General features: G+C 70.7%; 50 protein-coding genes (1 of these 50 cut by a window edge). 18 read left to right on the top strand and 32 right to left on the bottom strand.

The window, feature by feature from the left end:
- Positions 1 to 674, bottom strand: the start of a protein-coding gene (locus tag ABTZ59_RS12970) for an RICIN domain-containing protein (protein WP_351395211.1). It extends 1762 nt beyond the left edge of the window; 674 of the gene's 2436 nt are visible here — the first part of the coding sequence; it begins with the start codon at positions 672 to 674; its stop codon lies off the left edge, out of view.
- A 279-nt stretch (positions 675 to 953) separates the two neighbouring features.
- Here ABTZ59_RS12970 and ABTZ59_RS12965 point away from each other — a divergent pair, with 279 nt between their 5' ends.
- A complete protein-coding gene (locus ABTZ59_RS12965; protein WP_351395208.1) occupies positions 954 to 3020 on the top strand; it encodes a SpoIIE family protein phosphatase in 2067 nt (688 codons plus the stop codon).
- 109 nt (positions 3021 to 3129) lie between these two features.
- On the top strand, positions 3130 to 6612 hold the full coding sequence (locus tag ABTZ59_RS12960; RefSeq protein ID WP_351395205.1) for an AfsR/SARP family transcriptional regulator: 3483 nt from the start codon (positions 3130 to 3132) through the stop codon (positions 6610 to 6612).
- Positions 6613 to 6614: 2 nt separating this feature from the next.
- On the opposite strand, the gene ABTZ59_RS12955 is transcribed toward ABTZ59_RS12960, so the two are convergent.
- The 4 genes from ABTZ59_RS12955 to ABTZ59_RS12940 form a co-directional block, all read right to left on the bottom strand.
- Positions 6615 to 7529, bottom strand: a complete 915-nt coding sequence (locus tag ABTZ59_RS12955) for a siderophore-interacting protein (RefSeq protein ID WP_351395203.1) — start codon at positions 7527 to 7529, stop codon at positions 6615 to 6617.
- A 45-nt stretch (positions 7530 to 7574) separates the two neighbouring features.
- Positions 7575 to 8480 (bottom strand): ABC transporter substrate-binding protein, encoded by a 906-nt coding sequence (locus ABTZ59_RS12950; protein WP_351395200.1) that lies wholly within the window; start codon positions 8478 to 8480, stop codon positions 7575 to 7577.
- Positions 8481 to 8615: 135 nt separating this feature from the next.
- Positions 8616 to 9275 (bottom strand): response regulator, encoded by a 660-nt coding sequence (locus ABTZ59_RS12945; protein ID WP_351395197.1) that lies wholly within the window; start codon positions 9273 to 9275, stop codon positions 8616 to 8618.
- A 2-nt stretch (positions 9276 to 9277) separates the two neighbouring features.
- Positions 9278 to 10315, bottom strand: a complete 1038-nt coding sequence (locus ABTZ59_RS12940) for a HAMP domain-containing sensor histidine kinase (RefSeq protein WP_351395194.1) — start codon at positions 10313 to 10315, stop codon at positions 9278 to 9280.
- A 229-nt stretch (positions 10316 to 10544) separates the two neighbouring features.
- Here ABTZ59_RS12940 and ABTZ59_RS12935 point away from each other — a divergent pair, with 229 nt between their 5' ends.
- The 5 genes from ABTZ59_RS12935 to ABTZ59_RS12915 all read left to right on the top strand — a co-directional run bounded on the left by ABTZ59_RS12935 (position 10545) and on the right by ABTZ59_RS12915 (position 14620).
- On the top strand, positions 10545 to 10835 hold the full coding sequence (locus ABTZ59_RS12935) for a DUF3040 domain-containing protein (protein ID WP_351395192.1): 291 nt from the start codon (positions 10545 to 10547) through the stop codon (positions 10833 to 10835).
- Positions 10836 to 11249: 414 nt separating this feature from the next.
- Positions 11250 to 11735 (top strand): cation:proton antiporter regulatory subunit, encoded by a 486-nt coding sequence (locus ABTZ59_RS12930; RefSeq protein WP_249949942.1) that lies wholly within the window; start codon positions 11250 to 11252, stop codon positions 11733 to 11735.
- Positions 11736 to 11741: 6 nt separating this feature from the next.
- A complete protein-coding gene (locus ABTZ59_RS12925) occupies positions 11742 to 13013 on the top strand; it encodes a cation:proton antiporter (protein WP_351395188.1) in 1272 nt (423 codons plus the stop codon).
- Positions 13014 to 13200: 187 nt separating this feature from the next.
- Complete coding sequence (locus tag ABTZ59_RS12920) at positions 13201 to 13647, top strand: BlaI/MecI/CopY family transcriptional regulator (RefSeq protein ID WP_503002744.1); 447 nt, start codon at positions 13201 to 13203, stop codon at positions 13645 to 13647.
- A gap of 4 nt (positions 13648 to 13651) precedes the next feature.
- Positions 13652 to 14620 (top strand): M56 family metallopeptidase, encoded by a 969-nt coding sequence (locus ABTZ59_RS12915; RefSeq protein ID WP_351395183.1) that lies wholly within the window; start codon positions 13652 to 13654, stop codon positions 14618 to 14620.
- A 42-nt stretch (positions 14621 to 14662) separates the two neighbouring features.
- On the opposite strand, the gene ABTZ59_RS12910 is transcribed toward ABTZ59_RS12915, so the two are convergent.
- From ABTZ59_RS12910 to dhaK, 4 genes are all read right to left on the bottom strand, one after another.
- A complete protein-coding gene (locus tag ABTZ59_RS12910) occupies positions 14663 to 16258 on the bottom strand; it encodes an SDR family oxidoreductase (protein ID WP_351395181.1) in 1596 nt (531 codons plus the stop codon).
- Between the two features lie 113 nt (positions 16259 to 16371).
- Positions 16372 to 16782: a PTS-dependent dihydroxyacetone kinase phosphotransferase subunit DhaM gene (locus ABTZ59_RS12905; protein ID WP_351395178.1), complete on the bottom strand. Its 411-nt coding sequence runs from the start codon at positions 16780 to 16782 to the stop codon at positions 16372 to 16374.
- Positions 16779 to 17405, bottom strand: coding sequence for a dihydroxyacetone kinase subunit DhaL (gene dhaL, locus ABTZ59_RS12900; protein ID WP_351395509.1), 627 nt, complete (start codon positions 17403 to 17405; stop codon positions 16779 to 16781). Before dhaL ends, ABTZ59_RS12905 begins: the two co-directional genes overlap by 4 nt.
- Positions 17406 to 17505: 100 nt before the next feature.
- On the bottom strand, positions 17506 to 18498 hold the full coding sequence (dhaK, locus tag ABTZ59_RS12895) for a dihydroxyacetone kinase subunit DhaK (protein WP_351395175.1): 993 nt from the start codon (positions 18496 to 18498) through the stop codon (positions 17506 to 17508).
- Between the two features lie 460 nt (positions 18499 to 18958).
- Between dhaK and ABTZ59_RS12890 the strand changes: the two genes are divergently transcribed.
- Positions 18959 to 19294 carry an antibiotic biosynthesis monooxygenase family protein gene (locus ABTZ59_RS12890; RefSeq protein WP_351395172.1) on the top strand — a complete coding sequence of 112 codons (336 nt, stop codon included), beginning with the start codon at positions 18959 to 18961 and terminating at the stop codon, positions 19292 to 19294.
- A gap of 36 nt (positions 19295 to 19330) precedes the next feature.
- On the opposite strand, the gene ABTZ59_RS12885 is transcribed toward ABTZ59_RS12890, so the two are convergent.
- The 7 genes from ABTZ59_RS12885 to ABTZ59_RS12855 form a co-directional block, all read right to left on the bottom strand.
- The gene (locus ABTZ59_RS12885; protein WP_503002742.1) at positions 19331 to 20566 is read right to left on the bottom strand and encodes an SGNH/GDSL hydrolase family protein; all 1236 of its coding nucleotides are present in this window, start codon (positions 20564 to 20566) and stop codon (positions 19331 to 19333) included.
- 83 nt (positions 20567 to 20649) lie between these two features.
- Positions 20650 to 23118: a glycosyl hydrolase family 95 catalytic domain-containing protein gene (locus ABTZ59_RS12880; RefSeq protein WP_351395166.1), complete on the bottom strand. Its 2469-nt coding sequence runs from the start codon at positions 23116 to 23118 to the stop codon at positions 20650 to 20652.
- 203 nt (positions 23119 to 23321) lie between these two features.
- Complete coding sequence (locus tag ABTZ59_RS12875) at positions 23322 to 25244, bottom strand: alpha-galactosidase D (protein WP_351395163.1); 1923 nt, start codon at positions 25242 to 25244, stop codon at positions 23322 to 23324.
- A 117-nt stretch (positions 25245 to 25361) separates the two neighbouring features.
- Positions 25362 to 26270, bottom strand: coding sequence for a carbohydrate ABC transporter permease (locus ABTZ59_RS12870; protein ID WP_503002740.1), 909 nt, complete (start codon positions 26268 to 26270; stop codon positions 25362 to 25364).
- 11 nt (positions 26271 to 26281) lie between these two features.
- Positions 26282 to 27226: a carbohydrate ABC transporter permease gene (locus ABTZ59_RS12865; protein ID WP_351395161.1), complete on the bottom strand. Its 945-nt coding sequence runs from the start codon at positions 27224 to 27226 to the stop codon at positions 26282 to 26284.
- Between the two features lie 21 nt (positions 27227 to 27247).
- Positions 27248 to 28561, bottom strand: coding sequence for an ABC transporter substrate-binding protein (locus ABTZ59_RS12860; protein ID WP_351395158.1), 1314 nt, complete (start codon positions 28559 to 28561; stop codon positions 27248 to 27250).
- Positions 28562 to 28569: 8 nt separating this feature from the next.
- Complete coding sequence (locus tag ABTZ59_RS12855; protein ID WP_351395155.1) at positions 28570 to 29745, bottom strand: ROK family protein; 1176 nt, start codon at positions 29743 to 29745, stop codon at positions 28570 to 28572.
- A gap of 179 nt (positions 29746 to 29924) precedes the next feature.
- On the opposite strand from ABTZ59_RS12855, the gene ABTZ59_RS12850 reads away from it, so the two are divergent.
- Complete coding sequence (locus tag ABTZ59_RS12850; RefSeq protein ID WP_351395152.1) at positions 29925 to 32057, top strand: alpha-galactosidase; 2133 nt, start codon at positions 29925 to 29927, stop codon at positions 32055 to 32057.
- A gap of 86 nt (positions 32058 to 32143) precedes the next feature.
- Here ABTZ59_RS12850 and ABTZ59_RS12845 read toward each other — a convergent pair whose 3' ends face one another.
- The 3 genes from ABTZ59_RS12845 to ddaH form a co-directional block, all read right to left on the bottom strand.
- Positions 32144 to 33253, bottom strand: a complete 1110-nt coding sequence (locus ABTZ59_RS12845) for a glycoside hydrolase family 19 protein (protein ID WP_351395503.1) — start codon at positions 33251 to 33253, stop codon at positions 32144 to 32146.
- A gap of 185 nt (positions 33254 to 33438) precedes the next feature.
- A complete protein-coding gene (locus ABTZ59_RS12840) occupies positions 33439 to 33984 on the bottom strand; it encodes a GNAT family N-acetyltransferase (protein ID WP_351395150.1) in 546 nt (181 codons plus the stop codon).
- Positions 33985 to 34120: 136 nt separating this feature from the next.
- Positions 34121 to 34936, bottom strand: a complete 816-nt coding sequence (gene ddaH / locus ABTZ59_RS12835; RefSeq protein WP_351395147.1) for a dimethylargininase — start codon at positions 34934 to 34936, stop codon at positions 34121 to 34123.
- 364 nt (positions 34937 to 35300) lie between these two features.
- Between ddaH and ABTZ59_RS12830 the strand changes: the two genes are divergently transcribed.
- Positions 35301 to 37196: a LamG-like jellyroll fold domain-containing protein gene (locus tag ABTZ59_RS12830; RefSeq protein ID WP_351395144.1), complete on the top strand. Its 1896-nt coding sequence runs from the start codon at positions 35301 to 35303 to the stop codon at positions 37194 to 37196.
- 73 nt (positions 37197 to 37269) lie between these two features.
- On the opposite strand, the gene ABTZ59_RS12825 is transcribed toward ABTZ59_RS12830, so the two are convergent.
- Both ABTZ59_RS12825 and ABTZ59_RS12820 read right to left on the bottom strand, forming a co-directional pair.
- Positions 37270 to 37689: a hypothetical protein gene (locus tag ABTZ59_RS12825; RefSeq protein WP_351395141.1), complete on the bottom strand. Its 420-nt coding sequence runs from the start codon at positions 37687 to 37689 to the stop codon at positions 37270 to 37272.
- Between the two features lie 191 nt (positions 37690 to 37880).
- Positions 37881 to 38534, bottom strand: a complete 654-nt coding sequence (locus ABTZ59_RS12820) for an N-acetylmuramoyl-L-alanine amidase (RefSeq protein WP_351395138.1) — start codon at positions 38532 to 38534, stop codon at positions 37881 to 37883.
- Between the two features lie 249 nt (positions 38535 to 38783).
- On the opposite strand from ABTZ59_RS12820, the gene ABTZ59_RS12815 reads away from it, so the two are divergent.
- The gene (locus ABTZ59_RS12815; RefSeq protein ID WP_351395136.1) at positions 38784 to 39356 is read left to right on the top strand and encodes a GNAT family N-acetyltransferase; all 573 of its coding nucleotides are present in this window, start codon (positions 38784 to 38786) and stop codon (positions 39354 to 39356) included.
- 67 nt (positions 39357 to 39423) lie between these two features.
- On the opposite strand, the gene ABTZ59_RS12810 is transcribed toward ABTZ59_RS12815, so the two are convergent.
- The 4 genes from ABTZ59_RS12810 to ABTZ59_RS12795 all read right to left on the bottom strand — a co-directional run bounded on the left by ABTZ59_RS12810 (position 39424) and on the right by ABTZ59_RS12795 (position 42875).
- Positions 39424 to 40050, bottom strand: coding sequence for a DUF305 domain-containing protein (locus ABTZ59_RS12810; RefSeq protein ID WP_351395134.1), 627 nt, complete (start codon positions 40048 to 40050; stop codon positions 39424 to 39426).
- Between the two features lie 117 nt (positions 40051 to 40167).
- On the bottom strand, positions 40168 to 40635 hold the full coding sequence (locus ABTZ59_RS12805) for a DUF6153 family protein (RefSeq protein WP_351395132.1): 468 nt from the start codon (positions 40633 to 40635) through the stop codon (positions 40168 to 40170).
- A 102-nt stretch (positions 40636 to 40737) separates the two neighbouring features.
- The gene (locus tag ABTZ59_RS12800) at positions 40738 to 41802 is read right to left on the bottom strand and encodes a FecCD family ABC transporter permease (RefSeq protein ID WP_351395129.1); all 1065 of its coding nucleotides are present in this window, start codon (positions 41800 to 41802) and stop codon (positions 40738 to 40740) included.
- Positions 41799 to 42875 (bottom strand): FecCD family ABC transporter permease, encoded by a 1077-nt coding sequence (locus ABTZ59_RS12795; RefSeq protein ID WP_351395126.1) that lies wholly within the window; start codon positions 42873 to 42875, stop codon positions 41799 to 41801. Before ABTZ59_RS12795 ends, ABTZ59_RS12800 begins: the two co-directional genes overlap by 4 nt.
- Before the next feature lie 160 nt (positions 42876 to 43035).
- Between ABTZ59_RS12795 and ABTZ59_RS12790 the strand changes: the two genes are divergently transcribed.
- Complete coding sequence (locus ABTZ59_RS12790) at positions 43036 to 44097, top strand: ABC transporter substrate-binding protein (protein WP_351395123.1); 1062 nt, start codon at positions 43036 to 43038, stop codon at positions 44095 to 44097.
- A 142-nt stretch (positions 44098 to 44239) separates the two neighbouring features.
- On the opposite strand, the gene ABTZ59_RS12785 is transcribed toward ABTZ59_RS12790, so the two are convergent.
- Positions 44240 to 44824, bottom strand: a complete 585-nt coding sequence (locus ABTZ59_RS12785; protein WP_351395120.1) for a TMEM165/GDT1 family protein — start codon at positions 44822 to 44824, stop codon at positions 44240 to 44242.
- A gap of 457 nt (positions 44825 to 45281) precedes the next feature.
- Here ABTZ59_RS12785 and ABTZ59_RS12780 point away from each other — a divergent pair, with 457 nt between their 5' ends.
- Positions 45282 to 45911 (top strand): COG4315 family predicted lipoprotein, encoded by a 630-nt coding sequence (locus ABTZ59_RS12780; RefSeq protein ID WP_351395117.1) that lies wholly within the window; start codon positions 45282 to 45284, stop codon positions 45909 to 45911.
- Positions 45912 to 46082: 171 nt separating this feature from the next.
- On the opposite strand, the gene ABTZ59_RS12775 is transcribed toward ABTZ59_RS12780, so the two are convergent.
- Complete coding sequence (locus ABTZ59_RS12775) at positions 46083 to 47030, bottom strand: DUF2382 domain-containing protein (RefSeq protein ID WP_503002738.1); 948 nt, start codon at positions 47028 to 47030, stop codon at positions 46083 to 46085.
- 339 nt (positions 47031 to 47369) lie between these two features.
- On the opposite strand from ABTZ59_RS12775, the gene ABTZ59_RS12770 reads away from it, so the two are divergent.
- The 4 genes from ABTZ59_RS12770 to ABTZ59_RS12755 all read left to right on the top strand — a co-directional run bounded on the left by ABTZ59_RS12770 (position 47370) and on the right by ABTZ59_RS12755 (position 50871).
- Positions 47370 to 48437 carry an NAD(+)/NADH kinase gene (locus ABTZ59_RS12770; RefSeq protein ID WP_351395113.1) on the top strand — a complete coding sequence of 356 codons (1068 nt, stop codon included), beginning with the start codon at positions 47370 to 47372 and terminating at the stop codon, positions 48435 to 48437.
- Positions 48438 to 48544: 107 nt separating this feature from the next.
- Complete coding sequence (locus ABTZ59_RS12765) at positions 48545 to 49288, top strand: ArsR/SmtB family transcription factor (RefSeq protein WP_351395109.1); 744 nt, start codon at positions 48545 to 48547, stop codon at positions 49286 to 49288.
- A 6-nt stretch (positions 49289 to 49294) separates the two neighbouring features.
- A complete protein-coding gene (locus tag ABTZ59_RS12760; protein WP_351395106.1) occupies positions 49295 to 50023 on the top strand; it encodes an SRPBCC family protein in 729 nt (242 codons plus the stop codon).
- Between the two features lie 173 nt (positions 50024 to 50196).
- Complete coding sequence (locus ABTZ59_RS12755) at positions 50197 to 50871, top strand: HAD family hydrolase (protein ID WP_351395103.1); 675 nt, start codon at positions 50197 to 50199, stop codon at positions 50869 to 50871.
- An 80-nt stretch (positions 50872 to 50951) separates the two neighbouring features.
- Here the strand turns inward: ABTZ59_RS12755 and ABTZ59_RS12750 are convergent, their stop codons facing one another.
- The 4 genes from ABTZ59_RS12750 to ABTZ59_RS12735 form a co-directional block, all read right to left on the bottom strand.
- The gene (locus tag ABTZ59_RS12750) at positions 50952 to 52010 is read right to left on the bottom strand and encodes a PHP domain-containing protein (protein ID WP_351395100.1); all 1059 of its coding nucleotides are present in this window, start codon (positions 52008 to 52010) and stop codon (positions 50952 to 50954) included.
- A 348-nt stretch (positions 52011 to 52358) separates the two neighbouring features.
- The gene (locus tag ABTZ59_RS12745) at positions 52359 to 53015 is read right to left on the bottom strand and encodes an LAETG motif-containing sortase-dependent surface protein (RefSeq protein ID WP_503002736.1); all 657 of its coding nucleotides are present in this window, start codon (positions 53013 to 53015) and stop codon (positions 52359 to 52361) included.
- 430 nt (positions 53016 to 53445) lie between these two features.
- Entirely contained in the window at positions 53446 to 54645 is a 1200-nt protein-coding gene (locus ABTZ59_RS12740; protein ID WP_351395095.1) for an FUSC family protein, read from the bottom strand.
- A gap of 204 nt (positions 54646 to 54849) precedes the next feature.
- On the bottom strand, positions 54850 to 55380 hold the full coding sequence (locus ABTZ59_RS12735) for a GNAT family N-acetyltransferase (protein ID WP_351395092.1): 531 nt from the start codon (positions 55378 to 55380) through the stop codon (positions 54850 to 54852).
- A gap of 273 nt (positions 55381 to 55653) precedes the next feature.
- Here ABTZ59_RS12735 and ABTZ59_RS12730 point away from each other — a divergent pair, with 273 nt between their 5' ends.
- Complete coding sequence (locus tag ABTZ59_RS12730; protein WP_351395089.1) at positions 55654 to 56403, top strand: DUF4118 domain-containing protein; 750 nt, start codon at positions 55654 to 55656, stop codon at positions 56401 to 56403.
- Between the two features lie 111 nt (positions 56404 to 56514).
- On the opposite strand, the gene ABTZ59_RS12725 is transcribed toward ABTZ59_RS12730, so the two are convergent.
- Entirely contained in the window at positions 56515 to 56973 is a 459-nt protein-coding gene (locus ABTZ59_RS12725) for a nuclear transport factor 2 family protein (protein ID WP_351395086.1), read from the bottom strand.
- Positions 56974 to 57235 lie beyond the last annotated feature (262 nt).

Raw genomic sequence — 57235 nt, 5'->3', positions numbered from 1 at the left:
CGGGTGCGGTTGTAGATCCACATGGCGATGTCGAGCCCGTCGCCCCAGCGTTTCGAGACCCAGCTGGAGTCGAACGCCCCCGGACCCTGCGCGTTCATATAGCGGAGGAAACGTACGACGAAGGGCGTGATCCGCTCGTCGCCGGTGAACTCCTCGTGCGAGCGCAGCGCTTGGAGCAGCGGCAGATAGGGCCAGAAGTCGGGGCCGCCGTTGAGCGCCGTACGCAGCCGGGTGGGGCCGAAGAAACCGTCCGGCCGCTGAGTGGCGAGGATCGCGTCGATCCAGCGGCGGCTCGTGGCGAGGGCGTCCTGGTCGCCGGTGAGCGCGGCGAGGCTGACGTATCCGCGCAGCCAGTAGGTGACTTCCTCCCAGCCGTCCTTCTCCGGGTGGACCCAGCCGGACTCGTCGAACCGCAGGAAGTGGGAGATCTCGGCGTAACGGCCGAACAGCCCGTCGAGAAGGAGGCGCAGCTGCCCCGAGAGCCAGCCCCGGGCCGTGACGCTCCCGAGCGGGAGCTTCTGGAAGGCGGTGGGGGCGAGTGGCGCGGCGTTCGGCGCGTACCAGCCGCCGGGCGCCGGAGCCACGCCGAAGGCGGAGGGCGCGAAGGTGCCGAGGAGGACCCCACCACCGAGAGCGAGGGCGCCGGTGTGCAGAAAACGTCGTCGGTCGAGCATGATCAGGGACTCCCATCCATGTCAGTGCCGAGCAGTACAACGTTGAAAAGAGCGGGAGTTGGCATCACAGCACGCGGCCGTCGCTCTGTCCAGGTGCGCGGCGCCGCGACTCCGGCGATCCTGGACGGGGATCCAGCCGGGGGAGAGGCCGGGCGAGTCTCCTGAGCTGGTCGACAATGCGACATTTTGTCGGGAAAGTTATGCTACAAGCGTTCGAGCGCCACGAAACAAGGGGCCCGGCCGCTGACCGGGCTTCCAGCCCACCTCCGGAGCGGGCGCATGGCAGGACGCGATCGGGACCCGGACCGGCCGGTGATCGGTGCGGACGAGGTACTCGCACTGAACCGCATGGGCAGCTTCGACTGGGACCTCGAAAGCGGGGCCTTCGAGCTGGATGCGGCGGGCCTCGCCGTGTTCGATCTGCGCCCCGACGAGTACGACGGTGTGGCCGAGACCCTGGTCTCCCGCGTACCCCGTGAGGAGGGCCTGCGTCTGCAAGCCGTGGTGGACACGGCGATCCGCAGCGGCCGGACCTCGTACGGCTCGTACTTCCAGCTGACACGCCGCACCGGGACGCGGCAGTGGACCCATACGAGGGGCCGCATCCTGCGCGACGAGCGGGGCCGCCCTTACCGCATCGTCGGCATCGTGCGGAACGCCACGGCGGACCTCTCCGAATTCACCGTGGTCGACCCGGCGGAAACGGGCCGAACGGACATGACCGGCAGGGCCCACGGCGCCGCGGACGCCCTCTCCCGGGCGATCACCGTGGACGATGTCGCCGCCGCGCTGACGGGCGCGGGCGGTCTTGAACACTTCGGCGCCGACGGACTCGCGCTCGGCCTGGTGGAGGGCGGCGCCCTGAAGCTCATCGCGCTGGCCGGCGAGTCCATCGAGGTGCTGGACGACCTGCGCCTCCATCGCCTCGACGGCTCCCTGCCGCTCGCCGAGGCCGTACTGAACCAGCGGCCCCGGTTCGTCAGCTCACTGCGCGACCTGGTGATCGACCGCTTCCCCCGGCTGCGGCCGTACGTCCGGGGGCTCGGGGCCAACGCCGCGGCTTTCCTGCCGCTGGTCGCCCAGTCCCGCTCGATCGGCTGTCTGGCGCTCTTCTACCGGCGGCGTACGCACTTCTCGTCCGAGGACCGCGACATGCTGATGGGCCTCGCGGGCGTCGTGGCCCAGTCGCTCCAGCGCGCCATCCTCTTCGACCAGGAGCGCGATTTCGCGACCGGTCTCCAGGCGTCCATGCTGCCCAGGGACATCCCGGAATTCCCCGGCGCCGAGATCGCGGTCCGCTATCACGCGGCCTGGAGCGGCAGAGAGGTCGGAGGCGACTGGTACGACGTCATCACCCTGCCCCGGAGCCGGGTCGGCGTCGTCATCGGTGATGTGCAGGGGCACGACACACACGCCGCCGCCATCATGGGCCAGCTCCGTATCGCGCTGCGCGCGTTCGCGGGCGAGGGCCACACGCCCGCGACCGTCCTGGCGCGCGCCTCGCGCTTTCTCGCCGAACTCGACACGGAGCGCTTCGCGACCTGCGTATACGCCCAGCTGGACTTGGCCACCGGCGCGATGCGCGCCGTACGGGCCGGCCATCTCGGCCCGCTCGTACGGCACAACGACGGCAGAATCGACTGGCCCCACCTGCGCGGTGGACTGCCGCTGGGGGTCGCCACGGCCTTCGGACAGGAGGAGTACCCGGAGACGAGGCTCGACCTCGTACCCGGCGAGACACTGGTGCTGTGCACCGACGGGCTGGTCGAGGAGCCCGGCAGTGACATCTCGATCGGGATGGACGCGCTCGCCGAGATGGTGCGGACCGGCCCCGGTCGGGCGGGCGAGCTGGCCGGCCATCTCTCGGAGCGGCTGTGGGAGCGCTGGGGTACGGGCGACGACATCGCGCTGCTCGTGCTGCGCCGCCGCCCCGATCCCGGCACCGACCAGGCGCCCCGTATCCATCTGCACGTCCATCAGGCGGACCCGGAGGGCCTGGTCGAGAGCCGTTCCGTGCTGCGCCAGGCGCTGGCGGACTGGGGGCTCGCCGAGCTGACCGACGATGTGGAGCTCGCCGCCGGAGAGCTGCTGGTGAATGTGCTGCTCCACACCGAGGGCGGCGCGGTACTCACCCTGGAGGTGCTGCCGGAGCCGGTGCGCCGCGTGCGCCTGTGGGTCAAGGACCGCTCCAGTGTCTGGCCCCGCCGCAGGCAGCCCGGCGAGGCGGCCACTTCGGGACGGGGGCTGCTGCTGGTGGACGCGGTGGCCGCGCGCTGGGGGGTCGAGCCGCGCGGGGACGGCAAGGCGGTCTGGTGCGAGTTCCGGCCGGACGGCGAACGGGGCTGAGGGCGACCGACCGGGGGCGGAGGGCGACTCACCGGGGCGGAGGGCGACCGATCCGGCTGGCGCGGGGTTCCGAGGAGTCGCCGGGCGGCGAGGACAGGACAATGGTCCCGTGACCTACCACTATCGCGTGCTCGGCACCACCCGGGCCGTTCGCCAGGACGGGACCGAGGCGCCGCTCAGCGGGGCGCGACTGCGGGCGCTGGTCTGCGCGCTCGCCGCCGCCGGGGGCCGGGCCGTGGGGGCGGGGCAGCTGGCGGCTCAGATCTGGGGCGAGGACGCGCACGCGCCCGCCGACGAGATCGCCGCGCTCCAGGCTCTGGTGGGGCGGGTACGGCGGGCTCTCGGGAGCGCGGCCGTGGCCTCGGCACCCGGCGGCTACCGGCTGAACGCGCACCGCGACGAGATCGACCTCTTCCGCTTCGAACGACTCGCCGCCGAGGGCACGGCGGCCCTCGGCACGGGCGATCTCCGACAGGCGGCCACGCTGCTGGACGAGGCCCTGGCGCTCTGGGACGGGCCCGCGCTCGCGGACCTCCCGGGCCGGGACACCGACCCACGGGCCGTGCGCGCCGAACAGCGGCACGCCGAGGCCCGCCGCGGCCGGCTGGCCACCGATGTCGAGGAGGGCAGGCCGGAACGGGCCCTGGCCGCTCTCGCCGCCCTCACCGCCGGGCAGCCGCTCGACGAGCCGCTCCACGCGCTGCGTATCCGGGCCCTGCGCGCGGCCGGTCGACCCGCCGAGGCCCTTCAGGCGTACGAGGAGATACGCGCCCGGCTCGCCGAGCGCCTGGGCACAGGACCCGGCCGTGAGCTGCGCGCCCTGCACGCCGCGCTGCTGGCCGACGACGAGCCCGCGCCCGCCGGCCCGGGGGCGTCGACGCCCCGCCCCGCCGCCCGACCCGCCCCCGCAGTCCCACTTGGTCCCGCCGCCCGACCCGGTCCCGCTTCCCGGTCCGCGCCCACCGACCCGGCCGTCCCCGGGAACATCAGAGCCCGTCTCACCTCCTTCGTCGGCCGCGAGCCGGAGCTGGCCGGGCTCGCCGCCGAACTGCCGGCCGCGCGGCTGATCACGCTGACCGGCCCCGGCGGCGCCGGAAAGACCCGGCTCGCGCTCGAAGCCGCCCGCGCGGCCGCCGGGACATGGCCGGACGGCGCCTGGCTGGCCGAACTGGCGCCCGTACGTGACCCCGCCGCCGTCGCCGAGGCGGTGCTCACCGCGCTCGGCGCCCGCGAGACCGTGGTACGGGGCCCGGCGGCCGGAGACGCCGCGCCGCGCGACCCGCTGACACGGCTCGCCGAGTACTGCTCCCAGCGCCGGCTGCTGATCGTGCTCGACAACTGCGAGCATGTGATCGACACCGCCGCCGGGCTGGCGGAGACACTGCTCACCGGCTGCCCCGGAGTGAGCGTGCTGGCCACCAGCCGCGAACCGCTCGGCGTGCCGGGCGAGTCCGTACGCACCGTCGGACCCCTGCCGCGGGACATGGCGCTCCACCTGCTCGCCGAGCGCGGCGCCGCCGCCAGGACCGGATTCCGTACCTCCGACGATCCGGTCGCGTGCGCCGAGATCTGCCACCGGCTCGACGGACTGCCGCTCGCCATCGAGCTGGCCGCCGCGCGGCTGCGCGCGTTCGAGCCCCGGCAGCTCGCGGACCGGCTGGACGACCGCTTCCGACTGCTCGGCGCGGGCAGCGGGGCCCGGACCGTACTGCCGAGACAGCGGACCCTGCGGGCCGTCGTCGACTGGTCCTGGGAACTGCTCACCGAGGGCGAACGGGCCGTACTGCGCCGTCTGTCGGTCTTCTCCGGCGGCTGCGCCCAGACGGAGGCCGAGGCCGTGTGCGCGCGCGGGCCCGAGGACGGGAACACGCTGGGGCTGCTCGCCTCCCTCGTCGACAAGTCGCTGGTCGTCGCCGAACCCGGGGGCGTGGACGGCATGCGCTACCGGCTGCTGGAGACCATTGGCGAGTACGCGGCCGAGCGACTGGACGCGTCGGGGGAGCGGACGGCCGTCGAACGCCGTCATCTGGCCGTCTACCGGGAGCTGGCCCGTACCGGCGACCCGGAGCTGCGCGGTCCGCGCCAGGCCCGGGTCCTGCGCCGGTTCGAGCGGGAGCACGACAATCTGCGGACCGCGCTGCGCACCGCCGTCGACCACAAGGAGGAGCAGGAAGCGCTCTGTCTGGTGCTCTCGATGGGCTGGTTCTGGCAGCTGCGCGACCACCGGTCCGAGGCCAGTGCCTGGTCCAGCGCCGCCGCCGCGCTCGGCCCCGATCCCTTCCGCGCTCCGGTACGGCCCGCCGTACCCCTGACCGAGCCGTGCACGGCGCACGCGCCGCCCTGGCCGGAGGAGTTGCTGTGGGAGGCGCGGCGCGGGGCCCGGCTGCTGGTGCTGGCGAGCCGCGGCGAGGCGGATGTCTCCGACCCGACCTGGCCCGGGACGCCGACCCGGCTGCGGGCGATCGTGGCGGCGTACCGCCCCGGGCTGCCGCAGGTCTGCCGTCAGCCGGGAACCATGTGGTTCATCGCCAAGCTGATGGTGGGGGACTTCCCGGGGATCGGCGCGGCTCTGGACGCACAGGTGCTTGCCTGCCGGGAGCGGGGGAGCGGCTGGGATCTCGGGCTGGCGCTGACGCTCAGGGCGCAGTTGGTGGGCGGCCGCCCGGACGGACCGGCCGGCGCGGCGCGTGACGCGGACGAGGCCCTGGCCTGGTTCGAGCGGTCGGGGGATCTTCATGGGATCGCCCAATCCCTGGGAGCGCGTGGCGAGTTGTACGAGCAACTGGGACGGTACGAGGAAGCCGCCACCGACTTCGCCCGCGCCATGGAGAGCTGTGCGCCGATCGGCGCGTACGCCCAAGTGCCCCTGTTCAAGGCCCGGCTGGCGTCCGTACGCCTGGAGTCGGCGGGGGATCCGGGCGCGGAGCGGGACGCCGAACGGCTGCTGATCGAGGCGGTCGAGGAGGCCGCCGAGGCGGCCGGGTACGCCGAGAGCACCGCCCGGCTGCTGCTCGCCAAGCGCTTCGGACGCACCGGCAGGACGGATCAGGCGCGTACACAACTGCGCGCACTGGAAACGGGCGCGGCGCGGGAGGGCGCGGCCTGGGAGGGCGCGGCGGGCGAGGGCGGGGACGGCGCCAGGGAGGGCGCCAGGGACGCCGCCGCCTCCACCCCCGCCCTCGCCGAGCAACCGTTCCTCGGGGGTGTGGTCGCGGGCATGCGGGGCTGGCTGGACTGTCTGGACGGCGAGTTCGAGGGAGCGCGGGAGTGGACCGCCCAGGCCGTACGGCGCCTGGACAGCGTGGTTTTTCTCGTCACGCCCCAGCTGATCGTCCATCAGTTTCCGTGCGCCGCCTGGGCCAAGGCCCGTCTGGGGGCCGCCGAGGACGCGGCGCGACTGCTCGGCGCGTACGCCCGCCATATCGCCCTGCCGGAGGGCTTCCGTCTCGGGACCCTCCCGTCCGTCCCGGACGCGGAGATCCTCACCAGGGCCGAGGAGGCGGTACGCGCGGCGCTCGACGAACAGACCTACGCCCGCGCCCACGCCGAGGGCGGCGGCCTCCTGGTGAAGGAGGCCGCCGCCCTCGTCTGACGCTACGTCAGATTCGTTGCGTCCGACAGGCGTTCATGTGCCTCCGCCAGATCCTCCCGCGTCGGGGCGTCGTCCTGGGTGAGGTCGAGCCGCCAGTAGCCGGAGAAGTGGACCGCCCGCTTGTCGAGCCCGCGCTCCGCGACGAGATGGCGCCGCAGCGCGCGGACCGCGCCCGCCTCGCCGGCCAGCCAGGCGAGGACCGAGCCCGCCGGGAACTCGGCGGCGCGCACCGCCGCCACCAGCGGGCCGCCGCGCCCGGCGGGCGCCCCGCCGCGGTGCAGCCAGTGCACCGTCACCTCACCCGCCGTCTCGAACCGCTGCTCCTCCGCCGCGTCCACCACCTCGGCATAGACCACGGCGCGGGCCCCTTCCGGCAGCGCCTCGACGAGGGTGCCGATCGCCGGCAGGGCCGTCTCGTCGCCCGCCAGCAGCAGCCAGTCGGTCGTGCCCAGCGGTACGGGCGTGGCGAAGTACGCGGACGGTCCGAACATGCCGAGTACGTCACCCGGCGCGGCGCTCCGTGCCCATGAGGTCGCGGGGCCGGCGCCCGCGCCCTCGCCATGGAGCACGAAATCGATGTCGATCGTGGCATGCAGCGGATCGTGCGACCGGACGGTATAGCTGCGCGTCCAGGGCCGCTCCGCCTCGGGGATCGCCTGGAACGCGCCGTACCAGCGCATCACATCGCCGTCCGTACCGGCCTCCGGCAGCCGTGGGACGCGCTGCCCCGGCCGGGGGAAGTACAGCTTGACCTGCTGATCGGGCCCGTCCAGCGTGAAGTCGCCGAGGGAGGGGCCGCCGAAAGTGACGCGTGCCATATGCGGCGACATCCGCCGGATCCCGGTCACTTCGACGGTCCGTACCGGCAGCGCTCGTGGCGCGGCGCCGCCGCCTGGCTCAGGTGCGTTGTCTGTCATGCGGCCACGCTGACAGTCGGCTCCGACACGCCACCGACAGCGCGTCTACACCGACGCGACGCCCAGGTCCGGGCCCGCGGCTCCGACAGCGTCCACGGCGTCGGCGACGGTGTCGAGGAACCGGGCATGCGCGCGGTGGCTTCCCGGCGCTTCCGGGTTCCACGGCACGATCCGCGCCCGCTCCTCGATGGCGCGCCAGTGCGCGTTGCCCCGGAGCTGTTCGCGCGGCGCCGCGTTCGCGCGTACGTCGGCGAGCACGATGTCCGGTTCCAGCGAGGCCGCCTCGGCCCACTCGACCGTACGCCAGTTGGCCCCGCCGCCCTCCTCGGGCTCGATCAGCGCCACCCCCAGTTCGCCGACGGCCCGTAGATCGGGCCAGGTCAGCGGCCGGGCCAGATACGCCGTTTCCGGTCCGGCCGCCGAGAGAGCCAGCACCCGGGGCGCGTCGGGGCGGGCCGCCGACGCGCGCAGCCTGGCCTCCGCCCGCTCCAGGTCCGCCTCCGCGGGGCGCAGCGGCGCACGCAGCGAGCGGGCCAGCGCGGTGAACCGGTCCCTGATCCCGTCGAGCGAGCGGTTCTTCCCCACATCGAGGACGACGACGGGCACCCGCTCCTCCAGATGCTTGGCCGCCTCCGGGTCGATGCCGTAGACCTGCCCGCCGCCGTAGCTGACGGCGACGACGAGATCCGGATCGGCCGCGAACAGGGCGTCCAGATCGAGGGCGCCGCCCGCGCCGAAGGAGCGCAGTTCGGCGAGGGGCAGCTCGCCCGCCTTCGCCGGATCGGGGGTGTCCCCGTCATGGTGGGATCCGAAGATTCCCCGTGGACGCAGACCGTGGTCCCAGAGGGTCGCGCCCGCCTGTATGTAGGCCACCACCCGTGTCGGGTGGTTTCGTGCCACGGTGAGATGGCCGCGGTCGTCAGTGAACTCCCAGCTGTTGCCCGGGTTCATGCCTCGCCTCGTTCCGCTCGTGTTGGTGCGGTGTCCTGGGCGCCGAATCCGTACGCGGGTTCGTACAGGCGCCACCCAGTCTCTGCCCAGCACGGAGCGCGCGGACTCCCGCCATGTGCCGGGCCCCGCAGGGTTCTAGGGTTCGATCAGACCGGCCCGGATCGCGTAGCGCGTGAGTTCCAGCCGGTCCCGCAGCCCGAGTTTCTGCAGCAGGTTGGCGCGATGGCGTTCGACGGTCTTGGCGCTGATGACCAGGATTCCGGCGATCTCCTTGGAGGTGTGTCCCTCGGCCACCAGCTTGAGGATTTCCTCCTCGCGGGGTGTGAGGGCGCTGTCCGGGATGCTGTCGCCCTGGCGTACCCGGTCGAGATAGTTACGGATCAGGGCGGTCACGGCCCCGGGATAGAGGAACGGTTCGTCGCGCATCGCGGCCCGGCATGCCTCCACCAGGTCGCGGTCCGCGACGGACTTGAGGACATAGCCGCTCGCCCCGGCCTTCAACGCCTCGAAGAAATACTGCTCGTTGTCGTACATGGTCAGCATCAGAATGCGGGTCTCCGGCCGGCGCCTGGCGAGTTCGCGTGCCGCTTGAAGGCCGGTCAGCCGGGGCATCGCGATATCCAGGATGGCCAGGTCGGGTTGGTGGGTACGGGCCATCTCGATGGCTTCCGCGCCGTCGCCCGCCTCGGCGACGACCGTCAGATCCGGTTCGTTGTCGAGGATCAGCCGGACTCCCCGGCGGACCAGGGCGTGATCGTCCGCCAGGAGGATGCGGGTCTGGGTCGCCTCGGGCATGGTCAGTCGATCCCCTTGATCTCTTCGCTCTTGGTGTTCCCCGTGTTCTCGCACTCGTTCCCGGTGCTCCGGTCGCTGTCGCCGCCGATCGGTACGCGCAGCCGTACGTCCGTTCCGCCGCCGGTCCCACCGCTTCGCGCGTGGCCCTGTCCCACCGACAGCTCGGCGCCGATGAGTAGGGCCCGTTCGCGCATCCCCCGGATGCCCGCGCCCTCCGTCGCCGTACCGATCCCGCGCCCGTCGTCCCTGAGACGCAACTCCACGCCCCCGGGAGTGCGCCGGAGCGTGAGAGCCACCTGCCGCGCGTCGGCGTGGCGCACGATATTGGTGAGACCTTCCTGCGCGACCCGGTAGAGCACCAGCTCGACATCCTCGCCCAGCCGGGGCAGCGCGCTGTCGAAGCCGCACCGTACGAGCAGGCCGGAGTGCGTGGTGATCTCGCCGGTCAGCGCCTTGAGCGCGCTGATCAGACCCAGTTCCTCCAGCACACCGGGACGGAGCCGACGGGCGATCCGGCGGATCTCGTCCAGACTGTCCCGGGTGGTCTCCTGCACATGGCGCAGTTCGTCACGCAGCGGCGCGGGCGAGCGGTCGGCGACGCGCTTCAACTCAAGCAGCACCGCCGTGAGGGTCTGACCGATCTCGTCGTGCAACTCCTGTGCGACCCGCCGTCGTTCGGCCTCCTGGGCGGAGAGCGCGAGCCCGCTGCTGGCGGCCCGTTCGGCCTCAAGCCGGTCGAGCATGGTGTTGAACGTCCGGATCAGGTCGGCGATCTCGCCGTGCCCCGATACCGCCGGCCTGCGCCCGGGGCGCAGCAGATCGGTCGTGGTCATGGCGCGGGTGAGCCGTTGCAGCGGAGCGAGTCCGATGCGCAGCAGCGCGGCGTTGGCGACGAGCATGGCCGCCAGCCCCAGGGCCATGATCAGCGCTTCGGTGAGCAGTACGGGGGCGGACACGGTGACGGGGCCGAGCAGCAGCAGGGCGGTGGCCGCGAACAGGACCGCGGCGTTGAGCAGAAAGATCCGCCAGAACAGGGACACGGAACGCGGGCCTCCTCGCAGTAGACGCCCCCCACTATCGCCCCCACTGTCGCCGGCCACTGTCGCCCGCCCGGCGAGAGCGGTCCGACCACCACGGGAACTCAGGCACCGTGGGGGGCGCACGCCCGCGCATCTACACGTTGGCCACCCCCTGATGTGGGTGTCGGCTCCGATGGCGGCCGGGTGCCCCGGCGGGTGATCGTGTGAAGGACCCGACGAGAGGGAACTCGTGGCAGCCTTCGAAGACCGGCGACTCGGCGATCTCGCCGCACAGCTGCGCCGGGACGACCCCCGGTTCGCGCGCGCCCTGGCGACGGGCTCCCCCTGCCGGCCGCGCGAGTACCGCCACGGCGCCGCCTGGCTGCTGCTGGCCGTCGCACTCGGCGGATTCGTTCTCGGCGTCGTCATCGGACATGGGCTCCTCATCGCCGGCGGTCTCGTGCTGGCCGGGTTGGCCGCCCACCTCTTCGACCCCGACCGGGGCCGCGTCCGGCGCGGCATCGCCCGCACCTCGGAGTAGCCCCTTTCCGGACGGATCACGCTTTTCCTCCCGTAAGGCCCAATCGGCACATTTTATTTTACGTTAAAATGGCGATCGGGTGACCAGCGCTCCCTTGAGTGTTGGTGTGCCCATGGCAGTGATTCTGGGCGAACGGTCGGTCACGCGGGGCTTGAGGGGGCGGTTTCCATATGCGCGCTTCCCAGCCTGTCCGCCGCGCCGGGTCGACTGACGCCGCGTCAGTCCCGTCACGGGTGCCCTTACCGGAGCGTCCCGCACCGCCGCCTCTCCCGGCGGTGCTTGCGCACGGCGCATGACGCGGAATCCCTGTCCGGCGGCGGACGGCGCACCGCCCCGCCCTGCCGCCAGGCGGGCCCGTCCACGGGGCCGCCGTGCCCGCACACCCTCACACCACGCCCGCATGGAGCGTTCTCAATGGAGCCCACAGCTCACGTCAGCAAAACCCCTCTGCCCGGCGTCGGCACCCGCTACGACCTCAGCACCGACGCGGGCAAGCATCTGTCGGTCGTCGTGCACCAGGACGGCCGGCGCATCCTCTCCTTCCACGATCCCGAGGACGACGACAACTGCCGGGACGCCGCGACCCTCGCCCCGCACGAGGCGACCGCGCTCTCCAAGCTCCTGACGCCCGATCCCGTCGCGCATCTGTACCAGCACCTCGAAATCGATCTGCTCACCGAGCACATCCAGATCACCAAGCGGTCCCCGTATGTCGGCCGGACGCTCGGAACCGCCCAGGTGCGGACCCGTACCGGTGCCTCGATCGTCGCCGTCCTGCGCCGCACCGACGCCTTTCCCTCACCCACCCCGGACTTCCGCTTCGCCCTCGGGGACACGCTTGTCGTCGTCGGCACCCGCGAAGGCGTGGACGCCGTCGCCGAACTGATCGCCGGAGGATAAGCGCCCGTGCACGACACCACCGCACTGCTCATCGAACTCGGGGCCATCATTCTGACCCTCGGGATACTCGGCCGGCTCGCGGGCCGGGTGGGCTTCTCCGCCATTCCGCTCTATCTGCTCGCCGGGCTCGCCTTCGGCCACGGCGGGCTGCTTCCGCTCAACGCGAGCGAGGAGTTCGTCGCCACCGGCGCGGAGATCGGCGTCATTCTGCTGCTGCTCCTGCTGGGGCTGGAGTACAGCGCATCCGAACTCGTCTCGAACCTCAAGACCCAATACCCCTCCGGCATCGTCGACTTCGTACTGAACGCCGTGCCGGGCGCCGCCGCCGCGCTGATCCTGGGCTGGGGGCCGGTCGCCGCGGTGGCCCTGGCCGGGGTGACCTGGATCTCCTCCTCCGGTGTGATCGCCAAGGTCCTCGGCGATCTCGGCCGGCTCGGCAACCGCGAGACACCCGTGATCCTCGGGGTCCTCGTCATAGAAGACCTCGCCATGGCCGTCTATCTGCCGCTTCTCACGGCGCTGCTCGCCGGACTCAGCCTCGCGGGCGGGAGCCTCACGCTGCTGATCTCGCTCGGCACGGTCGGCGCCGTCCTCTATCTGGCGCTGCGTCACGGCCGGCTGATCAGCCGCGCGGTCTCCTCCGACAACCCGGAGATGCTGCTCCTGGTCGTCCTCGGTCTCACGGTCCTGGTCGCCGGAGTCGCCCAGGAGCTCCAGGTATCCGCCGCCGTCGGCGCGTTCCTCGTCGGTATCGCGCTCTCCGGCGAGGTCGCCGAGGGCGCGCACAACCTGCTCGCCCCGCTGCGCGATCTGTTCGCCGCCGTCTTCTTCGTCTTCTTCGGTCTGAACACCGACCCGGCCGCCATTCCGCCGGTTCTCGTCCCGGCCCTCATCCTGGCGACCGTCACCACCCTGACGAAGATCGGCACCGGCTGGTACGCGGCCAAGCGGGCCGGAGTGCGGACCGCCGGTCGCTGGCGCACCGGTGGCACGCTGGTGGCGCGTGGTGAGTTCTCCATCGTCATCGCCGGACTGGCGGTCGGGGTGGAGCCGCGGATCGGGCCGCTGGCCACCGCGTACGTACTCATCCTGGTGATCCTCGGGCCGCTGGCGGCCCGCTGGACGGAACCGCTGGCCCGGCGTCTTACGACGCGCAAGCCCGCTCCCGCCGCGCCCGCGCCGACGGCTCCCGCTGTCGCCGCCTCCGCGTCGCCGGAGCCGTCCGTGGCGGAACCGCCCGCCACGGAAGCGAATGACGCGGCGCCCAGCCATCCCTGAGCCCTGGGCTCCGACGTGATCGGGTCACAGGACGCGCGCCCTCGTCCTGTGACCCGAACTGAAATCTACAGGACTGTAGAAAGAATCGGGAGTGCGCCTCGCGCGAGCGCGGGGGTCGCCCGGCTCAGTAGGATGTACGACCTGCCCCCGTGAGGTGACGGCGCGGCGGGAGGGAGACATCGTGAGGGTGCACGGCAGTCCGGACGAGCGTCCCCGCCGACGCGGCCAGGGCGAGCTGGAGGCCCAGGTGCTCGCCGCGCTGCGGCAGGCGCCGGGTCCCGTCACGGCCGCCTGGGTACAGGAGCGGATCGGCGGGCCGCTCGCGTACACGACCGTGATGACCATCCTGACCCGGCTCCAGGCCAAGCGCGCGGTGACGCGGGAGCGCGCGGGCCGCTCCTTCGAATGGCGCGCGGCCTCGGACGAGGCGGGGCTCGCCGCCCTCCGGATGCGCAAGGTGCTCGACGGGGAAGCGGACCGCGAGGCCGTACTGGCGCGGTTTGTCACCGCCCTCTCGCCGGACGACGAACGGCTGCTGCGCGAGCTCCTCGTCCTGCCGGAGGACGGCCTCGACCTCGGCCCCGGACCCGGAGCCGTTCCCGGGGACGAACCCGAGGGCGGGACGGAGGCCTGACGGAATGGGGTTGTTCGTCTTTCTGCCGCTCGTCCTCCCGCTGACCGCACTGCCGATCGCGCGTCTGGCCGAAGTCCATCTCCATCCCCGTCTCGCCACCCGGCTGCTGTCGGCGCTGGCCGGAGTCCTCGCGCTGTGCAGCACCCTCTGTCTGGGGCTGCTGGTGGTGGTCGGTACGGCGCAGCTGCCCGGCAATCCGCTGCCCGACGCCTGGTCGGACCCGGAGGTCAGGGAGGCGGTCCCGTACGACGAGGTGGCGGGCAAGGCGGCCATCGTCGCCCTCTCCGGCGTCGCCGTCGCCTGTGCGGCCGCTGCCGCGCGCCACCGGCGTGTACGCCGCCGCGCGCACCGCGCGCTGGCCGGACTGCCCGACGGAGAGCTCGCCGTACTGACCGACGACGCGCCGTACGCCTACGCCCTGCCGGGCTCCCGGGTGTCCGCAGGGGCCGACGTCGTGCGGGGGCGGATCGTGGTCTCCACGGCGATGCTCGCATGCCTGGACGACCAGGAACGTGCCGCCCTGATCGCGCACGAGCACGCGCATCTCACCGGCCGGCACCATCGGTTCCTGCTGGCGGTGCGGCTCGCCGCGCGGGCCAATCCGCTGCTGCGGCCGCTCAGGTCGGCGGTCGCGTACACCACCGAACGCTGGGCGGACGAGGAGGCGGCCAAGGCCACCGGCGAGCGTACGGTCGTGGCCCGCGCCATCGGCAAGGCCGCGTTGATCTCCCGGGCGACCCCCACGCCGACCCTGGCCGGTTTCGCCGCTTCGGTGCCGGGACCGGGACCGGTCCCGCGCAGGGTGGCCGCGCTGCTGGGACCCGAGCCCTCGGCGGTCCGCTGGCCACCGATGTTCACGGCGGTGGGGCTCGCGGTCTGGGCGGCGGCCGCCGGAACGCTCGGCTCCGCTCTGTCCTCGGCGAACGCGACCGTCACGCTCTTCCTCGTACTGAAGGCGGCCACCCCCCTCTGACCGGGCGCGCCCCCGGGCCCGCCCCCCGCCTCGCGTCGGCGGTCAGTTCCGCGCGGGCTCCCCGCTCCCGGCTTCGGCTTCGGCCCCGGTCGCCTCACGGGCCTCTGCCGCCCGCGCGATATTACGGGCCATCCCGCCGAACACCACCGCGTGGAACGGCGAGACACTCCACCAGTACGCGTGGCCCAGCAGCCCCCGTGGATGGAACAGCGCCCGCTGCCGGAACACCGTACGGCCCTGACCGTCCCGGTCCGCACGCAGCTCCAGCCAGGCCAGCCCCGGCAGTCTCATCTCCGCGCGCAGCCGCAGCAGCCGGCCCGGCTCGATCTCCTCCACCCGCCAGAAGTCCAGCGAGTCGCCCACCCGTAGCCGCGCGGCATCGCGTCTGCCCCGACGCAGTCCGACCCCACCGACGAACCGGTCGAGCCATCCCCGTACCGCCCAGGCCGACCGGAACGAGTACCAGCCGTTGTCACCGCCGATGCCCTCGATCACGCGCCACAGGGACGCGCCCGACGCGTGCACGGTCAGTGCACGGCGGTCGGTGTAGAGGCTGCCGCCCGCCCAGTCCGGATCGGTGGGCAGCGGATCGCTCGGCGCGCCCGGTACGGAGGCGGACGACCAGCGCGTGGTCACCTGGGCGTCCTGGACGCGCCGCAGGGCCAGTTCGACCGCGCGGTCGAACGGGATCGGACCTCCCGGGGGATCGGGGATGTACCACGTGATGTCCCGTTCGCGGCTGACGACCTCATGACGCAGGGACTCCGCCAGCGGCCGGGCGATCGAACGGGGGACCGGTGTCACCAGACCGATCCAGTGGCTCGACAGCCCCGGCGTCAGGACGGGCACCGGAAGGATCAGCCGCCGGGGCAGCCCGGCCACCGCCGCGTACCGGCGCATCATGTCCCGGTACGTCAGCACGTCGGGGCCGCCGATGTCGAAGGCCCGGCAGACCTCGGCGGGCAGCCGCGCGCAGCCCACGAGCAGGCGCAGCACATCACGGACCGCGATCGGCTGGATGGACGTACGCACCCAGCTCGGCGTCACCATCACCGGCAGCCGCTCCGTCAGATAGCGCAGCATCTCGAACGAGGCGGACCCCGAGCCGATGATGACCGCCGCGCGCAGCACCGCGGTCGGCACCCCGGAGCCGAGGAGGATACGGCCGACCTCGGCACGCGAGCGCAGATGCGGCGAGAGCTCACGCTCCGGGACCCCCGCCGGGGTGAGACCACCGAGATAGACGACGCGCCGTACGCCCGCGGCCCTGGCCCGTTCCGCGAAGATCCCGGCGGCCCGGCGGTCCGTGGCCGCGAAGTCCCGCCCCGTACCCAGCGCATGCACCAGGTAGTACGCCACGTCGATGCCGTCCAGGGCCGCCGCGACCGACTCGGGGTCGGTCACATCGCCCCGTACCACCTCGGCGCGGCCGGCCCAGGGATGGTCACGGAGCTTGTCCGGCGACCGGGCCAGGCAGCGCACCGTGTGGCCGGCATCCAGCAGCTCGGGCACCAGCCGGCCGCCGAGGTATCCCGTGGCCCCGGTGACCAGACAGCGCGCCCGCTCCGAAGGGGCATCCGTGGCCGAAGCCGCCGAACGGGCCGAAGCCGCCGGGAGGTCCGATGCGTCCGATGTCATGCGCCGCTCCCAGGGCTCCCGTTCGAGGTGTCTCAGTTCCTCAGGCGTCCGCGCGTCGGCGCGGCCGGATCGTTCCGGCCCACTTGACGGGGGTTTCCTGCGGTTCTGACGGGTCATTCCTTGCGGTACTGGTACGCCTCCGCCGCCGCGGCCGCCACCGCGTCGAGCTCGCCGCCCGCCGACGCGGTGACCATCGCGGCCACCGCGCCCTCCACGAAGGGCGCGTCCACCAGCCGGGCGCCCTCCGGCAGTTCGTCCCCCTCGGCGAGCAGCGACTTCACCGTGAGCACGGCGCTGCCGAGATCCACCAGGATCGCGATCCCGGCCCCCCGGTCCACCTCCGCGGCGGCGGCCACGATCAGCTCGGAACTGGTGCCGAGCCCGCCGTCCGGGGTGCCGCCCGCGGCGGCCACCGGCGCGGTCGCCCCACCGCCCGCCAGCCCCCGCGCCAGTGCGGCGACGGCCACGGCGACCGGCCCGCTGTGCGACACCAGCACGATGCCCACCGGCGCCTCGATGCTCATTCCGTCGCCCCCGTGGCGCCCGTGGCGCCCGCCGCCGTTTCCGCCAGTGAGCTGATCAGCAGGGCGGAGGAGGTGGCCCCCGGATCCTGGTGCCCGATGCTTCGCTCGCCCAGATAGCTCGCCCTGCCCTTGCGCGCCTGGAGCGGTACGGTCGCCAGGGCCCCTTGGTCCGCCGCTTCCGCCGCCGCCGCGAACGAGGTGCCCAGCGCCTCGACCGCGGGCTCCAGCGCGTCGAGCATCGTCTTGTCGCCGGCCTTCGCCCCGCCCAGCTGGGCCACCGCCGCCACCCCTGTCCGCAGCGCCTTGGTCAGCTGCGCGGACGTCACTTCGGTGGCGTCGCCGAGCGCCTTGCCCGTGCGCCGCAGGAGCGTCCCGTACAGCGGCCCCGACGCGCCGCCCACCGCGGAGATGAGCTGGCGGCCCGCCAGCATCAGTACCGCGCCGGGACCGGCCGGCCGCTCCTTCTCCAGTACGGTCACGACCGCCCGGAAACCGCGCTGCATATTGGTGCCGTGGTCCGCGTCGCCGATGGCCGAGTCCAACTCGGTCAGCCGGTCCGCCGCACGCTCCACCGCGGCGGCCGCCGCGGTCAGCCAGTCGCGGAAGAAGCCGGTGTCGAGCACCCGGCCGGGATTCTGATCGGTCACGTGATCTCCTCACCCCGTGGGTCGTTCCCTGCCGACCCTGCTGTCCGTCCCTGCCGTGCCGGATTCCCGTCGGTACTCAGCGGCCCCAGCGGAGCGCGGCGGTCTCGACCGGCGCGTCCCACAGCCGCAGCAGTTCCTCGTCGACCTGGCAGAGAGTCACCGAGCACCCTGCCATGTCCAGCGAGGTCACATAGTTGCCGACGAGCGTACGGGCCACCGCTACGCCACGCTCGCCCAGCACCCGCTGGACCTCGGCGTTGAAGCCGTACAGCTCCAGCAGCGGTGTGCCGCCCATGCCATTGACCAGAGCGATCACCGGGCCCGACGGCCGCAGATCCTCCAGCACCGCGTGCACGGCGAAGTCCGCGATCTCGTGCGACGTCATCATCGCGCGCCGCTCACGGCCGGGCTCGCCATGGATCCCGATGCCCAGCTCCAGCTCGCCCTCGGGCAGGTCGAAGGTCGGGCTGCCCTTGGCGGGTGTGCTGACGGCGGTCAGGGCGACACCGAAGCTTCGCGCGCTCTCGTTCACCCGTCGGCCGATCGCCTCGACGCGCTCCAGCGGCTGCCCCTCCTCGGCGGCGGCACCCGCCATCTTCTCGACGAACAAGGTGGCGCCGGTACCGCGCCGACCTGCCGTGAACAGGCTGTCGGTCACCGCCACATCGTCGTCGACCAGCACCTTCGCGATCCGCACCCCCTCGTCCTCGGCCAGCTCGGCCGCCATGTCGAAGTTCAGGACGTCCCCGGTGTAGTTCTTGACGATGAACAGCACCCCGGCCCCACTGTCGACCGCGGCGGCGGCCCGCACCATCTGATCGGGCACGGGAGACGTGAACACCTCGCCGGGACACGCGGCGGAGAGCATCCCGGGCCCGACGAATCCGGCGTGCAACGGCTCATGCCCGGATCCGCCCCCGGACACGAGCCCCACCTTCCCCGCGACGGGCGCGTCGCCCCGTACCACCACACGGTTGTCCACATCGACGGAGAGCCCGGGATGCGCGGCGGCCATACCTCGCAGGGCATCCGCGACGACCGTCTCCGGCACATTGATGAGCATCTTCATGAGTTCCTCCCGGATAGGTTGGCGGCTCTGCCCCTGACCGTGGTTCTCGCGAGCGGCTTTCGACGGTACGGACGCTGACCGGACGCGGGCCTTTCTGACGCATGGTCAGCTCCTTGGGGACGGGGGTGAAGACGCTCCGCGGCGGTCCGGCGTTCGGATCCAGTATCGATCCAACCCCGCCCTCCGGCACGGTCTGGAGAACAATGGCTTGTTGCCGGAGGCGACGTACATTTATTCGAGTGGGGCGGGGCGCCGCGGAGCGCGGGCAGGGAGCCGGTCGCGCGGTCTCAGCGACCGGTCAGCACGACCATCTGGTTCCCGCTGACCGGGGTGGTCCGGGCGTTTCGGGGCGGTGCCGACGAGGCGGGGCGAGGGTGGCGGGATCGGCCGGTACGGAGCGGCCACGTGTCGAGCCGAGTGCGCTCGACGCGTGTCCGACGCATTGAGGCAAGATGGTGCCATGAGCATCGTCAAGATCAATGTGCTGCGGGTTCCGGCGGAACAGCGTGAGGTACTGGAGCAGCGCTTCGCCTCCCGCGCGGGGTCGGTGGAGAACTCCGACGGATTCGAGTGGTTCGAGCTGCTGCGCCCGGTCGAGGGCACCGACCAGTACCTCGTCTACACGCGCTGGCGCGGCGAGGCCGACTTCCAGGCATGGCTGGAGGGGCCGATGAAGGCGGCCCACCAGCGCGGCGGAGACGACTCCCCGCAGCAGAAGCCGGCGGCTTCCGGCTCCACCCTGTGGTCCTTCGAGGTGGTCCAGCAAGCCGCCCCCAAGGCCGGCGACGACAACTGACCCACCCGGCGGGGGCGGACGACAGGGCGGGCGACGTCAGCGAGCGCACCGCAGAGCGGACAGATCGACGGCGTCGGCCATCGCCTGCATGCCCTTGTCGTTCGGGTGGAGATGGTCGCCGCCGTCGAAGAACGGCAGGATCCGCTGGTGGTCGTAGGGGTTGCGGGTGATCCTGTCGAAATCCGTCACGGCGTCGAACGCGCCGCTGTTCCTGATCCAGTCGTTGACATCCCGGCGTACGGCCTCGGCCTCGTCGTCGTACTCGTACCAGCCCTTGAACGGCATGACGGTCGCGCCGACGACACACTTCCCGGCGGTGTGCGCCCGGTCGATGATCCGCCGGTAGCCGGCGATCAGATCGTCCGCCGTGACACCGGTGTGGGCCTTGATGTCATTGATGCCCTCGAACAGGAAGACCGTGCTGACCCCGGGGTGGGAGAGCACATCACGCTCCAGCCTGTTCAGCGCGGACTCTCCGGCCCCGTCCGCGAGTACCTTGTTGCCCGAGATGCCCTCGTTCGCGACCCCCTTCACGGTGGTTTCTGACGCGACCTGGAGCCGCCGGGACAGATAGTCGGGCCAGCGGCGGTTCCCGTCCATGGTCGAGGCCCATCCATCGGTGATGGAGTCCCCGAGGGTCACCACCGCGCCGACCCGCGCGGATGTCGTCACACTGACGGCGTCCAGCCAGTACCAAGAGCCCGTCGAATCGGTCCAGTTGGTCGCGCTCTCCTCCGCGGTGTGGTCACCGGCGGCCGCGTAGGAGGTTTGCATGGCCATGCCGTGACCGGTCGTCGGCCCCTGGGCACCCGTCACATACAGGCTGACGACGAGATCGCTCTCGGCGGCGAGCTTCCCGGGCAGCGGATCGCTCAGTACGGTCTCACCCGCCGGTACGGTGACGGACGCCGCCCGTGCGAAGGTCAGCTGCCGGTTGGAGCCGCGGACCAGCTCGGCCCCCTGTTTCCGGAGCCCCGCGTAGGCGCTCGCGAAGGTGACCGGGTGGTCGCCGAACGCGTTGGAGAGCCGGATACGCGGGTCCGTACCGCCGACGCTGGTGCGTACGATCAGCCGGTAGCCGCGGTCGGCGGGGCCGGCGCCCTGTTTATCCGCGCTGGCCCCCCAGGTCACCACGGTGTGCGTGCCCTGCCCGGACGTCTGGGCCCCCTGTACCGCCCGCGCCGTCCCTACAGCGTTCGCCGCCTTCGCCGCGTGGGCCGCCTGTGCCGCCTGTGCCGCCGGGGTGGCGGTCAGCGGCCCGAGGACCGCCATGACCAGCGCGCATACGACACCCACCGTCCGATGCCGGTGGACGGACCGTATCCACCGGCCCCCGAGAGGCCCCGAGTTGTCCCTCATCCGAGGTTCCGCAGGGTGACGGACTCACCGGGCTTGAGGCTGATCTCGCGCGTGATGCCACCGGAGACGAGGGTCGTGCCACGACCGCCCACACTCGTCAGCGTCGCGCGGGTGACCTTGCCGTTCCGCCAGCTGACGTCGGCGACGAAGCCGCCACGGACCCCCACGCCCGACACCGAACCGGAGGCCGCCCACGCCGCGGGCAGCGCGGGCAGCAGCTCGACATGCCCCGGCCGCGAATAGACCAGCATCTCCGTGATCGCGGCGGCGGTGCCGAAGTTCGCGTCGATCTGGAAGATGCCACGCCCCTGCTCGACCTCGTAGATGTCGAAGAGGTTCATCGCGCTGCCGTTGCCGCCGTTGACCGACGGCTTCAGATTGTTGACGACGAGCTGATAAGCCTTCTCGGCGTCCTTCAGCCGCGCCCAGCACAGGCCGCGCCAGGCGTTGGCCCAGCCGAAGCTGTTCATGCCGCGCGCGTCGAGGAGGGCCGTCGCCCCGTCGACGATCTCCTTCGGGGTGGAGCCGTCAGGGCGGATCCTGTCGCCGGGGAAGAGTCCCACGAGCGGGGAGAGATGCCGGTGCGTGGTCTCGCCGAGGTTGTCCGGGGACATCCACTCCTCCAGCCAGCCCGTCTTCGGACTGACACCGGGCAGATACAGCCGCTCCCGCAGCCGGTCGACGGTCCTGCCGTAGCCGGTGTCCCGGCCGAGCGTCTCGGTCGCGGCGCGGTAGTTGTCGAACAGGTTCCACACCAGTTCCTGGGCGTATGTAATGCCCTTGGCGTCGAGCGGGCCGTGCTCGGGCGACCAGTCGCTGTCGGCGATCAGGACCTCGCGCGGGGCGCCGGACGCGTCGGTGACGGTCGTGGCGAGAAGGCGGGCCTCCCAGAACTCCACGGCGCCCTTGAGGAGGGGGTAGATCTTGCCGAGGTACGCGCGGTCCTGGGTGTACTCGTAGTGCTCGAAGAGGTTCTGGCAGAGCCAGGCGTTACCTGCCGGGTGCCACCACCAGCCGCCACCACCGTACGGGTTGGTGGAGATGGCCACCGTCCAGCCGGCGACCCTGCCACTGGAGTTGCGGTATCTGTTGGCCGGGCTGTTGAACAGCCGCTGGGTGACATCCGTCCAGGAGGACAGCTGCGCGAGGCAGTAGTCCGCGAAGGCGTCGAAGCAGTCGGACAGCCCCGCCCGGTCGGCCAGCCAGTAGTTCATCTGGATGTTGATGTCGGTGTGATAGTCGCTCATCCAGTCCGGGTCGTTGCCGTCGAGCCAGGGACCCTGGAGGTTGAGCGGCAGGCTGCCCCGCGATCCGGAGATCATCAGATAGCGGCCGAACTGGAGGTAGGCGGCTTCGAGTTCCGGATCGGGGACACCGTCGCGGTCGCGCGCCCGCACCCGCTCCCAGGTGTCCAGTGCACGCTGCGCGGCGGACGAGGTGCCGAGATCGATGTCGAACTGCCCGAACACGGCCCGGAAGTCGGCGACATGGGTGCGCAGCAGGCTGCTCGCGGAGTGGCCGGCCGCGTCGAGGACCTTGGTCCTGGCCAGGCGCTCCGGTTCCAGCGAAGGGTTACGGAAACCCGCGGCGGCGTCGGGCGCGTAGTTGGTGCCACCGCTCACGACAACGGTGAGGTCCTGGCAGCCGCTGAAGGTGATCGACGTACCGTGCACCCGGACCGTGCCGGTGCCGCTGTGGGCGGTGACGGCCGCGCCGTACTTCAGACCGTTGGCGAAGGAGGCACCGAACGACGCGTACCGCCGGGCACTGTTGGCGCCGGTGGATTCGCCGTGGGTGCCGGCGAGGGTGATGGTGCCGGTGTACGTGCCACCGCCGCGCTGGGAGAAGTACAGGACGATGGCGTCATCGGGGCGGCTGGCGAAGATCTGCCGCCGGTAGCCGACACCGGCGAGATCGTACGAGGTGGTGACCAGACCCTGGGCGAGGTCGAGGGTGCGACGGTAGTTGTGCACGCGCCCCAGGTCATGGTCCGGAAGGCTGACCTTGAGTTCGGCGAGCAGCGTGAAGGAGCCGAAGTCATCACGCCCGTAAGGGAATTGGCCGTCGCTCTGAAGTGTGTCATTGAGCCCGCCGGTCCACAGGGTGGCATCGGTGAGGAGGAGGAGTTCGGCGGCGGGGTCGTTGCTCGCGAGCGCTCCGAGGCGTCCGTTCCCCACCGGCAGCCCCTGTTCGATCATCGAGCCGGCGTCGCCGGGCGCCCCCCACCACAGCTGGTTCCGCGCGGCGTCGGCCGGTGACAGCGAGGGTGACTCGGTGGGGCGGAGCGGCGCCGCCGAGGCGGTGAAGGCGGGCAGGGCACCGAGCGCGGTGGCCGCGCCGGCGGCGGTGAGAGCGAGAAAACCTCTGCGGCTGTGCCTCGGGCTGTGCCTCGGACTGGGGGGCGGGCTGGGGGTCGGGCGGTCGTCGGGGGAGGGCGACGGAGAGGCGGTGTGCGGGATGTCCACGGGGTGTGTACTCCATATCCGGGAAAACGCGCAGGCGGGATCGACGGCCGCGGACCGTCGGTGTGATGTCGCGGGATCAGTCGGTGGTGCCGGGGCCGGGGCCGGTCAGGGACACCGCGGGGGCCGGCACGGGGCCCGGGTCGTTGTCACCGGGCCCCGCGCGGGTAGGTCCTGTCCGACCGGACAGGACCTGGTCGGACCGGTCAGACGGAGTGCGGTACGTCGATCCTGTCGAGGTCGGGCGCGTATCCGCCGCCGCTGTCGAAGGTGATGGTGTTGGTGCCCGCCTTCAGGGCCAGTTGGACGCTGACGGTCTTCGCCGTGCCCCAGTCGCCGGTGGAGGGGAACTTCAGACTGGAGCCGTTGCCCCTGTTGGAGGAGACCGTCACCGAGCGGGCGTCGCCGCTGACATAGCCGACCCGGACGGTGTAGATCCCGTCCTTCCGCACGGTGATGTCGTTGAACCGCAGCGTGCCACCGGTGTAGAGGTTGCCGACCTTCTTCCCACCGGAGCAGGCGTCGCATCCGGCGATGGAGGCGTTGCCCGTCAGTGTGTTCGCCGCTGACTCGGCCTCGTAACCGGTGGTGGGCAGCGTCCCGCCACCGGGCCTGACCGTGAACAGTCGGGAGCCGTGTGCGGGCAGCGCCGCGGTGATCTTGTTCTGGTGGGGCCCGAGGTTCTCCTTGTTCCAGAGATCGCGCACGGCGGCGTTGCCCGTGAACCCGAAGGATGCCCAGTGGGCGGTGACGGAGGCCGGTGAGTCACCGAGGTTGAACAGGGCGACGGTGTAGCTGCCGTCGGAGTTCTTGGTGCCCCAGACCTGCTGGTCGCCCATCGGGGTGACCGGACGCGCCACGGGCGAATCGCTCTGGTCGACGGCGATGACCTCCCGGTTGGTCAGCAGCGAGATGCCGTAACTGTCCAGTCTGGTGAGGTCGTCACCGGTGTAGAGGGGCGACTTGCTGATGGCCCACAGGGTCATATGGCTCTGTCGTTCGGCCTTGGTGAGGCCGTCCATCTCGCCGTTGCCGACATTGATCGCGTCGAGGTCGTTCCAGCCTCCAGGGCCCGCCTTGTCACTCCACGCGGGGGCGTCGTCCCATCGGTCGTTGACCGAGTTCTCCCAGGTGACCAGCGTGTTGCAGTAACACTCGACATCGGTGTCGATGCGCCAGCCGTTGGAGTACCGCTTCCAGTCGGCGGCGTGGCCGATGTCGAGCGACCAGGAGAGCTGGAGGTGGATCGGGCGCCCGGTGGCGGCGATGGCCTTCTGCCAGGCGGCGACATCGGCCACATTGTTGTAGTTGTCACCGGACTTGAACGAGCCGGGACCCACGCCGTCCAGCTTGAGGAAGTCATAACCCCAGTCGGCGAACAACTGGGCCTGCGAGTCGATGTACTTCTGTGCGCACGGATCGGCGAAGTCCAGCTTGTAGGAGCTGTCCCAGCCGTTGGTGGTCCGCAGGTCCGGGTGGACGATATCGGCGGTGGTGCAGCCCGGGGCGTTCCAGATCGGCACCTTGCCCTCGCCGTACGCCTCCTTCTCCAGACCGACGGGCAGGTAGATGCCCGCCTTCAGGCCCTTGGCATGGATATGGTCCGCGACCGGCTTCATACCGCGGGGGAACCGCACCGGGTCGTTCGTCTGCCGCCCGTACTGGTCGAAGCCGGGCTTCCAGTCGTTGTCGCGCCACCAGCCGGCGTCGATGTTGACGCGGTCGTAGCCGTATTTCTTGAGCTTGGCGGCGAGGGCGTCCGTCTGCTTCAGGACATTCGCCTCGGTGAGATAGCTGTAGTCGCCGTCCGGGTTCAGCCCCGGGTACTTGGAGGACTGCATGCTCCAACTGGACCAGCCCATATAGGGCTTGGCGGCGATGTCGGCGACGCCGGCGGCACCGACAGCGTTGACCGCCTCGGCTTCGGCCACGGACGAGGCCGTCGCCGCGTCCCCGGCGAGAGACGTGGCCTCGGCGGGAGACGTGTTCCCGGCGGGAGACGTGGCCTCGGCGGCGGGCACGGCCATGGCGAGACCGGCGGTGACGGCCAGGACCAGCATGGTTCTCATGGTCCGGCGCGGGGAGCCCGTCCGGGCTGCCGGCGGGGCGGGGTACGAGGATGACCGCATGGGGTCGCACCTCCTGTTGTCGGGTCACGGGGATCGCGCGGGTGGAACCGGGTGCCGGTCGGGAGAGCGGGGCCGTGGTACGCCGGGCCGAGGCTCAGCCCTTGCCCGGGCCGAGGCTCAGCCCTTGCCCGAGCCGATGGTGAGCCCGCTGATGAACTGGCGCTGGAGCGCGAAGTAGACCAGCAGGGTGGGGATCGCGGTCAGCAGGGCGCCGGCCGCGATGAGGTTCGGATTGGTGAAGTACTGGCCTTCCAGATTGGCCAGGGCCGAGGTGATCGGACGCTTGTCACCGGTCTCGATCAGCGCGAGGGACCAGAAGAAGTCGTTGTAGATCCAGATGGATTCCAGCGTCGCGAGCGCCGCGAACGCGGGCCGGCACAGCGGCAGCACGATCTGGAAGAACTGGCGCCACACCGGAGCGCCGTCGACCAGGGCGGCCTCGAAGATCTCTTTCGGGATCGTCTTCATGTAGTTGCTGAGGACGAAGGTGCAAAAGCCGCACTGGTAGGCGATATGAATGAAGATGATGCCCCAGAGCGAGTTGTAGACGAGGAGCGAGTCGCTCATCCACGAGGGCAGCGGTACCAGCAGATACAGCCGGTACAGCGGTGTGATCAGCACCTGTGCGGGGATCAGGTTCCCCGCGGTGAAGAGGATCAGCAGCGCGATGTTCCAGCGGAAGTCGAACCGCGAGACGAAGAAGGCCACCGCCGCGGCGAACAGCAGGGTGCCGAGGACGGCCGGAATGGTGATGAGCACCGAGTTCCAGAAGAAGCGCGGCATCCCCGACTGGTTCCAGGCGTCCGCGAAGTTCCCCAGACCGATATCGCGCGGCCAGGACAGATAGCCGTGCTTCGTGGTGTCGGAGTAGGGCCGCAGCGAGGTGTAGACGGCCCACAGCAGCGGAACGAGCCACAGCAGCGCGATGCCGCTGAGCATGAGATGCCGTCCGGTTTCCCGCTTCGGCCCCCGGGGAGCCTCGGTGGTCCGTGGCAGCGGGGGGTGCGACCGGGGGGCCGGCGGCATGACGGTCGCGGTCACTGGTCCTCCTTGCGGAAGGTCTGGAAGAGGAAGGCGCCGATCGCCGCGAGGGAGACGAGGAGCAGGATGACCGCGAGGGCGGACCCGTATCCGATATGGCTGGACTCACCGATGATGTTGTCGGTGATGAGGAGGGACAGCAGTTCCATGCCGGGCTTGCTGCCGGTGCCGCCGCCGAGTACGTAGACGATGTCGAAGGCGCGCAGGGACTCCATGACGGTGACGACCACCACGATGATGTTGACCGGCTTCATGGCCGGCAGCACCACCCGCAGGAAGGTCTGGCGTCCATTGGCGCCGTCGAGCGCGGCGGCCTCCTTCAGGGCCGGGTCGAAGCCCTTGAGACCCGCCAGATAGAGAATCATGATGTAGCCGGTGTGCCGCCAGCCGGAAGCGACCAGTACGGCCCAGAGATTGAGGTCGGGATTGCCCAGCCAGTCGATGTGGTGACCGGACGACACGGCGCCGATCACCCCGTTCAGGAGCCCGTTGTCCGGGTTGTAGATGATCTCCCACATGAAGCCGACGACCGCCAGGGACAGCACCATCGGCATGAAGATGGCCGTCTGGTAGATCCGGGTGAAGCGGATCTTGCGGTCCAGCTGGTAGGCGAGGAAGACCCCGAACGGGGCGGGCAGCAGCACCGTGAACAGCAGCCAGATCACGTTGTGCTGGACGGCCGGCCAGAACGGCGGGTAGTTGGTGAAGATCTGGTGGTAGTTGTCCAGTCCGACCCAGTGGATGTCGGACAGGCTCAGACCGTCCCAGCTGGTGAAGGACAGACCGATGGAGGCCAGCGCCGGCAGCCACACGAAGACCAGCAGGGCGATCAGCGGGATGCCGACGACCACCGACAGGAAGAGGCGGTCACCAGGACCGAGCCGGCGAGGACGGGACTGCGCGCGCGACGGGGACCCGGGCGCGGTACGCACGGAGGACATGGTGGAACCTCTCCGGTGGGATCAGGCCGTGAAGAAGCGGGAGCGCTGCGACTCGATCTTCTTCAGCACGGCCGAACCGTCGTCGGGGTGGTTCAGCCACTCGGTGAAGCCCGGTTCGACCACCGTGGAAATGAAACCCGGGTCGCTGTCGCGGTCCCCGAACTGGGTGATGTGCTTGGCGCCGGCGATGAGTTCGGCGGACTTCTTCTGGAGCGCGTTGTACGAGCCGGTGGTGGCGGCGGAGTTGACGGCGACATTGCTCGGGTCGACGCCCATGTAGAGGTTCTCGGCCTTGGCACCGCCGAGGAATTCGAGGAACTGGCGTGCGGCGTCCGGGTTCTTCGGCTTGCGGCTCAGCATGAAGCCGTCGGTGGGCGCCTCGACCGCGTCCTGGCCGTATGCCGGGTCGATCTCCGGGAACGGGAAGAAGTCGATGTCGGAGCGCAGGGACTCGTCGGTGACCTGCTGCCCCAGGAAGAGACCGATGATCGCCATGCCGGACTTCTTGTCGAGCAGCGACTGTGCGGCGTCCTGCCAGGAGCGCCCGCCCGCGCCCTTCTGGTAGTACGGGGTGAGCTCGCGCCACAGGTCGATGGTCCTGGCGGTGCGCTTGTCGGTCCAGGAGACCTGACCGCGCATCAGGGACATATGGAAGTCGTAGCCGTTGGCGCGCAGGTTGAGATAGTCGAAGGCACCGAGGATGCTCCAGATGTCACCGCCGCCGTACCCGGACGCGATGGGGGAGAGCCCGTCCTTCTTCATCCGTTTGGCCAGGGCGGTGAACTGGCTCCAGGTCACGGGGATCTCGTAGCCGTACTGCTGGAAGACACTCTTGCGGTAGAAGACGGCCCACGGGTAGTTGTACAGCGGGACGAAGTAGTACTTCCCGTCCTCACCCTTGGAGAGCTGCTTGGCGGCGTCGCTGTAGCCGGCGCCTATCGTCTCCCACACCTCGTCGATGGGGCTGGCGAGGCCCTTCTTGGCGAAGTACTGCATGCGGTAGCCGGCGAACCAGGTGAAGACATCGTCCGGGGTGCCCTGGAGATAGGTGGAGATGCTCTTCTGGAACGTGTCGTGGTCGACCGTGTTCGTCTTGACCGTGAGCTTGCTGTCCTTCTCGAAGGCGTCGGTCACCGCGGCGTACGCCTTCTTCGGTGTGGCGTCCGCGCCGTTCGAGCCGAAGGTCACCGTCTTCGGGTCGGACGCGGCCCCCGCGCCGCAGGCGGTGAGGGCGGGCATGGCCAGGGCCCCGGCCCCGGCACCGAACAGCCCCTGGACCACCCTTCTGCGGTCTGGACCCGCGGGGGACCGGTGGGTGCGGCTCTGCAGCGTCATCGCTACTCCTATTGCGTGTCGGATCCGATGAAGGACTGGATCGCGGTGGCCGCGGCCCCGCGCGCCCACTCCTCGAAGGGCAGGGGACGTGTCATCACGTCGCACTGCGCGGCGGTGCCGAAGGCGGACGCGGCGAACGCGTCGCGGATGCCCTCGGCGAACAAGTCGTACGCGGCCAGGCCCTCGCCGGAGATGATCACTCGCTCCGGACCGAGGACATTGACCACGGATCCGATGGCCCTGCCGATGGCCTCGCCCGCCCGCGCGTAGACCTCCCGGACCCCGGGGTCCCCGCCGTGGGCCATCTCCAGCGCCTCGGCCGCGGTGGTCACGGGCTTGCCCGTGGCCTCCCGGACCCCGCGCAGGATCGCCGGGTCCGCCGCGATGGCCTCGACGCATCCGTGGTTGCCGCAGTGGCACGGCGGACCGAGCGGGTCGATGGACAGATGCCCGATCTCGCCGGCCACGCCATGCGCGCCCGACACCACCCGGCCATGCACCACCAGGCCACAGCCGATGCCGGCGCCCACGGTCACCAGGGCGAAGTCGGAGAGCCCGACCCCGGCCCCGAACCACTGCTCGGCGACCGTCAGCGCCCGTACGTCGTTGTCGACCGTGACCGGCAGACCGGTCGCGGTTCCGACGATCTCGGCGAGCGGGATGTCCCGCCACTCCAGGAACGGCGAGTAGCGCACCACACCGTCCGTACGGTCCACATCACCCGAGACGGCGATGCCCAGCCCCCGCACCCGCACACCGAAGCCATCGGCCTCCAGGAGCAGTTCGCGCACCAGCGCGGTGAGGGCGGGGAGCACCGCCGCGGGCTCACGGTCCGTGAGCCGGACATGCCGGGCGACCCGGATATGGCAGCACAGGTCGGCCAGGACGGCGATGATCTCGTCGCCCGTCACCTTGATCCCGATGAACAGCGCCCGGCCCGCGTCGACCCGTACCAGGTTGGCCGGACGTCCGAGAGCGGGCGGCGCGCCTTCGTCCACCCCTTCGACCAGATACCCGACCTCCATCAGCGGGCGCACCGCCTTGGTGACCGCGGCCGGGGACAGCCGGGCCCGCCGTCCGATCTCGGCCCGGGTGAGCGGGCCGTGGGACAGCACGGTCGTGAAGACGAGGGAAGCGGCCGGCGTCGTCGCCGGGACCGCCTCATGAGGAGTGGTGGAGCGCATGGCCGGAAAGCTAGGTTGATTCTTTTCTGCTGTCAATGAAAGAAACAGACTTCATGTGAAGGGTCTTCTGGGGGTACCACCAACCTGTAAAAGCCAGATTCACCCCAGGTGTTGACAGCTGATCGAAGGAGAGGTTGGCTGCTCACCTCTCCTGTGGCGCTAATCGAACGCGAGGATCAATGTCTCTGATCTCCTTCGCCCCGGCCTCCGGGGTCTGGCTGCTCTCCACCGCGCGCACGTCGTACGCGCTGCGGATCGATGACACGGGAGCGCCCTGCCACCTCGCGTGGGGACCGCGGCTGACCCTCGCGGCGGCCGGGGAGCTCGTACCTCCTCCGGCCGTGGAGATCAGCAGTTTCGAGGGCCGTCCGGCGGCGGGCGAGGAACTGCCCGTCGACGGAGGGGCCCGGTACGGGGCGCCCTCCCTGCGGGTACGGTTCGCCGACGGCACCCGCGCCTTCGAGTGGCGGGCCGTCGGCCATCGCACCAGCGCACCGGCGCCCGGAACAGCCGAGCTGGCCCTGGAGTTCCGCGACCGCCACTACCCGCTCTCGGTCACCCTGCACTACCGCGTCCACGAGGACACCGATGTCATCGAACGGTGGACCGTGCTGCGCAACACCGGACGGGAGCCGGTCTCGCTGCGCCGCGCGGACTCCGCGGCCTGGACCCTGCCGCCGCGCGACGACTACCGGATCAGCCATGTCACCGGACAGTGGTCGGCGGAGGGCGTGCTCCACCGGGAGCCGGTACCGCACGGCGAGACCGTGTTCACCAGTCGGCGGGGCATCACCAGCCATCACGCGAACCCCTGGCTGATGCTGGACGCCGGCGACGCCACCGAGGACCGGGGCGAGGTGTGGAGCGCGGCCCTGGCGTGGAGCGGAAGCTGGCAGGTCACCGTGCAGCGCACCCCCGACGGACGTACCGCCTTCACCGGCGGAGCCGGACACGACGGCTCGGCACTCCCACTCCGTCCCGGCGAGGAGTACGTGACCCCGCGCTACGCGGCCGTGTACACCGACGGCGGCTTCGGCGCCGCCAGCCGCGCCTGGCACGCGTACATCCTGGCCCATGTGCTGCCGCACCCCGAGGAGTTGCGCCCCGTACTGTTCAACTCCTGGGAGGCCACCGGCTTCGAGGTCGACGAGGCCGGACAGAAGGCGCTGGCGGCGCGGGCCGCCGAGCTCGGTGTGGAGCTCTACGTCGTCGACGACGGCTGGTACGGCGGGCGCCGCGACGACACGGCCGGACTGGGCGACTGGGCGCCCGCGGCCAAGGGCTTCCCCGACGGGCTCACGCCGCTGATCGAGGAGGTCCACCGGCTCGGCATGCGTTTCGGCCTCTGGGTGGAGCCCGAGATGGTCAACCCGGACAGCGACCTGTACCGCGCACACCCGGACTGGGTACTGCACTTCCCGCACCGCACCCGCACCGAGCTGCGCAACCAGCTCGTGCTCAACTTCGCCAGGGACGATGTCGCCGAGTGGGCGTACGGCTGGCTGACGCGGCTGGTCGCGGAGAACGGGATCGACTTCCTCAAGTGGGACATGAACCGCGCCTTCAGCGAGGCCGGCTGGCCCGGCCGCGAGGACGGCGAGGATGTGGTGTGGACGCGGTACACACGCAATCTGTACGCGGTGATCGACCGGCTGCGCGCGGACCACCCGGGACTGCGGATCGAGTCATGCAGTGGCGGCGGTGGCCGGGTGGACCTGGCCATCCTCTCGCGTACGGACCAGGCGTGGCCGTCCGACAACACCGACGCGGCGGACCGGGTCTCGATCCAGCACGGATTCGGTCAGATCTACCCGGCACGGACCATGGCGGCCTGGGTGACGGATGTGCCCAACCAGCTCACCGGCCGCTCGGTGCCGCTGCGTTACCGGTTCCATGTCGCGATGGCGGGGGTGCTGGCGGTGGGCGGCGATCTCGGGCGCTGGACCGCGGCGGAGCGTGCCGAGGGCGCCGAGTGGGTGGCGGAGTACAAGAAGGTCCGCCATATCGTGCAGCACGGCACCCTGCGCCGGCTGCGCGGTCCGGTCGACGACGCGCCGTCCGCCGTGCAGTACACCACCGCGGACCGGCGGGAGGCGTTCGTGCTGGTCTGGCAGCGGGCCCCGCGCCACGGCACACCGCGCCCCGCCCTCAGACTCGCCGGTCTCGACCCCACCGCGCGCTACCGGGACACCCGTACCGGCGTCGTGCGTCACGCTTCGGTACTGACCGGGTACGGGATCACGCCCGACCTGCCGGCCGGGGACTGGTCCAGCACGTCCCTGCACCTGATCAGGATGGACGAAGAGGCGTAGCGGAGAGAGCGGCGACGGGGGCCGCCCGGCCCGCGGCCGGACGGCCCCCGGGATCTTCATCGGGCCGGGGGATCCTGTCCCCGGGGTCAGCAGTAGAGATTGCCGCCCGGTGCGGTGCCGAGGATCGAGACGAAGCGCTGGTAGGCGTCGACCCGGCTCTGGACCTGGGCGGGGTTGCGCCCGTCACACTCCAGGGAACCGTTGATGCTGCGGATCGTCTCGCCGAAACCGCGCTGGTTGACCATCGCGTTGTGCGGGGTCATGGTGCCGGGGCCGGACTGGGTGTTCCAGTACCACAGGGCGGTCTTCCAGGCCACGGCCGAGTCGTTCTGGACGAGCCAGGGGTTGTTGAGCAGGTCGATGCCGAGCGCGTCCCCGGCCGCCTTGTAGTTGAAGTTCCAGCTGAGCTGGATCGGACCGCGGCCGTAGTACGCGGCCTGCCCCGCCGGGCAGCCGTAGGGCTGGCCCCAGTCGCAGTAGTGCGGGTAGTTGGCGGTGTTCTGCTCCACGACGTGGACCAGGCCGCCGGTCTCATGATTGACGTTGGCGAGGAAGGCCGCCGCCTCCTGGCGCTGGACGGTGTCACTGCCCGTCTTGGCGAAGGCGGGGTAGGCGCCGAGAGCGGCGGTCAGACCGCTGTACGTGTAGAAGGGGTTCCGGCCCGGGAACATCTGGTTGAACTGGGCCTCGGAGACCACGAATCCGCCCGGACCCGGGTTGCCGCCGCCGGTGGCCGGGGCCGACCACTTCTGGTTTCCGGCACCGGTGCAGGTCCAGATCTGCAACCGGGTACCGTTGGCCGAGTTGTTGCCCGTGACATCGACACACTTGTCGGCGGCCACACTCACGATGTCCCGCGCGGCGGTCACGACCCACCGTTGATTGGCGCCGCCGCTACAGTCCCACAGCTGGAGCACGGCTCCGTTGGCGGTCGAGTTGTCGGTGACGTCCAGACACTTGCCGAGAGCCCGGATGGTGCCGTCCGAGTTGACGCTCCACTGCTGGGCGCCGGTGCCGTTGCAGTCGTACAACTGCACGGCGGTGCCATTGGCGCTCGAAGCGCCCGCCACGTCGACGCACTTGCCCGCCAGTCCGCTGATCTGGCCGGTGGCCGCCGCGGCGGGAGACGCGGGGAGCACGCTCAGCAGGCCCACGATGAGGGAGCCGATGGCGGCGTATGCCGCCCTGCGGGTCATGGAGCCGCGCCGCCGGGCGACCACGCGTCTCCAGTGAATTCTCATGCCCATGTCATACCTTTCGCGAGGCGCGCACAAGTCGGGGATCTGGCAAGGGAGTTCACTACTTGATTCAAGGTGTGAGCGAAGCACGCGTCAAGTGTTTGGTATGGACCAATCACGCCGTCGTCGCGGCCCGTGTCGCTCTACGCGTCCGGCTTCGACACCTGACGGAGTTCGCCCTCCAACAGCCCCATCGTGAACATGTCGTACCACTGGCCATCGCGTCGGAAGGTCTGGCGCAGCCTGCCCTCGTCGACGAAGCCGACCTTCTGGTAGACGCGGTGCGCGGCGTGGTTCTCGGTGACGACGGTCAGTGAGATCTTGTGCAGCCGCATCTTCTCGAACCCGTAGCGGCAGACCGTCCGCATCGCGTCGGTGGCGTACCCGCGTCCCCAGTACTCCTTCTCACCGAGATAGATGTCGAGCTTGGCGCATCCCGTCTCCGGCTCGGCCTCGCGCAGTTGGACGATGCCGATGAGGTGCCTGTCGGTGACCGCCTCGATCCCGAAGACCACCTCGCCGTAGGCATTGCGCGGTCGCTCCTCCAGCCACCGCCTGACCCGGCCGAGCGGCTGGGCGTAATCGTCGTTCATCCAGCGCATGACGTCGGGATCGTGGTTCCACCGCCACAGTGCCTCGGCGTCCGACGGATCCATCGCTCGCAGCTTGACGAGGTCTCCGAGCACCATGTCTGCCAGCCCTTCGCTGTTTCATGATCAGCTTTCTGTGAACCCGTCAGTGGTAGCACGGGCCGAACTCGGGCTCAACCTGATGAGCGCCCGTGTACGGCGGATCCACCGCGGTGCCGATCACGCGCGTACGGACCTACTCTGTACGGATCTCCTGCGTACAGCATTTCACCCCGCCGCCGGCCTTCCGGAATTCCGAGAGATCCACCGGGACCGGACGGTAACCGCGCTCCGACACGGCCTCGATGAGACCGGTCGCGTCCTCGGCGATGACCACATGATGCCCGTCCGACAGGGAATTGAGTCCGAAACACTTGGCGTCCTGCGCGGTCGCGACCACCGCGTCCGGGAAGAGGGTTTTCAGTACCCGCTGACTTCCCGGTGAGAACGCGCCCGGATAATAGGCGACATTGTCGTCGTCGAGCGCGAACATCGCCGTGTCCAGATGGTAGAAGAGCGGGTCGACGAGGCGCAGGCTGACCGTGGGCACACCGAAGAACTCCTGGGCCTCCTGGTGCGCCTGCGGCAGCGTACGGAATCCCGTCCCCGCGAGGAGGAGCCCACCCACCGGTATGAAGTCACCCTCTCCCTCACAGATATGGACCGGTGTGCCCACCTCGAAGCCGGCGCTTTCGAACCATGCCCGGTAGTGACCGGATTCCGGTCGCCGCTCCGGCGCGTGAAAGTGCGCCCCGAACACCTTCCCATCCAGCACCAGAGCGGAGTTGGCGGCGAACACCATGTCCGGAAGACCGGCGACGGGTGTCATCAGCTCCACGTCATGTCCCAGATCCCGGTATACGGAGACGAGGGTTTCCCATTGCCGCAGCGCCAGCGCGGAATCGACTGGCACCTCCGATGTCATCCAGGGGTTGATGGCATAGCGGACATCGAAATACTCCGGCGGGCACACCAGATAACGGCGCTTCCTCGCTGTCCGTCGTGGCACCATGAACGGCCCTTTCGTAGAACCGGGGGGAGGGGCACCAGAATAAGGAGGCCCGGGAGCCGCGATCAAGAGAGGAATGTTGCGTGGGACCGCAACTCTGTTGCGTGTGAAGGCGGGAGAGCGGCGACTCGTTAATCCGCACCACGCAGCTGTGCGTCTCCTTCACGGACGACTCCGCGCGGATCCGTTCGAGGACATCCGGCGGACCCGGGGCCGACAGGTCAGGACTTCCTTCCGATGCCACATTCGCGCCCAACGGTCCGATTCGTGCGACGAAGGGCGGCCATCGTTCAGCTCCCTGCCATCGTGCGGACACGGCCGATCAGCACAGTGCAGCGGACACGGACATCCAGTTCATGGAGTACGCATGAGTACGGCAGACAGCAAGAAGAACCTGGACAGACGGGCACTCCTACAGGCCGCGCTGGTCGTACCGGCGGCGGGCGCCGCGGCGACGGCGCTCGACACCGTACCGGCGCGGGCCGCGACAGCGACGGCGGCGGCCACGGCAGGGGGCGGCGGAGGCCGCTTCGACGCCGAGAGCCCCCGGTTCGCGCTGGCCGTCCTTCCGGACACCCAGTACCTCTTCGACGCCGACAGCTCCGACCCGGCGCCGCTGCGCGAGACGTTCCGGTATCTCGTCTCGGAGCGGGGCGAATCGAACATCGCGTTCATGACGCACCTCGGCGATGTCACGGAGCACGGCACCGAGGAGGAGATCGAACTCGCCGCCGACACCTTCCGTACCCTGCACGGCAAGGTGCCCTACAGCGTCCTCGCGGGCAATCACGACATCAACGGGTCGATGGACGACCAGCGTGGCGACAGCGCGTATCTCAAGGCCTTCGGACCGAAGCGCTACTCCTCCATGCCGACCTTCGGCGGTGCCTCGCCCGACGGTTACAACAGCTACCACGTGGTGCGCGCGGCGGGCCGCGAGTGGCTGGTCCTCGCCCTGGACTGGCGGGTGTCGGACGCGGGACTGCGCTGGGCGCAGGGCGTGCTCGACAAGCACGCCACGCTGCCGACCGTGCTCACCACCCATGACCTCGCGTGGTCGGACGACGACGGCGCGGCCCAGCTCTCCGACAACGGCAAGCGGCTGTGGGACGGCATCGTCCGCGGCAACGACCAGATCTTCCTGGCCCTGGGCGGTCACTACTGGCCGCCGGGCCGCACCGTACTGACCAACGACGCCGGTCATGACGTACACGTCCAGATCACCAACTACCAGGACCGCTACTACGGCGGTGCCGGGATGATCCGGCTGTACGGCTTCGATCTGGCCCGCGGGGTCATCGATGTCGAGACGTTCTCACCGTGGTTCCTCTCCCGCGATCCGCAGAAGCGGACACCGCTGGAGGCCGAGACCATCGAACTGACCGGCCCGGTCGACCGGTTCAGCCTGGACATCGACTTCACCGAACGCTTCGCCGGCTTCGCCCCGGTCGTACCGCCCGCCCCGCGGCCCGCTTCCGCCGTGATGCCGCGCGGAACGGTCGCGTACTGGCGGTTCGACTCCTCCGGACTGCCGGACGGCGGCCGGGCGGGCAAGCCCGTGACGGACGGCAGGGTCGCCCGTGACCTGACCGGCAACGGCAACGACCTGACGGTGCGTCGGCTGCACACGAGCGGGGACGACGCGCTGACCTGGTCCGCCGAGCACCACCTCGGCCAGCCGGCCCACGCGAGCCTGCGCTTCGACGGAGGGAAGGCGCCGGACCGCGGCGCGGTCCTCACCACCGCGGCGTCCGCCCCGCTCAACAGCGCCACGTTCACCTCGGGTTACACCATCGAGACCTTCATCAAGCTGCCGGAGCCCTTCGAAGGCGATCACGCCTGGATGGGGATCCTCAGCTGGGAGGGGCGCAACGGCGACGCGGGCAAGACGACCGGCTGGTCGCCCGACGAGCCCACCTGTAGCCTCAATCTCTCCCCGGAGCGATTCCTCCAGTTCGTCGTCTATCCGCAGCGCCAGGACGCGGACCCCACCTCCTGGAGCCACGCCGTTCCGGTGGGCCGCTGGATGCATATCGCCCTCGTCAACGACGGCCGCCGTACGGTGATGTACGTCGACGGCTCGAAGATCGCGCGCAACCCGGCCCAGAAGTCGACCGGTATCGCCACGCTGGGCAAGCCCTTCGTGCTGGGCGCCACCCAGTTCGACGAGCGGTTCGGCCAGGGCTTCTACGGCTGGATCGGTGACACCCGGATCGTGAGCCGGGCACTCGCGCCGAAGGACTTCCTCACACCGTTCGCGTAGGGCGGTGGGCCGGGTGGCGGCGGCGGGCTCACGTCCGTCGCCACCCGGCCGTTCTCGGCCCCCCTCGGCGAAGTCACCGTCGGCAGTACGGCACCGGTGACTGGTTCTCGACGTAACGGGCCGCGACATAGCCCGGTCGTGCGTCCCCGAGCAGGTACCACAGGTTGTTGCCGTCCACGTTCTCGCCCCTGACCTTGCAGAAGAGGGGGATGACCGTACCGGGCCGCAGGCCGCCCAGATAGCCGGATTGCGAGGTCGGCTCCTCTCGGATGCTCAGGGTGATCCGCGAGACGACTTTGCCCCTGGGCTCGCCCACCGGCGTCGGCGCCGATCGTGCGGGCAGGGGATCGCCCGGCACGAAGGAGGAGGCGGCGGCGGGGGAGTTGGTGACGTCGGCGGCGCCGGCGGGAGTGGCGGCCAGCGGCCCGGAGCCGGCGATCGCGAGTGCGGCGAGACCCGAGGCGACCCGGCGCCAGGTGCGCGGTCTGTTCACGGTATTCCCTTTCCCCTCTGGGATGTTGCCTCCTCCTTATGGCACGTGGGACGGGACGATCGCCAGGCCGGAGGGGAATCCTCACCCGAACGGGTCGACGTACCCGTGGTGTTCGATGGCGCGGCCGGCAACGACCGTCGGCCGCGCCTGTGGTGAAACGCCGGGCACGCCCTGGTGGATCGCCCGACCGGTCAGCTGTTGACCAGTGCGATGTACCGGTCCCAGTCCCAGAGCCGGCCCGGGTCGGTATGCGTGGCGCCGGGGACCTCGCTGTGCGCGATGATGTGTTCGCGTGTCCGTGGGATGCCGTAGGTGCCGCAGATGGCGGCGGTCAGCGCCGCGGACGACGCGTACATCGCGTCCGTGAAGTACTCGGGCCTGTCCACCCAGCCCTCGTGCTCGATGCCGATGCTGCGGGTGTTGTAGTTCCAGTTCCCCGCGTGCCAGGCGACGTCCTTCTCCCGTACGAACTGCCCGATATAGCCGTCCGCCGAGGCGACCATGTAGTGCGCGGAGACCTTCTTGGCCGGGTTCTGGAAGATCTTCATCGCGTCGGGGAAGGTCTCCTGCGTCACATGGATGACGACGAAGTCGACCTGATATGTCGTCGGACGGTTGGACACCGTGTAGTTGGAGGTACTGGCCGGGATCCAGTGGGTGGGCGGATAGCCGGCGGACGCACGGCGTCGGCTGTCGGGGGCGCCGCGTTCACCGGGAGGACGGCGGTCGTCGGCGGCTCGGGCCGTGGAGGCGGAGATCGTGGCGAGTCCCAGCGCGGCGGCGCCGAGACCGGCACCGGAGCGGAGTAAGGCGCGGCGGGACGGTGTGGGGGTGTGGGCTTCCATGAGGTCTCCCGAAATCCATTGCCTGGAAGGGGTGACGCGCGTAGTGCGATTCCATGCTGAGCCTTTCGCATGGCCATGCCAATAACCGCCGGGCAAAGAAAGAAACCGGGTCTCGGTCTGGACCTCTGGCATACGCGACGCGCTCCAGGGCCGGTTCGGTGGTCCGGCCCCGGTCCTCATCCTGTCGGCCGTCCGGATCCGCGCAAGGGCGCCCCACGTCGGGAGTTACGCGGGTGTAATACTCTCCCCATGGTGTCGCGAGTTACGCGTGTGGGTGAAGGGGCGGCCGGTACGACGGTCTCGATCAGGCGGGCGACCGCGCGGGACGCCCGGCGGCTCACCCGGCTCGTCCGGGTCTCCCGCGCCTACGAGGGCCCGTACGCCCCGATGGTCGCGGGGTACCGGGTCGGCCCCGACTACATCGAGACCCACCGGGTCTTCCTGGCGGTGGCGACCGGCGGGGGAGAGGCACGCGGCGCCGCGGAAGCCGTACGTACCGACGAGCGGCTGCTCGGCTTCTACGCACTGGTTCTCGATCCGCCCGAGCTGGATCTGATGTTCGTCGCGGACGCCGCACAAGGGCTCGGTATCGGGCGACGGCTCGTCGAGCACATGACGGACGAGGCGCGTGGCGCCGGACTCGACGCCGTCCGTGTCGTCTCCCATCCGCCCGCCGAGGGTTTCTACCGCAGCGTGGGCGCCCGCCGGACCGGCACGGTGGCGGCGAACCCGCCGGCCGTGATGTGGGACCGGCCCGAGCTGCTGATCCCCGTTCCGGCAGGCGCGGACCGTACGGGGAGAGGCGGAGTCCCGCGCTCGTAGCGTCGCCCGACCGACCGGGGACCGCGCGTTCGGCGCGGCCCCCGACCGACCGGACTTACTCGTCGACCTAGTTGTCGAGCAGCTTGTTCATCCGGGTGATCTCGGCGCTCTGGGACGTGATGATGGCGTCGGCCATGTCCTTGGCGCGTTTGTCGGCCCCCGCCGACTTCTCGGTCCTGGCCATCTCGACCGCGCCCTCGTGGTGCTTGACCATCAGGTTCAGGAACGCGGTGTCGAACGCCGGGCCCGTGGCCTTCTCCAGCGTGGACATGTCGCTTTCGGCCATCATCCCGGGCATCGAGTGGCCCGAGTGATCCATGCTGCCCTGCGTGGGCACCTGCGCGTCCCAGGACGTGAGCCAGCCGGACAGGGTCTTGATCTCCGGGTCCTGGGCCTTCTTGATCTCGGCGGCGAGCTTCTTCACCTCCGCCGAGGAGGCCCGGGTGGCGGCGAGGTCGGCCATCTCCACCGCTTGCCGGTGATGCGGGATCATGCCCTGCGCGAAGGACACGTCCGCGGCGTTGTACAGCGAGCCCGCCGCCGAACCCGAGGCCGGGGCCGAGGCGGACGCGGATGCCGAAGCGGTGGCGGAGGTACTTCCGCTGTCCGTGCCGCAGGCGGCGAGGGTGAGCGCGGCGGCGGACACGGCCGCGGTGATGGCGGCCGTACGGGCCGCGTGACGGTACGAGGTCATGGTGGAACCACTCCTGTGCGTGGTGGGGGAGACAAGGGCTTGCCGAACGCGGCCATCTGCCCGGCGAGCCGATCGACGCGATCGGCTCGGCAGCGGGGACGGCCGCCGGAGCGGCGCCTATATGCGCAGGAGTTGGAGTTCGCTCAATGAAGGAGGCGCCCGGTCGCCGGTCGCCGTCCCGGGAGCCTGTCGTAGCGCGGCGGGCACGTCGAGCGGCCCGGCGGACAGCGCGGAGGCGAGCGGGGTCGGCAGCGCGGGACCGGCACCGGCACCGGCGGCGGCGCAGGTGGCATCCGCGTGATCCAGATGACCGCCGCCTCCGCCGCCCTGATGCACGCAGTCCCCGTCCACCGTGCCGGCGGCCATGACATGAGCCGAGGGCGCGGGCACGGAGGACGACCCCGGGCCCAGGGCGGACGTGGAAGCCGACGAGGACGGAGCGGAAGCGGTGTGCGCTTGCGGCGGGGGTACGGGCGACAGCCCGTGCATCGCCAGCAGACCCGTCAGCACCGCGGTCACCAGCGACAGCAGGAGAACCCGGGGCCCAGTGGGCCGGGTCCTGCCTCGTGATGACCATCGCCTCATGTGTTCATCGTAAACACTCGTGGGCGCCCAGCATGACGCGGCCCGGCCGTCGGGGAGCGACCTCCTCCCCTCGGGGGCCATTCGCCACCGGCCGACTCGGACTCATCGCGCCCGAGCGTTCCTCTTCTCCCTGGACAGCAGCCACAGGAGATAGAGGCCGCCGAGAGCCCCGGTGACCAGCCCCACCGGGATCTGAAAGGGGGACAGGAGACGCTGGGCCAGCAGATCGGCGGTGGCGAGGATCAGCGCGCCCGTGAGCATGGCCGAACCGATCGGGGCGCCCGGGGCCCGGGTGATCCTGCGGGCCAGCTGAGGTGCCGCCAGCGCCAGGAAGCCGATCGGGCCCGCGACGGCGATGGCCGCGCCCGCCAGGGCGACACCGAGCAGCAGGCCGAGCGCGCGGACGCGCGCGATGTTCACCCCGAGCGCGCCGGCCGTGTCGTCCCCCATCTCCATGAGCCTCAACGGACGGCCCACGGCCAGGGCCGCGACGGCGAGTACGGGCAGCGCGAGTGCCAGCGGGGTGACCTGCGGCCAGGACACGGCGTTGAGGCTGCCGAACGTCCAGGCCTTGGCGCTCTCCGCGGACTCCAGATCGGCGCGGGTGAGGAGGAAGTCGTTGACCGACGCCAGCATCGCGCCCACGGCGATTCCGGCGAGCACCAGCCGATTGCCGGAGACACCGCGTGACGCGGTGAACGCGTACACGACCACCGCGGTCACCAGCCCGCCGAGCACCGAGCCCGCGCCGACACCGAGGCCGGCCGTACCACCGCCGGCCAGGATGACGACGAGCGCGCCGCTGGTGGAGCCGGTGGTGAACCCGATGACGTCCGGGCTGCCGAGCGGATTGCGCGACAGGCTCTGGAACAGCGCCCCGGACAGCCCGAGGGCCGCTCCGACGAGCAGCGCGGCACAGACGCGCGGCAGCCGCTGACCGATGATGATGAACCGGTCCGTCCCCGATCCGCCACCGGTGAGGACGTCCAGGATCCGGCCCGAGTCGATCAGGTACGTGCCGGTGAACACGCTGAGCGTCCACACCGCGGCGCATCCCAGCAGCAGGACGGTCATCACGACGGCGGTACGGCCCGAGTAGCGCAGGGTGAGTTCGCCGGGAAGCCGCAGTACGCGTGCCGGGGCGGCGCTCCGGCGCGGGGTGCTCACGCCGCGACCTCCTTGCGCCTGACGACGAGCCAGAGCAGCGCGGGCGCCCCGATGAACGCCGTGACGATACCGACCTCGATCTCGCCCGGCGGCGCGACCACCCGTCCGGCGATATCACTGACGAGCAGCAAAATGGCGCCGCCGGGCAGCGCGAAGGCCAGCAGCGGGCGCAGGTCGGGGCCGAGGACCAGCCGCAGCACATGTGGAACGACCAGGCCGACGAACGCGATCGGCCCCGCGGCGGCGGTCGACGCCCCGCAGAGCAGCATGATCGAGAGGAAGCCGGCCGCGCGCACCCAGGGCACTCTGAGCCCGAGAGCCGCCCCGGTCTCGTCACCCAGCGCGAGCGCGTTCAGGGACGGTCCGAGCGCCACCGCGATCAGCGCCCCGACCAGGACGAAGGGGACCGCGGCGGTGAGCGCTTCCGTGCCCCGGTTCTCCAGCGCCCCCACCACCCAGAAGCGGTAGGAGTCGAAGGCCGTGGTGTGGAACATGGTGATGATGCCCGTACCGGCCCCGAGGCTCGCGGACAGCGCCGCTCCCGCCAGGACGAGCCGGGTGTGGTGGTGTCCGCGGGTGGCGCCCGAGGTGAGCGCATGGACGATCAGCGCGGCCAGGACCGCTCCGGCGAAGGCGAACCAGATGTATCCGGAGACGCCGGTGACCTGGAACGCGGCGATCGCGACCACGACCGCGAAGGAGGCGCCCGCGTTGACACCGACGATGCCCGGCTCGGCGAGCGGGTTGCGGGTGATGGCCTGCATGACGACGCCGGCCAGCGCCAGCGCGGCACCGACGACCACCGCGAGGACGGTACGGGGCATCCTCAACTGCCGGACGATGATGGCCTCCGGGCTTCCGTCGTCATGGAGCAGCACCCGCGCCACGGTCCCCAGCGGGATGCCCCGCGCGCCGACGCCCAGGCTGATCAGTACGAGCAGGACGACAAGGGCGAGACAGACCACCAGGGCGGCGAGGTGCTTTCCGCGGCGGCGCCCGCCGGTCCGGGCGCGCCCGCCCGGCGGTTCGACGGATCGCGGCCCTGTGGAGCGCCGGTCGTCGGCCGGGGACACCGGCGCCGTTTCTCCGGAACCCGCGTCTCCAGAACGCGCGTCTCCAGAACCCGCTTGTCCGGAACGCGCGTCTCCGGAACCTGGGCTTCCGGATATGTGATCCATCGCATGACCGCCGTACCTACTCATCTGCACTTAGGGAAGCCTAAGCTAATGCCTCGTGTACCGCTTCCGTGATCTCCCTCTCACCCGTCTCATCAGCGGCGTCGCCATAGCCGGCACCCTGCTGCTCAGCGGCTGTTCCACCAACTCGACGGACTCGTCGGGCGACGGCGGGACGTCCGCCCCGTCGGCCACCCCGGCCATATCCACCCACACGGCTCCCCGCTCCGTGCCCAAGGGCATGGGAAGTGGCGAACCCGACGGGCAATTCCCGCGTACCGTCAGCCACTTCGAAGGCAAGACCACTCTCGATGCCGCGCCGAAGAAGGTCGTGGTGATCTCCACAGGGCAGGCCGACGCGCTGCTCACGCTCGGCACGGTGCCGGCGGGCTCGACCCGCGGGGACGGAGCGGATCTCATACCCCGGTATCTGAAGGACGACTTCCCGAAGGACGCCGCTCAGCTGGCGAAGGTCGTGGACGTGGGCTCGCGGGTCGACCCGAACCTGGAGACCATCGCGAACATCAAGCCGGATCTGATCCTGATGAACATCGCGGGCAAGAACGCCAAGACCCTCTATACGGCGCTGACCGAGCTGGCACCCACCATCGCCACCCAGGGCACCGGGCTGTACTGGAAGCAGGACTTCCTGCTCGTCGCCGACGGACTCGGCAAGACCGAACAGGCGCGGACGTATCTCGACGACTTCCACGCCGACGCGGAAGAACTCGGCAAGCGCCTCGACAAGCCGGTGACCGTGTCCTTCCTGCGGCTGAACGGCGACCGGCTGCGGGTCTTCGGTGTGCCCTCGTTCACCGGAGGCATCGCCGAGGACGCCGGGCTCGGCCGTCCCAAGAGCCAGCAGTTCGACAAGACCTCCCAGAACATCAGCAATGAGCAGCTGGACCGGGCCGACGCGGACTGGCTGTTCTACGGGGTCCAGGGCGCCGATTCCAAGGCGTCGGCGCTGACGAAGGCGCCGCTCTGGCCGACGCTGTCGGCCGTCGCCGGCAAGACGGCGATCCCGGTCGATGACGATGTCTTCTATCTCAACACCGGGCCCACGGCGGCCCGTGATGTTCTCACTGTCCTGGAAAAGCACCTGGCCCCGGCCGCCTGAGAACCCCCGGCCGGCCCGCATCGTCCCATCCGAACCGTCCCATCCGCATCGTCCCATTCGGACCGTCCAGTGCGGATCCCCTCGGAAAGCCCTGCCCATCGGCGCTCGCCGACGGGCGGGGCTTCGTCCATGTGGCGGCTCGTCAGCTCAGGAAGATCTCGGTCACGGACCAGATGGCGAGGCCCAGCATGCACAGACCGCCGATGCGCTGGACGGTCTTGAGGGGGACGCGGGTGGCGATGAACCGGCCGGCGAGCAGCGCCAGCGCGGATACGGACATGAGCGCCGCGGCCGAACCGATGGCGGTGGACCATGTGCCGTTGCTGGCGGCGAGGTTGGCGGTGGTGATCTGGGTGAGATCGCCCCACTCGCTGATGAAGACGGCCATGAACGCGGTGGAATAGACGGGCCAGAAGCCGGTGACCGTCTTCTTCTCGCCGTCCTCGTCCTCGCCGTCGCCTCCGCCGCGCAGCAGCATGAAGGCGCCGAACGCGAAGAGCAGGGCGGAGACGAGCTTGACGATCCAGTCGGGCAGGAGCCCGATGAGACCACCCGCCGCGACAGCGATGGCGACGTGCACGATGAACGCCGTCGACGTGCCGAACCATACGTACAGCGGGCGCATGCGCGTCCCCATGGCCAGGGACGCGAACATGGTCTTGTCGGGGAGCTCCGCAAGGAAGATCAGCCCGAAGGCGGTGACGATCGCCAGGGGGTCGAGATGCATTCCGGGTGGCTTTCTCTGAGGGCCGGGCCCGGATCTTCGCGAAGCCCCGTACGGAGCCAGGAGGAGACTCGGCCCGGCACGACGGCGGCGACCGCAAGGCGCGGACACCGTCAATGCCTGACCGAAGGTCTCGCCCGCCCACTGGATCAGTGGGCCCGGCCACCGGGAACCCGGGGGTTCCAGTGTGTCGACGACCGGTTCGCGGGGCTACTCCCCTTCGCAGCACTCCACGATACCTCACCCGATCAGCAGAGCCCAGACCGGAACATGCCAGGTCCGCGGGGGTGTCGCCGGGCGCCGGGCGACCGCCTGACGGGCGCCTCCCCCGGGGCCGTGTACTCCGGACGGCTCTGTCCGGTGGCCCGCTTTCCGACCCTGTCGTGTAGTGGGTGCTGTGGCCGCGATCGGGCGGGCGCTGAGCTGCCCGTGGGGCGGCCCCTGAGCTGAGGAGACCTGAATGAGGATCAACACCAGGACAGCCGCCGCGGTGGCCGCGGCGGCACTCTGCGCCGGGGCGCTCGCCGGCTGCTCCGACAGCGGGAGCGGATCGGCGTCCAAGGAGAACCCCGCGGACTTCGTCGCGGCCTCCCCCACCACCTCTCCGACCTCGACCATGACGGCCTCCCCGTCGGTGAACCCGTCCGAGGAAGTGGGCAAGGTATCCGTCAAGACCGGGCCCTTCGGGAAGATCCTGGTCAACGGCAAGGGCCATACGCTCTACCTCTTCGAGGCGGACAAGGACAAGAAGTCCACGTGCAGCGGCGACTGCGTCGTCGACTGGCCGCCCGCGCTCGTCAAGGGCACACCGCAGGCGGGCAGCGGGGTCAAGGCGAACCTGCTGACCACCACGACCCGCAGTGACGGAACCAAGCAGGCCATGTACAACGGCCACCCGCTCTACACGTTCAGGGAAGACACCAAGCCCGGCGACACCAAGGGCCAGGACCTGACCGAGTTCGGCGCCAAGTGGTTCGTCGTCAGCCCCGAGGGCAAGGCCATCACCACGCCGCCGCAGAGCGCGAGCCCCACCTCGACCACCAGCCCGACCGCGAGCGAAAGCCCCACCACCAGCCCCACCGCGAGCTGACGCTCCCCGCACCCTCCTGGTCCACCGGTGGCTCATCCACCTGGTCCACCGGTCCGAACTCTCGGAGAGGCCATGCCACTCACGAGGCAAGACGACGTGTGTGCGTATGGCCTGCCCCCGCCGGCCACGCGGACGTGGTGGGCGGGGGCGTGCGGCCGGATGCCGTCGGGTTCAGCGGCCGGAGCCGCGCCTGCCGCCCATGCCCGTGCCGGTCTGATCGGTGTCGTACTCGATCTGCTCCTTGCGGACCTCGGCGGAGACCTCCTTCTGTTCGGTCACCTTCTCCGTCTCCATGCGCACGCGCTCGACCGGCACGGACTCCTTGCGGATGACCGGCTCCTCGGCGTGCAGGGTCACTTCGGTCTGGGCCTCACCGATGAGGGAGCCGCGGACGCCGGTACGGTCCTCGGGCGCGATCGCCTCGTGGATGACCCGGACCTCCTCATGGCTGAGCGGTACGGAGGTGGTCACGTTCTCGGTCACCACGACCTTGCGCAGCCGGGCGTGGCCCACCTCGTGTTCCTCGGTGCTGACATGCAGCTGCTCCTCGGACCGGATCAGCTCCTCCCCGTGCCGTTCCTTGCCCTCGTCGGGCATCGAGCCGCGCACCCCGGCCATCGGCCGTCCCGCGCCACCGGTGGTGGCCGCGCCGGCCAGCCCGCCGGTCGCCGTCCCGGCTCCCGTCCGCCCCGTGCCGGAGGCCGCGCCCGGCGCCGTGCCGGTGGTCGTGCGCGTACCGGCGGTCGTGCCCGTGCCCGCGGCGGTGTCCGAGGCCATGCCCAGACCCGCGCCCGTGGCGGTCAGACCGTAGTGCTTGTAGAGCTGCTTCTCCTGACTGGGGTCCAGATGCTCGTCGGCGTCCAGTCGCGGAGCGTCCTTGACGGTCTCCTTCGCGTACGGGACGTGGATGTCCTCACCCGCGCGGCGGGCGCCGGACAGCGGGACGAGACTTTCCTTTATGCCGAACAGGCCGGTCTTCACGGTGACCCACTCCGGGCGGCCCGAGCGGTCGCCCACATAGACCTGGCCGACGTTGCCGATCTTGTCGCCGTCCTTGTCGTATATGGCCAAACCGTTGAGCCTGCTGGGGCTGTCGAACACGCCATCGGCTGACATCAGCGATCACTCCTCGCGTGGGGGAAGCGCGTCTGCGGGATCAGGCCCCTCACGGTCAGGCGCGCACGACTCCATCGCGCATCCGTCCGGGACCCGTGGCAACCGGGGCAGGGTGCCGGCCCCGCCGCGACATGGCCCCCGGTGCCTGATGGGCCAGCGCTCACGGTGGTCGTCGCCCTGATGGGGGCATCCGGAGCCATCCGCCATTCGGGTGAATTCAACAAGGGGCCGACCGGCCCCGGCCGTCCCGCCGGGTCATCGGTGATGCTGGAAAGTACGCGGCGGTTCCCGACCGCCGGAGCGGACCGCCCAAGGGGAACCGGACGTACGGAGAGCGCGAGCATGACGGTCGAACGCATCGGTCTCGTGGTCCACCGGGGTCGCCCGGAGGCCGTCGAGGCGGCGATCGCGGTCCACCGCTGGGGCCACGCGCACGGGATCCCCTGCACGGAAATCGATGTGTGGAAGGACCATCAACCGCGCCACGGTGGCCAGGAGGAGGCCACGGCGGCCGGCCATCCCGACCTCGTCCTGACCCTCGGCGGCGACGGCACCTTCCTGCGCGGAGCCCGGATCGCCGCCAAGAACGACGCCGCGGTGCTCGGGGTCGATCTGGGCCGGGTCGGCTTCCTGACCGAAGTCCCGGCGGAGAAGGTCACGAAGGCGCTGGACGCCGTTCACGAAGGGCGCGCGGAGATCGAGGAGCGGATGACGCTCACCATGCGAACGTCCCGCGTTCCGCAGATGCCGTCCGCCATGGAAGCGCTGCTGCGCTCGGGCCGGGTACCGACGCTGCCGCCGCCCCACGTCCGGCCGGACACCGCGGTGGGCGACGGCTGGGGGGTCGCGCTGGACATCATCGCGGTCAACGACGTCGTCCTGGAGAAGCTCGTCCGGGACCGGCAGATCAGCCTGGGGGTCTATATCGCCGGCCGGCTGCTCGCCGCGTACTCCGCGGACGCGGTCATCGTGGCCTCACCGACCGGTTCGACGGCCTACAGCTTCGCGGCCGGGGGGCCGGTGCTCTCCCCGCACATGGACGCCGTGGTCTTCACGCCCGTGGCCGCGCACATGACCTTCGACCGCACCGTCGTGGCCGCGCCCGACGAACCGGTGGCCATGCGGGTGCTGCCGCACTCGGGGGAGGTGGCGCTCAGCATCGACGGACAGTTGCGCGGGGTGCTCGGGCCCGGCGACTGGGCCGGTGTGTACGGCGCCAAGTACCGGCTGCGGCTGGTGCGGTTGGGCCCCACCGACTTCTACACCCGGCTGCGCGCCAGGTTCCGGCTCACCGACGCGCCCGCGACGGCCGCCGATGGCGAGTCGGCCCCGCTGTTCCGCCCCAACACCCCGGTTCCGGACGACCTGGCCCATCTGAGGCTGCCACCACCGCCCGCGCCCTCGGACTGACGGGTTGTTCCCTGCGCACGGTCGTCCTTGAGCGGCAGGGCGAGACGATCGTTGCCGACAAGTTAATGGTTCTGGACAGAAAAAACTTTCGGTGCGATGCTGGACCCATGTTGGACGTGACCGTGATCGAGGACGCGGCGGCGGCAGCCGTCTCGCTGGACCCCATGAGAGCCCGGCTGCTCGCCGAGCTGGCCGTCGGACCCGCGTCGGCGACGATGCTCGCCGGACGGGTGGGGCTGCCCCGGCAGAAGGTGAACTACCACCTCAAGGCCCTGGAGCGGCACGGCCTGGTGGAGCTCGCGGGTGAGCGGAGAAAGGGCAATGTCACCGAGCGGTTGATGCGGGCCACCGCGGCCTCGTATGTCATCTCGCCGCTCGCGCTGGCCGCTGTCCAGCCCGACCCGGCCCGCTTCCGCGACCAGCTCTCCGCGCGCTGGCTGCTCGCGGTCGCCGCGCGACTCGTACGCGACGTGGGCGCGCTGATCACCGGCGCGACGAAGGCCCGTAAGCGTCTCGCCACCTACGCGCTCGACGGCGAGGTGCGCTTCGCCTCCGCGGCCGACCGGGCCGCCTTCGTCGACGAGCTGACCCGCGGCGTCAGCGCGCTGATCGCCAAGTACCACGACGAACACGCCGACAACGGCCGCGATCACCGGATCGTCGTCGCCCTCCATCCCACCGTCAAGCCCGACACCCTCAAGCCCGACACCGCCGGGCCGGAGCCCGGCACGGCCGTGGCCGCCGAGCCGGCGGGCGAGGGACCGGCCGTCGGGAGCCGGGGGAACACCTCCGGCGCACGGCCCGCCGTGCGCGCGTCCCGCCCCGCATCACCCACAAACGCACAGGAGTAAGTCGTCATGTCCAAGGAATTCGAGATCGTCCGCGAGTTCGAGGTGGACGCGAGTCCCGAGCAGGTCTGGGAAGCGCTCACGACCGGTACGGCGGGCTGGCTGTGGCCCATGGAGTACGAGCCCCGTGAGGGCGGGGCCGCGCCGCACGGCGGCACCGTCACGGCCTGGGACCCGCCGCGCCGGCTCACCGGCCGGGTCGAGAACGTGGAAGGGATCCCGCAGCAGACGCTGAACCAGCTCGACCATGTCATCGAGCCGCGCGAGGGCGGCGGTTCGTGGGTGCGTTATGTCCACAGCGGCATCTTCGTCGACGACTGGGACAATCAGTACGACGGTGCCTCCAAGCACACCGACTTCTATCTGCACACACTGCGCCAGTATCTGCTGCACTTCACCGGACGCGCGGCGGTCTTCGCCGGCGCGGACGGACCCGCCGCCTCCCGGGCCGCGGACGCGCTTGAGGTCGCGAGCCGGGGACTCGGGCTGCCGGACGAGACGCCGGAGGGGACGGCCGTACGGATCGAACTGCCCGGCGCGGGGCCCGTCGACGCCGTCGTCGACTACCGCGATCCGTACTTCATCGGTGTGCGCACCGACACGGCGATGTACCGGCTGTTCGGCAGGAACCACTTCGGTGCGCCGGTGGGCGTCAGCGTGCACGACTTCGCTCCAGGCGCCGACTCCAAGGCGATCGAGGGCGCGTGGCGCGACTGGTTCCACGGCCTGTACGCGTAGGGCCTTCCCGCCGTGTCCGTCCGGGCGTCCGCACGGATGCCGGTCACTCACCCGTACGCCCCGCTCAACCCGTTCCGGGCCGGGAGAAGACGGCATGATCAAGACGTTGCTCCAGGCATCCGGGCCCCCGGGCGTGTCCCCGGGGGCCCGACCCGAACGGGAACGGGAGACACATGGCGACGCGCGCGGCACTGTTCGACATCGACGGAACGCTCGTCGACACCAACCACCTCCATGTGACGGCCTGGTGGGAGGCGTTCCGCCAGGCCGGCCACACGGTCCCGATGTCGTCGATCCACCGCGCGCTCGGCCTCGATTCCGGCGAACTGATCGCGTATCTGCTCGGTGACGAGCGCGACCGCGGCCAGGACGCGCGGATCGGCGCCGCGCACACCGCGCTGTACGGGACCTTCCTGGACCGGCTGCCCGCCTTCGAGGGCGCGGGTGATCTGCTGCGGTCGCTCGCCGACCGCGGCTGGCGGATCGTACTCGCCACCTCGGCGGGTCCTGCCGAGATCGCCGCGCTGCGCGGGGCGGTCAACGCGGATGACGTCATCCAGGGGACGGTGGGCGCGGACGAGGCGGCGACGGGCGAGCCCGGCGCGGACCCGGTCGGCCGGGCGCTGGCGCTGGCCGGGGTGCCGGCGGAACTGGCGGTGTTCGTCGGCGACTCGGTGTGGGACATGGAGGCGGCGACCCGAGCCGGTGTCCGCCCCGTCGCCCTGCTGTCGGGCGGCATCTCGCGCGCTGCCCTGGAGTCCACCGGCGCGGTGGAGGTGTACGAGGATCCGACCGATCTGCTGGCCCGCCTCGACACCAGTGTGTTCGCCGAGTTGGACGGCCGCTGAGCCCCGCTCAGCCGTCTCCGCTCAGCCGTGCTCGCTCAGCCGTCTCCGCCGCCGCGGTTGCCAGGCCCGGCCGGCATCGGTCAGCCCGGGGCCGGTGCCAGCCGGGTTCGTGTCCACTCCCGCAGTCCCTCGGCCCGCCAGGTGTTGATGACCCGGTCGGCGGGCACGTCGCACTCCTCCGCCCGCGCGCAGCCGAGGAGTTGCCAGTCGAGCTGCCCCGGCGCGTGAGCGTCCGTGTCGATGGCGAAGAAGACCCCGGCCGCCACCGCCCGGCGCAGCAGCCGGCGGGGCGGATCGAGCCGCTCGGGTCTGCTGTTGATCTCCACCGCGGTGCCGGACTCGGCACACGCCTCGAACACCGCGTCGGCGTCGAACGCCGACTCCGGCCGGCTGCCGCCCGATCCGCCGCGATCCCGTCGGCTCCGTCCGATGAGCAGCCGCCCCGTGCAGTGACCCAGCACATCGGTCAGCGGATTGCGTACGGCGGCGATCATGCGTCGTGTCATCGGGGCGGCGTCCATGCGCAGCTTCGAATGGACCGACGCCACCACCAGATCGAGCCGGTCGAGCAGTTCGGGCTCCTGGTCGAGCGAGCCGTCCGGAAGGATGTCGCACTCGATGCCGGTGAGCAGCCGAAACGGCGCCCACCGCGCATTCAGCTCCGCGATCACATCGAGCTGCCGACGCAGCCGCTCCGCCGTCAGACCCCTGGCCACGGTGAGGGTGGGGGAGTGGTCCGTGAGCACGGCCCACTCATGGCCGAGCGCGGCGGCCGTCCGTCCCATGTCCTCGATGGGGCTGCCCCCGTCCGACCAGTCCGAGTGCAGATGGCAGTCGCCGCGCAGCGCCGCGCGCAGCGCGTGCCCGCGCTCCGTGAGCGGCCCGGCGGCGTCCCGCTCCAGCCGCGCCAGATACTCGGGAACGGATCCCCTCACCACGGCTTCCACGACCTGCGACGTCTTGGGACCGATGCCGCGCACCCGGCCCAGGGTGCCCGCCTCGGCACGCCGCACGACCTCCTCGGCGGGCATGTCCGCCACTACCGCGGCGGCGGTACGGAACGCCCGTACCCGGTATGTCTCGGCCCGCGAGCGCTCCAGCAGAAAGGCGATCCTGTCGAGAGCCTCCACCGGATCCATGGCGCCCCCAGCGCGTCGACGGCCTGTCGGCGGGTGTCCGGTCCATTGTCCGCGCCGGGGTCGGACCGCGCATGACGAGGCCCCGCGAACGGGGGATGTCGCGGGGCCTCACACGGCACGAGGAGAACGTCGGGGTGGCGCCCCGGTGGGGTCGCGCGCCCGCTCCGTACCTCCTCGACCTCACACCACCTCCGCCGCGGGGAGTCCGGCCGACGCGCCCCTGGGGGGCGAGCAGTCGGCCGGTCCATGCCTCATGGCCGGGTCACCACTGTCCGGGCCGCCGAGTGTTGGCGGTGGAAGTCCGGACCGCGTCCGGCGTGGCGACGGGGCGGTGTGTCGAGCGGTGGATCAGTTTCCGGCGGTACGACGCTTGCGCGCGGCCCACATGATGCCCGCTCCGGCGACCAGTACGACACCGGCCGCACCGGCGATCAGCGGGGTGGAGCTGGAAGAACCCGTCTCGGCGAGGTCGTCGCCGGCCGGGCTCGGCTGCGAGGAGGGAACCGTCGCCGACGCCGACTCGCTGGCCTCGTCCGAAGGCGTGTCCGTCACCGAAGGCGTGGGCTTGGGCGCCTCGGTGGTGGGCGTCTCCTCCGAAGGCGTCGGAGTCGGCGTCGGGGCCTGCGAGGTCGGCGGCTTGGTGGGCTCGTCGCAGACCGGAGCGGTCTTCGTCTCGTCCCGTGAGAACTGGTCGCCGTCGGCGGCCACCACGATGAGACGAACGCTCAGCTCGGTCTTGTGCTCGGGAAGATCGAGCTTCCGGTGGAAGTCGTTCTTGAAATTCTCCGTGGGCAGCAGGTCCTTGCCGTCCACGGTGACCGTCACCGTGTTCTTGTCACTGTTGCCGTAGGCGGTCAGGTCGAGGCTGACCTCGGAGCAGGTCACCGACCACGTCGGCGTGTGCGCGACCGCGGGAACGGCCGACAGGCCGACACCCAGCGCGCTTGCCGTCGCGACGGTTATGAGGGCGCTTCTGCGCCGCCATGATCCGCTGAATAGAGTCACAAAATCCTCCGCTATAACCGCGCCGCCGACGATGACGGCGCGCGCGCACAGTACCGCCATCCGCACCTGCCTCATCAACCGCCCCACCCAACTCGCCCTCTCCGCACACCCCATGGACCTGCTGAGACGCCGGAACACGGTCCGCGCGGCGCGCATGGGCGGCGGGGGCGAAGCTCCGTGATCATTTCCGGCCGAGCGGCCGGATCCCGTCGTCCTCGCTGATGGCGCCCATGATTGCGGGGCGGGGAGGGGGTGGATGAAGGCGTCCGCGCCCGAATACACCTCGTCCCAAAGCGTTGCGGGCAAAAACTCCGTCAATAATTCGCCGCGAGTTTCCCGTTGCGCCGCGGACGAGCGATTCACGCCACGGCGGTGGCCGGGAGAAGCCCGGTCGCCGCACACTTTCCCGGTCCGGTATTCCGGCCGGCTTTTATCTCCGCCGTCGCGGCAGGGCTTCCCGTACCCATTGCCACGCGGCGGCCGGCCGGGGGTATCGCTCACGCGTTTCACGAGAGGCGCGGTCCAACTCCTCCATCAGCCGCTTGGAGCGATTCTCCATGTCCAGCTCGTCCAGGATCCGGTCGATCTCCGCGAGCAGCGCGCCATGGAGCTGCCACTGACGTGGGTGCCGCTGGACGCCCTCCAGCAGCAGCCCCGCCACCTGTTCGCGGCTCACGCGCGCGGCCGCCAGATCCTCGGCGAGCCGTGCCTCCGCGGTCTCGGCGCTCCGACTGGCCTCCGTGGTGACCAGTACGGCGAAGCTGACCACCGCGTCGGCGATCCGGGCCAGCAGCTCCTTCAGCGCGATCCCCACCTCCTGCGGGAACAGCGGCTCCTCCGTACGCTCCTTGGCGAGGTCGGTCAGTGTCCTGGCCAGTACACGCAGCACCACCGTGCAGATCTCCAGGGTGTCGAGACCGGTACGCAGCACCACGCGGTTCAGCAGCCCCTCCTTGACCCGGGGGTTGAGCCGCACGCTGTCCTCGGCCTGCCGGAGATCCGCGTCCACCTCGCTGATGTCGTGGTCCAGCCGGCGCGCGTCGTGCAGCCGGTCGGCGGCGCGCTCGACCGGTGTGGTCTCCGTCAGTCCCTCCCCGATACGCAGCAGCAACTGGCGCATACGGCGGGACAGATCCTCGATGGACTGGCCCGCGGTACGGACCCACACCGGTGGCACGAACAGGAAGTTGAAGAGCAGCCCCACCACCGCGCCGATCAGCGTCTCCAGGACCCGGTCCCAGGCGGTGGACGCCACCCGGGTCACACCGAGGACGAGCATCGCGCTGATCGCGACCTCCGGCACGAACTCGTCCACCCTGACCAGCCGCCCGACGATCAGCGAGGCCACGATGATCAGCCCCAGACTCCACCAGGTCAGCCCCACCAGCACACTGAAGCCGCTGGCGACCAACACCCCCGCGACGACGGAGTTCACCCTGCGGATGCCGGTGGTCAGGGTCGAGTAGAGCGTGACCTGTACGACGAGCAGCGCCGTCAGGGGAGCGGTCAGCGGCGCGGGCTCGCTGCTCAGCCGGAGGGCGACCACATAGGCGATCGTCGCGGCGGCGGCCGACCGCACCGTCTGTACCAGGACCGGCTGCGTGCGCCGCGCCCTCACCAGCTCGGCCACCGCTCTCACCGCCTGTCGGAACGATGAAGGTTCACACGCGCAATGCTCGTCGGGTACGAAAGGAAGCGCACGGCCATGGCCGAGCGGGGGGCCATCGCGTCCACCGCGCGCCGCGGACAGCCACGGACAGCCGGGGAGGCGGGGAGGCGGGGAGGCGGCCCGTCCCGGGCGGCCCGCTCGGTCGGGCCGGGGGACACGGGATCATCACCCGGCCCACCGGTCTCCCACCCCCGACTCGGGAGACGGGGACCAGACGATCCCGTAGTACCTCAGCTGTTCGTCCTCCGCGACGAGCCGCATTCCCACCGCCGTCATGACGCGCTGGGACGCGGTGTTCTCGTGGTCGGTGTCGCCCTGGACACGGGTGATACCGCTCGCCCGCGCGAACCGCAGCAGCTCGCGCAGGGCCTCGGAGGCGTATCCCCTGCCGTGGGCCGAAGGGATCAGGCCGTAGCCGATCGTGACCGTGAGGTTCTCGTCCGGGGCGCCGTGGAAGCCGAGACCGCCTATGGCGTACCCGTCCTCGCGACGGCGGATCTCGTAGGGGCCGAAGGGCTGGGGATCACCGGTGATCGCACAGGTCGTCAGATAGCGCCTGGCCCCCGCCATGTCACCGTCGGCGGGATATCCGGGCGCCCAGCGGTCCCCGTCCGCCGGCTCGGCCGCCGCTACCCGCTCGGCCTCCAGAACACTCAATGGATGCAGCACGAGCCGCTCAGTCACAAGATCGTCCATGACACGGAGACGTATCACGTGCCGCGGCGGCTCCACACGCGTTTCATCCGATGTGCATTCGCCGTCCGCCGGTACGTCCGGCACTGACGCCCGGTGCCGGACGTCAAGATCGCGTCAAGGTGCGTCCGGCGGACGGCAGGGCCGCGTCAAGACGGTCGACGGCCCGAGTCGCCGGAGGCCGCGGGGGGAGAATTGAAGGTGTGGGCCGGTGTGCGGCCTGGATTCGGTGGTCGGACGGTCCGGTCCGGCACACGATGTACTGCGAGGTGGACCATGACATTCCCGCTTCGCGACCGCATCGCGCTTGGCGCGGCGCTGATCGCGCCACTGGCGGTCGCCCTGTTGCTGCTGCCGTTCCGTTCGGGCATCGCGAGCGCCGACCTGGCGCTGATCCTTGTCGTGGTCGTCGTGGCGGTCGCCGCCATGGGCAACCGTGTCGCCGGCGCGGTGGCCGCGCTGTCGGCGGCCCTATGGTTCGACTTCTTCCTGGCCCGGCCGTTCGAGCGGTTCAGTGTCACCAGCGCCACCGACATCGCCACCGTTGTGTTGCTGCTGGTGGTGGGGCTCGCCGTGTCACAACTGGCCGCCCACGCCAGGCGGCTGCATGTCATGACGGTGGTGGACGCCGGGTTGCTCAGCCGGATCCATGACACCGCCCGGCTCGCGCAGTCCACCGGCTCTCCGGATGCCGTGGTCGACCAGGTGAGCCGTCATCTCGTGGAGATCTTGCGGCTGCGGGGCTGCCGGTTCGAATACGGCAGTCTTCTCGGCCATCCGGCCCGTCTGGAGCAGGACGGCACCGTGACGGTGGACCGCGAGCCGTGGGACATCGAGCAGCTCGGCTGGCCGCACGGCGATATCGAGCTACGGGCGTCGGGCAGCGGACATTATGTGGGGCGGTTCATGCTCCGGCCCAATCCCGGACTCGTACCGTCCAAGCAGGTACGGCTGGTGGCCGTGACGCTCGCGGATGACACGGGGGCCGCGCTCGACACCGCGGGCCCGGTCCTGGACGCCGGCTGAGGCCAACGGCCCAACGGCCCCACGGTCGCCCGACGGCGCCCCGGCCCAACGGTCGCCCAATGACGCGGCGATTCGACGGCGCCACGACTCGACGTTTGACGGCTTGATGGCTCAACGCAGAGGGAAGGGCACCCCGCGCTCCGCGTCGGGCCGGGGGCCGAAGATCCGGCGCTCGCTCTCCTGGATCGGTACGTCGTTGATGCTGGCCTCGCGGCGCGACATCAGGCCGTCCGCGTCGAACTCCCACAGCTCATTGCCGTACGAGCGCCACCACCGGCCGTCCGCGTCATGGCTCTCGTACTGGAAGCGCACCGCGATGCGGTCGTCCTCGAAGGCCCACAGCTCCTTGCGCAGCGCGTACTCAAGCTCGCGCTCCCACTTGCTTGTCAGCAGCTCGACGATGGCGTTCCTGCCGGTGACGAACGTGTCCCGGTTACGCCATCGCGAGTCCTCGGTGTAGGCGAGCGAGACCTTGCGCGGATCGCGGGTGTTCCACGCGTCCTCGGCGGCCTGGACCTTCTGCTTCGCCGTGTCGAGGGTGAACGGCGGCAGGGGTGGGCGGGTGCTCATCACGGGCTCCTTGTGGTGCGGACGGTGTGGACCGGGTGGCCTGGGTGGCCTGGGTGGACCGATGCGGCTCGGTGTGGCTCGCCGCGGCCAGTGCGGGCCACCATGGAGAACTGTCGTTCTCCTCGCTCGTTGATACGCTAGAGAACGATGGTTCTCAGGCCAAGGAGCTAGATGAGTAAGTCCGAAGTTTTCGGGTGCATGAAGCGAGGGTCTCGTTAGTCCGTTTGTGACGACAGACCTCGAAACCCTCGCGATTGCACTG

The sequence above is a fragment of the Streptomyces sp. NPDC094034 genome (assembly GCF_040303865.1).
GTDB lineage: Bacteria > Actinomycetota > Actinomycetes > Streptomycetales > Streptomycetaceae > Streptomyces.
Note: the sequence above shows the minus strand (reverse complement) of the source record. Positions and strands in the feature narration are given on the sequence as shown.

Bases quoted from the DNA above. Each gene is read 5' to 3' on its own strand.
- ABTZ59_RS12965 (WP_351395208.1), top strand. From the start codon at position 954: ATGGCAGGACGCGATCGGGACCCGGACCGGCCGGTGATCGGTGCGGAC.
- ABTZ59_RS12955 (WP_351395203.1), bottom strand. From the start codon at position 7,529: ATGACAGACAACGCACCTGAGCCAGGCGGCGGCGCCGCGCCACGAGCG.
- ABTZ59_RS12950 (WP_351395200.1), bottom strand. From the start codon at position 8,480: ATGAACCCGGGCAACAGCTGGGAGTTCACTGACGACCGCGGCCATCTC.
- ABTZ59_RS12945 (WP_351395197.1), bottom strand. From the start codon at position 9,275: ATGCCCGAGGCGACCCAGACCCGCATCCTCCTGGCGGACGATCACGCC.
- ABTZ59_RS12930 (WP_249949942.1), top strand. From the start codon at position 11,250: ATGGAGCCCACAGCTCACGTCAGCAAAACCCCTCTGCCCGGCGTCGGC.
- ABTZ59_RS12915 (WP_351395183.1), top strand. From the start codon at position 13,652: ATGGGGTTGTTCGTCTTTCTGCCGCTCGTCCTCCCGCTGACCGCACTG.
- ABTZ59_RS12910 (WP_351395181.1), bottom strand. From the start codon at position 16,258: ATGACATCGGACGCATCGGACCTCCCGGCGGCTTCGGCCCGTTCGGCG.
- ABTZ59_RS12905 (WP_351395178.1), bottom strand. From the start codon at position 16,782: ATGAGCATCGAGGCGCCGGTGGGCATCGTGCTGGTGTCGCACAGCGGG.
- dhaK (WP_351395175.1), bottom strand. From the start codon at position 18,498: ATGAAGATGCTCATCAATGTGCCGGAGACGGTCGTCGCGGATGCCCTG.
- ABTZ59_RS12890 (WP_351395172.1), top strand. From the start codon at position 18,959: ATGAGCATCGTCAAGATCAATGTGCTGCGGGTTCCGGCGGAACAGCGT.
- ABTZ59_RS12885 (WP_503002742.1), bottom strand. From the start codon at position 20,566: ATGGCGGTCCTCGGGCCGCTGACCGCCACCCCGGCGGCACAGGCGGCA.
- ABTZ59_RS12875 (WP_351395163.1), bottom strand. From the start codon at position 25,244: ATGCGGTCATCCTCGTACCCCGCCCCGCCGGCAGCCCGGACGGGCTCC.
- ABTZ59_RS12870 (WP_503002740.1), bottom strand. From the start codon at position 26,270: ATGCCGCCGGCCCCCCGGTCGCACCCCCCGCTGCCACGGACCACCGAG.
- ABTZ59_RS12865 (WP_351395161.1), bottom strand. From the start codon at position 27,226: ATGTCCTCCGTGCGTACCGCGCCCGGGTCCCCGTCGCGCGCGCAGTCC.
- ABTZ59_RS12860 (WP_351395158.1), bottom strand. From the start codon at position 28,561: ATGACGCTGCAGAGCCGCACCCACCGGTCCCCCGCGGGTCCAGACCGC.
- ABTZ59_RS12855 (WP_351395155.1), bottom strand. From the start codon at position 29,745: ATGCGCTCCACCACTCCTCATGAGGCGGTCCCGGCGACGACGCCGGCC.
- ABTZ59_RS12850 (WP_351395152.1), top strand. From the start codon at position 29,925: ATGTCTCTGATCTCCTTCGCCCCGGCCTCCGGGGTCTGGCTGCTCTCC.
- ABTZ59_RS12845 (WP_351395503.1), bottom strand. From the start codon at position 33,253: ATGACCCGCAGGGCGGCATACGCCGCCATCGGCTCCCTCATCGTGGGC.
- ABTZ59_RS12840 (WP_351395150.1), bottom strand. From the start codon at position 33,984: ATGGTGCTCGGAGACCTCGTCAAGCTGCGAGCGATGGATCCGTCGGAC.
- ddaH (WP_351395147.1), bottom strand. From the start codon at position 34,936: ATGGTGCCACGACGGACAGCGAGGAAGCGCCGTTATCTGGTGTGCCCG.
- ABTZ59_RS12830 (WP_351395144.1), top strand. From the start codon at position 35,301: ATGAGTACGGCAGACAGCAAGAAGAACCTGGACAGACGGGCACTCCTA.
- ABTZ59_RS12820 (WP_351395138.1), bottom strand. From the start codon at position 38,534: ATGGAAGCCCACACCCCCACACCGTCCCGCCGCGCCTTACTCCGCTCC.
- ABTZ59_RS12815 (WP_351395136.1), top strand. From the start codon at position 38,784: ATGGTGTCGCGAGTTACGCGTGTGGGTGAAGGGGCGGCCGGTACGACG.
- ABTZ59_RS12810 (WP_351395134.1), bottom strand. From the start codon at position 40,050: ATGACCTCGTACCGTCACGCGGCCCGTACGGCCGCCATCACCGCGGCC.
- ABTZ59_RS12805 (WP_351395132.1), bottom strand. From the start codon at position 40,635: ATGAGGCGATGGTCATCACGAGGCAGGACCCGGCCCACTGGGCCCCGG.
- ABTZ59_RS12785 (WP_351395120.1), bottom strand. From the start codon at position 44,824: ATGCATCTCGACCCCCTGGCGATCGTCACCGCCTTCGGGCTGATCTTC.
- ABTZ59_RS12780 (WP_351395117.1), top strand. From the start codon at position 45,282: ATGAGGATCAACACCAGGACAGCCGCCGCGGTGGCCGCGGCGGCACTC.
- ABTZ59_RS12770 (WP_351395113.1), top strand. From the start codon at position 47,370: ATGACGGTCGAACGCATCGGTCTCGTGGTCCACCGGGGTCGCCCGGAG.
- ABTZ59_RS12765 (WP_351395109.1), top strand. From the start codon at position 48,545: ATGTTGGACGTGACCGTGATCGAGGACGCGGCGGCGGCAGCCGTCTCG.
- ABTZ59_RS12760 (WP_351395106.1), top strand. From the start codon at position 49,295: ATGTCCAAGGAATTCGAGATCGTCCGCGAGTTCGAGGTGGACGCGAGT.
- ABTZ59_RS12755 (WP_351395103.1), top strand. From the start codon at position 50,197: ATGGCGACGCGCGCGGCACTGTTCGACATCGACGGAACGCTCGTCGAC.
- ABTZ59_RS12750 (WP_351395100.1), bottom strand. From the start codon at position 52,010: ATGGATCCGGTGGAGGCTCTCGACAGGATCGCCTTTCTGCTGGAGCGC.
- ABTZ59_RS12735 (WP_351395092.1), bottom strand. From the start codon at position 55,380: ATGGACGATCTTGTGACTGAGCGGCTCGTGCTGCATCCATTGAGTGTT.
- ABTZ59_RS12730 (WP_351395089.1), top strand. From the start codon at position 55,654: ATGACATTCCCGCTTCGCGACCGCATCGCGCTTGGCGCGGCGCTGATC.
- ABTZ59_RS12725 (WP_351395086.1), bottom strand. From the start codon at position 56,973: ATGAGCACCCGCCCACCCCTGCCGCCGTTCACCCTCGACACGGCGAAG.